General features: G+C 41.9%; 53 protein-coding genes and 2 pseudogenes (1 of these 55 running past the window's edge). 19 read left to right on the top strand and 36 right to left on the bottom strand.

Going from position 1 to position 57,671, the window contains the following annotated elements:
- The 8 genes from EBQ12_RS00275 to EBQ12_RS00240 all read right to left on the bottom strand — a co-directional run.
- Nucleotides 1-680: the 5' portion of an ABC transporter substrate-binding protein gene (locus EBQ12_RS00275; protein ID WP_125588760.1), read on the bottom strand. It extends 577 nt beyond the left edge of the window; the window shows 680 of its 1,257 coding nt (coding positions 1-680); it begins with the start codon at nucleotides 678-680; the stop codon falls past the left edge of the window.
- 217 nt (nucleotides 681-897) lie between these two features.
- Nucleotides 898-1,938, bottom strand: a complete 1,041-nt coding sequence (locus EBQ12_RS00270; protein WP_125588758.1) for a LacI family DNA-binding transcriptional regulator — start codon at nucleotides 1,936-1,938, stop codon at nucleotides 898-900.
- Between the two features lie 182 nt (nucleotides 1,939-2,120).
- Complete coding sequence (alsE, locus tag EBQ12_RS00265; RefSeq protein WP_125588756.1) at nucleotides 2,121-2,813, bottom strand: D-allulose 6-phosphate 3-epimerase; 693 nt, start codon at nucleotides 2,811-2,813, stop codon at nucleotides 2,121-2,123.
- 17 nt (nucleotides 2,814-2,830) lie between these two features.
- The gene (locus EBQ12_RS00260; RefSeq protein ID WP_125588754.1) at nucleotides 2,831-4,093 is read right to left on the bottom strand and encodes a PTS ascorbate transporter subunit IIC; all 1,263 of its coding nucleotides are present in this window, start codon (nucleotides 4,091-4,093) and stop codon (nucleotides 2,831-2,833) included.
- Nucleotides 4,094-4,119: 26 nt separating this feature from the next.
- Nucleotides 4,120-4,386, bottom strand: a complete 267-nt coding sequence (locus EBQ12_RS00255) for a PTS sugar transporter subunit IIB (protein ID WP_017359544.1) — start codon at nucleotides 4,384-4,386, stop codon at nucleotides 4,120-4,122.
- Between the two features lie 15 nt (nucleotides 4,387-4,401).
- On the bottom strand, nucleotides 4,402-6,474 hold the full coding sequence (locus EBQ12_RS00250; RefSeq protein WP_277597454.1) for a BglG family transcription antiterminator: 2,073 nt from the start codon (nucleotides 6,472-6,474) through the stop codon (nucleotides 4,402-4,404).
- 288 nt (nucleotides 6,475-6,762) lie between these two features.
- A complete protein-coding gene (locus EBQ12_RS00245; RefSeq protein WP_008343720.1) occupies nucleotides 6,763-7,203 on the bottom strand; it encodes a hypothetical protein in 441 nt (146 codons plus the stop codon).
- A 199-nt stretch (nucleotides 7,204-7,402) separates the two neighbouring features.
- Nucleotides 7,403-7,846: a GNAT family N-acetyltransferase gene (locus EBQ12_RS00240; protein WP_048001463.1), complete on the bottom strand. Its 444-nt coding sequence runs from the start codon at nucleotides 7,844-7,846 to the stop codon at nucleotides 7,403-7,405.
- 108 nt (nucleotides 7,847-7,954) lie between these two features.
- On the opposite strand from EBQ12_RS00240, the gene pdxR reads away from it, so the two are divergent.
- A complete protein-coding gene (gene pdxR / locus EBQ12_RS00235) occupies nucleotides 7,955-9,331 on the top strand; it encodes a MocR-like pyridoxine biosynthesis transcription factor PdxR (protein WP_125588751.1) in 1,377 nt (458 codons plus the stop codon).
- 183 nt (nucleotides 9,332-9,514) lie between these two features.
- On the opposite strand, the gene EBQ12_RS00230 is transcribed toward pdxR, so the two are convergent.
- From EBQ12_RS00230 to EBQ12_RS00205, 6 genes and pseudogenes are all read right to left on the bottom strand, one after another.
- Nucleotides 9,515-9,814, bottom strand: a complete 300-nt coding sequence (locus tag EBQ12_RS00230; protein WP_125588749.1) for a contact-dependent growth inhibition system immunity protein — start codon at nucleotides 9,812-9,814, stop codon at nucleotides 9,515-9,517.
- 113 nt (nucleotides 9,815-9,927) lie between these two features.
- Complete coding sequence (locus EBQ12_RS00225) at nucleotides 9,928-10,383, bottom strand: hypothetical protein (protein ID WP_164511629.1); 456 nt, start codon at nucleotides 10,381-10,383, stop codon at nucleotides 9,928-9,930.
- 15 nt (nucleotides 10,384-10,398) lie between these two features.
- Entirely contained in the window at nucleotides 10,399-11,997 is a 1,599-nt protein-coding gene (locus EBQ12_RS00220; protein WP_125588745.1) for a T7SS effector LXG polymorphic toxin, read from the bottom strand.
- A gap of 302 nt (nucleotides 11,998-12,299) precedes the next feature.
- On the bottom strand, nucleotides 12,300-12,773 hold the full coding sequence (locus EBQ12_RS00215; protein WP_017359536.1) for a GNAT family N-acetyltransferase: 474 nt from the start codon (nucleotides 12,771-12,773) through the stop codon (nucleotides 12,300-12,302).
- Between the two features lie 118 nt (nucleotides 12,774-12,891).
- Nucleotides 12,892-13,027: pseudogene (locus tag EBQ12_RS19455) on the bottom strand (DUF6262 family protein); the annotation flags it as partial.
- Nucleotides 13,028-13,062: 35 nt separating this feature from the next.
- On the bottom strand, nucleotides 13,063-13,533 hold the full coding sequence (locus tag EBQ12_RS00205) for a MarR family winged helix-turn-helix transcriptional regulator (protein ID WP_074042006.1): 471 nt from the start codon (nucleotides 13,531-13,533) through the stop codon (nucleotides 13,063-13,065).
- A 119-nt stretch (nucleotides 13,534-13,652) separates the two neighbouring features.
- On the opposite strand from EBQ12_RS00205, the pseudogene EBQ12_RS00200 reads away from it, so the two are divergent.
- A pseudogene (locus EBQ12_RS00200) lies at nucleotides 13,653-15,174 on the top strand (MDR family MFS transporter); the annotation flags it as partial.
- 43 nt (nucleotides 15,175-15,217) lie between these two features.
- Here the strand turns inward: EBQ12_RS00200 and EBQ12_RS00195 are convergent.
- From EBQ12_RS00195 to EBQ12_RS00175, 5 genes are all read right to left on the bottom strand, one after another.
- The gene (locus tag EBQ12_RS00195; protein ID WP_125588743.1) at nucleotides 15,218-16,087 is read right to left on the bottom strand and encodes a class II fructose-bisphosphate aldolase; all 870 of its coding nucleotides are present in this window, start codon (nucleotides 16,085-16,087) and stop codon (nucleotides 15,218-15,220) included.
- A gap of 2 nt (nucleotides 16,088-16,089) precedes the next feature.
- A complete protein-coding gene (locus EBQ12_RS00190; protein WP_017359532.1) occupies nucleotides 16,090-16,548 on the bottom strand; it encodes a PTS sugar transporter subunit IIA in 459 nt (152 codons plus the stop codon).
- 15 nt (nucleotides 16,549-16,563) lie between these two features.
- Nucleotides 16,564-17,979 carry a PTS fructose transporter subunit IIC gene (locus tag EBQ12_RS00185; protein ID WP_125588741.1) on the bottom strand — a complete coding sequence of 472 codons (1,416 nt, stop codon included), beginning with the start codon at nucleotides 17,977-17,979 and terminating at the stop codon, nucleotides 16,564-16,566.
- Nucleotides 17,980-17,991: 12 nt separating this feature from the next.
- The gene (gene pfkB, locus EBQ12_RS00180) at nucleotides 17,992-18,906 is read right to left on the bottom strand and encodes a 1-phosphofructokinase (protein ID WP_058213702.1); all 915 of its coding nucleotides are present in this window, start codon (nucleotides 18,904-18,906) and stop codon (nucleotides 17,992-17,994) included.
- A 130-nt stretch (nucleotides 18,907-19,036) separates the two neighbouring features.
- Complete coding sequence (locus EBQ12_RS00175; protein ID WP_125588740.1) at nucleotides 19,037-19,813, bottom strand: MurR/RpiR family transcriptional regulator; 777 nt, start codon at nucleotides 19,811-19,813, stop codon at nucleotides 19,037-19,039.
- 160 nt (nucleotides 19,814-19,973) lie between these two features.
- Between EBQ12_RS00175 and EBQ12_RS00170 the strand changes: the two genes are divergently transcribed.
- Nucleotides 19,974-21,380, top strand: a complete 1,407-nt coding sequence (locus EBQ12_RS00170; RefSeq protein ID WP_125588738.1) for a phospholipase D-like domain-containing protein — start codon at nucleotides 19,974-19,976, stop codon at nucleotides 21,378-21,380.
- A gap of 12 nt (nucleotides 21,381-21,392) precedes the next feature.
- Here the strand turns inward: EBQ12_RS00170 and EBQ12_RS00165 are convergent, their stop codons facing one another.
- Genes EBQ12_RS00165 through EBQ12_RS00155 form a run of 3 tightly spaced genes read right to left on the bottom strand, consistent with a single transcriptional unit; the run spans nucleotide 21,393 to nucleotide 23,025 of the window.
- Nucleotides 21,393-21,878: a DMT family transporter gene (locus EBQ12_RS00165; RefSeq protein ID WP_024718278.1), complete on the bottom strand. Its 486-nt coding sequence runs from the start codon at nucleotides 21,876-21,878 to the stop codon at nucleotides 21,393-21,395.
- A gap of 21 nt (nucleotides 21,879-21,899) precedes the next feature.
- Nucleotides 21,900-22,586 carry a Crp/Fnr family transcriptional regulator gene (locus EBQ12_RS00160; RefSeq protein ID WP_125588736.1) on the bottom strand — a complete coding sequence of 229 codons (687 nt, stop codon included), beginning with the start codon at nucleotides 22,584-22,586 and terminating at the stop codon, nucleotides 21,900-21,902.
- Nucleotides 22,587-22,599: 13 nt separating this feature from the next.
- Nucleotides 22,600-23,025, bottom strand: a complete 426-nt coding sequence (locus EBQ12_RS00155; RefSeq protein ID WP_017367379.1) for a DMT family transporter — start codon at nucleotides 23,023-23,025, stop codon at nucleotides 22,600-22,602.
- Nucleotides 23,026-23,237: 212 nt separating this feature from the next.
- Between EBQ12_RS00155 and EBQ12_RS00150 the strand changes: the two genes are divergently transcribed.
- From EBQ12_RS00150 to cysI, 3 genes are all read left to right on the top strand, one after another.
- Nucleotides 23,238-24,665 (top strand): aldehyde dehydrogenase family protein, encoded by a 1,428-nt coding sequence (locus tag EBQ12_RS00150; RefSeq protein WP_125588734.1) that lies wholly within the window; start codon nucleotides 23,238-23,240, stop codon nucleotides 24,663-24,665.
- 213 nt (nucleotides 24,666-24,878) lie between these two features.
- Nucleotides 24,879-26,690, top strand: coding sequence for an assimilatory sulfite reductase (NADPH) flavoprotein subunit (locus tag EBQ12_RS00145; protein ID WP_046343701.1), 1,812 nt, complete (start codon nucleotides 24,879-24,881; stop codon nucleotides 26,688-26,690).
- A gap of 33 nt (nucleotides 26,691-26,723) precedes the next feature.
- Complete coding sequence (gene cysI / locus EBQ12_RS00140; protein ID WP_039167852.1) at nucleotides 26,724-28,442, top strand: assimilatory sulfite reductase (NADPH) hemoprotein subunit; 1,719 nt, start codon at nucleotides 26,724-26,726, stop codon at nucleotides 28,440-28,442.
- A gap of 223 nt (nucleotides 28,443-28,665) precedes the next feature.
- On the opposite strand, the gene EBQ12_RS00135 is transcribed toward cysI, so the two are convergent.
- From EBQ12_RS00135 to EBQ12_RS00090, 10 genes are all read right to left on the bottom strand, one after another.
- Nucleotides 28,666-30,600 carry an AMP-binding protein gene (locus EBQ12_RS00135; protein WP_125588732.1) on the bottom strand — a complete coding sequence of 645 codons (1,935 nt, stop codon included), beginning with the start codon at nucleotides 30,598-30,600 and terminating at the stop codon, nucleotides 28,666-28,668.
- 14 nt (nucleotides 30,601-30,614) lie between these two features.
- A complete protein-coding gene (locus tag EBQ12_RS00130; protein WP_125588730.1) occupies nucleotides 30,615-32,138 on the bottom strand; it encodes an acyl-CoA carboxylase subunit beta in 1,524 nt (507 codons plus the stop codon).
- An 18-nt stretch (nucleotides 32,139-32,156) separates the two neighbouring features.
- On the bottom strand, nucleotides 32,157-32,939 hold the full coding sequence (locus EBQ12_RS00125) for an enoyl-CoA hydratase (protein WP_125588729.1): 783 nt from the start codon (nucleotides 32,937-32,939) through the stop codon (nucleotides 32,157-32,159).
- A 15-nt stretch (nucleotides 32,940-32,954) separates the two neighbouring features.
- On the bottom strand, nucleotides 32,955-33,860 hold the full coding sequence (locus EBQ12_RS00120) for a hydroxymethylglutaryl-CoA lyase (RefSeq protein WP_125588727.1): 906 nt from the start codon (nucleotides 33,858-33,860) through the stop codon (nucleotides 32,955-32,957).
- Nucleotides 33,861-33,872: 12 nt separating this feature from the next.
- Nucleotides 33,873-34,088: an acetyl-CoA carboxylase biotin carboxyl carrier protein subunit gene (locus EBQ12_RS00115; RefSeq protein ID WP_008346646.1), complete on the bottom strand. Its 216-nt coding sequence runs from the start codon at nucleotides 34,086-34,088 to the stop codon at nucleotides 33,873-33,875.
- Nucleotides 34,085-35,434, bottom strand: coding sequence for an acetyl-CoA carboxylase biotin carboxylase subunit (locus EBQ12_RS00110; protein ID WP_046527657.1), 1,350 nt, complete (start codon nucleotides 35,432-35,434; stop codon nucleotides 34,085-34,087). The genes EBQ12_RS00115 and EBQ12_RS00110 overlap by 4 nt, the downstream gene beginning before the upstream one ends.
- An 8-nt stretch (nucleotides 35,435-35,442) precedes the next feature.
- The gene (locus tag EBQ12_RS00105) at nucleotides 35,443-37,080 is read right to left on the bottom strand and encodes an AMP-binding protein (protein ID WP_125588725.1); all 1,638 of its coding nucleotides are present in this window, start codon (nucleotides 37,078-37,080) and stop codon (nucleotides 35,443-35,445) included.
- 42 nt (nucleotides 37,081-37,122) lie between these two features.
- Nucleotides 37,123-38,265 carry an acyl-CoA dehydrogenase family protein gene (locus EBQ12_RS00100; protein ID WP_035704424.1) on the bottom strand — a complete coding sequence of 381 codons (1,143 nt, stop codon included), beginning with the start codon at nucleotides 38,263-38,265 and terminating at the stop codon, nucleotides 37,123-37,125.
- A gap of 159 nt (nucleotides 38,266-38,424) precedes the next feature.
- Nucleotides 38,425-39,960: a glycoside hydrolase family 10-like protein gene (locus EBQ12_RS00095; RefSeq protein WP_125588723.1), complete on the bottom strand. Its 1,536-nt coding sequence runs from the start codon at nucleotides 39,958-39,960 to the stop codon at nucleotides 38,425-38,427.
- A 24-nt stretch (nucleotides 39,961-39,984) separates the two neighbouring features.
- Nucleotides 39,985-40,872 carry a tyrosine-protein phosphatase gene (locus EBQ12_RS00090; protein WP_048002649.1) on the bottom strand — a complete coding sequence of 296 codons (888 nt, stop codon included), beginning with the start codon at nucleotides 40,870-40,872 and terminating at the stop codon, nucleotides 39,985-39,987.
- Nucleotides 40,873-40,962: 90 nt separating this feature from the next.
- Here EBQ12_RS00090 and EBQ12_RS00085 point away from each other — a divergent pair, with 90 nt between their 5' ends.
- On the top strand, nucleotides 40,963-41,715 hold the full coding sequence (locus EBQ12_RS00085; RefSeq protein WP_048002648.1) for a DeoR/GlpR family DNA-binding transcription regulator: 753 nt from the start codon (nucleotides 40,963-40,965) through the stop codon (nucleotides 41,713-41,715).
- Nucleotides 41,716-41,836: 121 nt separating this feature from the next.
- The gene (locus EBQ12_RS00080) at nucleotides 41,837-42,226 is read left to right on the top strand and encodes a tautomerase family protein (protein ID WP_035704432.1); all 390 of its coding nucleotides are present in this window, start codon (nucleotides 41,837-41,839) and stop codon (nucleotides 42,224-42,226) included.
- 33 nt (nucleotides 42,227-42,259) lie between these two features.
- Here the strand turns inward: EBQ12_RS00080 and EBQ12_RS00075 are convergent, their stop codons facing one another.
- On the bottom strand, nucleotides 42,260-42,814 hold the full coding sequence (locus tag EBQ12_RS00075; RefSeq protein WP_017367394.1) for a hypothetical protein: 555 nt from the start codon (nucleotides 42,812-42,814) through the stop codon (nucleotides 42,260-42,262).
- Nucleotides 42,815-42,939: 125 nt separating this feature from the next.
- On the opposite strand from EBQ12_RS00075, the gene EBQ12_RS00070 reads away from it, so the two are divergent.
- From EBQ12_RS00070 to EBQ12_RS00045, 6 genes are all read left to right on the top strand, one after another.
- Nucleotides 42,940-44,073, top strand: a complete 1,134-nt coding sequence (locus tag EBQ12_RS00070; RefSeq protein ID WP_098680435.1) for a CdaR family transcriptional regulator — start codon at nucleotides 42,940-42,942, stop codon at nucleotides 44,071-44,073.
- Nucleotides 44,074-44,150: 77 nt separating this feature from the next.
- Complete coding sequence (gene glcD, locus EBQ12_RS00065) at nucleotides 44,151-45,560, top strand: glycolate oxidase subunit GlcD (RefSeq protein ID WP_125588721.1); 1,410 nt, start codon at nucleotides 44,151-44,153, stop codon at nucleotides 45,558-45,560.
- Nucleotides 45,557-46,897 carry a (Fe-S)-binding protein gene (locus EBQ12_RS00060; RefSeq protein WP_125588719.1) on the top strand — a complete coding sequence of 447 codons (1,341 nt, stop codon included), beginning with the start codon at nucleotides 45,557-45,559 and terminating at the stop codon, nucleotides 46,895-46,897. The genes glcD and EBQ12_RS00060 overlap by 4 nt, the downstream gene beginning before the upstream one ends.
- 78 nt (nucleotides 46,898-46,975) lie before the next feature.
- Nucleotides 46,976-48,463: a spore germination protein gene (locus EBQ12_RS00055; RefSeq protein ID WP_041507167.1), complete on the top strand. Its 1,488-nt coding sequence runs from the start codon at nucleotides 46,976-46,978 to the stop codon at nucleotides 48,461-48,463.
- Between the two features lie 12 nt (nucleotides 48,464-48,475).
- Nucleotides 48,476-49,576, top strand: coding sequence for a GerAB/ArcD/ProY family transporter (locus tag EBQ12_RS00050; protein ID WP_125588717.1), 1,101 nt, complete (start codon nucleotides 48,476-48,478; stop codon nucleotides 49,574-49,576).
- The gene (locus EBQ12_RS00045; RefSeq protein WP_230677016.1) at nucleotides 49,573-50,673 is read left to right on the top strand and encodes a Ger(x)C family spore germination protein; all 1,101 of its coding nucleotides are present in this window, start codon (nucleotides 49,573-49,575) and stop codon (nucleotides 50,671-50,673) included. The genes EBQ12_RS00050 and EBQ12_RS00045 overlap by 4 nt, the downstream gene beginning before the upstream one ends.
- Before the next feature lie 43 nt (nucleotides 50,674-50,716).
- Here the strand turns inward: EBQ12_RS00045 and EBQ12_RS00040 are convergent, their stop codons facing one another.
- Complete coding sequence (locus EBQ12_RS00040; RefSeq protein ID WP_008346618.1) at nucleotides 50,717-50,947, bottom strand: excisionase family DNA-binding protein; 231 nt, start codon at nucleotides 50,945-50,947, stop codon at nucleotides 50,717-50,719.
- A 167-nt stretch (nucleotides 50,948-51,114) separates the two neighbouring features.
- Here EBQ12_RS00040 and EBQ12_RS00035 point away from each other — a divergent pair, with 167 nt between their 5' ends.
- Genes EBQ12_RS00035 through uptA form a run of 3 tightly spaced genes read left to right on the top strand, consistent with a single transcriptional unit; the run spans nucleotide 51,115 to nucleotide 53,064 of the window.
- Nucleotides 51,115-51,522, top strand: a complete 408-nt coding sequence (locus EBQ12_RS00035; RefSeq protein ID WP_430384043.1) for a GtrA family protein — start codon at nucleotides 51,115-51,117, stop codon at nucleotides 51,520-51,522.
- Between the two features lie 4 nt (nucleotides 51,523-51,526).
- Nucleotides 51,527-52,408, top strand: coding sequence for a UTP--glucose-1-phosphate uridylyltransferase GalU (gene galU, locus EBQ12_RS00030; protein ID WP_017359504.1), 882 nt, complete (start codon nucleotides 51,527-51,529; stop codon nucleotides 52,406-52,408).
- Between the two features lie 53 nt (nucleotides 52,409-52,461).
- Nucleotides 52,462-53,064, top strand: a complete 603-nt coding sequence (uptA, locus tag EBQ12_RS00025; RefSeq protein ID WP_007499192.1) for an undecaprenyl phosphate transporter UptA — start codon at nucleotides 52,462-52,464, stop codon at nucleotides 53,062-53,064.
- A 39-nt stretch (nucleotides 53,065-53,103) separates the two neighbouring features.
- Here uptA and EBQ12_RS00020 read toward each other — a convergent pair whose 3' ends face one another.
- Complete coding sequence (locus EBQ12_RS00020; protein WP_125588712.1) at nucleotides 53,104-53,925, bottom strand: uroporphyrinogen-III synthase; 822 nt, start codon at nucleotides 53,923-53,925, stop codon at nucleotides 53,104-53,106.
- A 148-nt stretch (nucleotides 53,926-54,073) separates the two neighbouring features.
- On the opposite strand from EBQ12_RS00020, the gene EBQ12_RS00015 reads away from it, so the two are divergent.
- Complete coding sequence (locus EBQ12_RS00015; protein ID WP_125588710.1) at nucleotides 54,074-54,694, top strand: acetate uptake transporter; 621 nt, start codon at nucleotides 54,074-54,076, stop codon at nucleotides 54,692-54,694.
- A gap of 37 nt (nucleotides 54,695-54,731) precedes the next feature.
- Here the strand turns inward: EBQ12_RS00015 and EBQ12_RS00010 are convergent, their stop codons facing one another.
- A complete protein-coding gene (locus EBQ12_RS00010; protein ID WP_035704454.1) occupies nucleotides 54,732-55,751 on the bottom strand; it encodes an LLM class flavin-dependent oxidoreductase in 1,020 nt (339 codons plus the stop codon).
- 184 nt (nucleotides 55,752-55,935) lie between these two features.
- On the opposite strand from EBQ12_RS00010, the gene EBQ12_RS00005 reads away from it, so the two are divergent.
- On the top strand, nucleotides 55,936-57,671 hold a 1,736-nt coding region (locus EBQ12_RS00005; protein ID WP_277597039.1), incomplete at its 3' end, for an autotransporter outer membrane beta-barrel domain-containing protein.

The following is a 57,671-nucleotide window of genomic DNA, read 5'->3' as shown; positions in this document are numbered from 1 at the left end:
TGAGACCAATCAAATGATCCATTTTCAAGGTCTTTTCCGTATTGATGTTTTTGATCGGTAATGAGTAAAGGCGTTGCCAGCTCATCAAAGACTTGGGCAATATTTGAATTGTCGCCTCCTGGAATCCAGAGTGGCACCACTTCCCCGTTACTTTTTTCTTTGACAGTCTGTAAAGCACTTTTCAGTTCATCCAGTGTTTTAGGAACTTTCAGGCCATATTTTTTTAATAGATTGGCATTAAAACTAAGTCCGTCTTTTGCTTGGTTCAGCGGATAGGCATAGACTTTGCCATCTTTGTCTTTTAAAATTTGATCGAGTGAAGGATCGAGTTGTTTTACCCAGTCCATCTCCTTTAGATCAGCCACGTATTCGCTATATCGCAGCTTGGCCCAGCCGTGTGTATCAAATAGGTCTGGCATATCGTTTGCGCCCATTTTGACGCGTATCATATCTTCATAGCTGTTGCCAGGGAAGTTGGCATCAATTCGGATGTTTTGATGTTCTTTTTCAAAATCACGGATCACTTCTTCAAATGCCTTTCTCTCCCCGCTGTTACTCATTGTGGAGAATAGGGTCAAGGTCACTTTCCCGTTTGCTTCAGACGCACCGTTATTGCCGCAAGCAGACAAGATCATCGACAAAACTAGAGCTACACACAGCATCAGAATTTTTTTACTCATCGTTTCCTCCTTTTGATCACTGAAAATTCAGACGATTATCGGTAGAATTCATGCAGTTGCGGAAACAAAAGAAGTCCATTATACTGGAATTCTATTCTTTTCAAAGAGATAAGAGAGCAATTGGGTAAACTGCGTTGTTTTCAGCATGATCTGGCCATCATGCTCAGCAGCTTCCTTCCTGCTTTTTTGTCTCTTTTTTGTTTACTGAAATGCTTATTCACCCCCTTTCATGGATTGGGCATGTGCTGCCTCTTTGCATGAGCTTTGTTGGCACGACGACTTTTAGGGGAAGCTTTCTTCCTTCTATCCGCTCAAGCAAAAGCTTTAGACCCACTTCCCCCATTTCTTCTGTATATACTTTGACCGTTGTGAGCGGCGGGCTTGAAAAGGAAGCGGCTTCGATATCATTAAACCCCACGATTGAGACATCATGAGGTACACGACGACCGGCTTCATGTAGCGCACGCATAGCGCCTATTGCCATAGAGTCACTTCCGATAAAAAAGGCTTCTGGAAGATTTCCTTTCTGAATGGCTTTTTGCATAAGCGAGTAGCCTTCTTGCATCGAATATTCGCCTATGTGGATGTCATTCATATGAAGAGTTCCCGCTTCTTGCATTCTTTTGATAAAAGTTGTTTGTCTTTCGTCCTCAATCACAGCATTTCCTTCGAAATAATGCTCCCTCTCTTTCCCGCCAATATAGCCTAGATGTGTATAGCCGAGAGATTGCAGATGACGAATGGCACGATCTGCCGCCCTGACAAAATCCACATGTACACAATCATACAGATCTTCATCCGCATAATGATTGATAAAAACGATATGTTCCATTCGGTTTGTCATTTTTTCAACCGTATCAGGGCTGATTCGTCCGATGACGATCAAACCGTCAATATCCTTTAGTATCGCCCCTTTATCCATGTTTCTTAGGCGAAAGGTATGGAGAGTGGACAGACCTTGTTTGGCATATTCTTTTTCAATTCCTTTTCGAATCGATGAAAAAAAAGGATCATTTAATTCTTCGTCAATGGATTGGGCGACAACGACACCGATGACTGGGGATGCGGGTGGGCTTTTTACTTCTACTTGATCGGCTTTTCTTGCTCTGACTGGGGTATAGTTTAATTTCTTGGCTATGTCGAGGATGTTTTGTCTTGTTACGTGTGAAACGGCAAGCGTTTGGTCGCCATTTAACACACGGGATACAGTAGAGACAGATACTTTTGCATCATGAGCAATATCTTTGAGTGTAGTCATAGGCAAACTCCTCATCATTTTTGACTAAATGTTTACTAAAGATATTTGAAGAATAACACATAAATAAAGCGCTTTCAATTATAAATTTGTGCTTTTTGAAGTTTTTGAGTATGTTTTGATAAGGGGATAGCTCATTTAGTAAAATTGCGTAAAAAAGAGGATGGGCTTCATCCTCTTTTTTACTAAAGTGATTTCATTGTGGCTGTTTCTTTTGCAAACAATTGCTTCATTATTTCCCATGCTTTATCTAATTCTTCGTGAAGTCCAAATAAACCTGAGGTGCCAATGATGTAAATTTCATTTCCTGCCTCAGCAAGCAGCCGGAACGTGCTTTCATTACAAGAGCCGTCTACCTCAATTGAAAACGAGTATCCTCCCTTCTCTTTGATTTCTTTCACCTCTTTCATTTTCGGAAGCATTTCTTTGATAAAAGGCTGACCAGCAAACCCTGGATCAATTGTCATGATCGTCACCCGGTCTATTAAATGAATAAAAGCATCTAATGCTGCAACTGGTGTGGCGGGATTGAGAACAAAGCCGACCTCACACTTTCTTTCGTGGATATGCCGAATGATTCGAAAAACGTCTTTTTGCACCACTTCTGGATGTAAACAAATCATCGTTGCGCCTGCATCAATACATGCATCAATTAAAAATTCCTGAGGCTGTTCGGCCATAAGGTGAACATCAATCGGAACGTCTGTCAGTTTCCGCAGCTGTTCAATGAAAAAGGGTGATAAAGTCATATTTTTTACGTAATGACCATCCATGACGTCGACATGATAACGGTCTGCTCTCGTGTTCAGAAGATGAATTTGTTCACGGAAGTGCGTTAAATCCATACACATTAATGAAGGTGAGAAAATGGCTGTCATCCCCTAATGCCTCCTTTTTAAAGATGAAATAAAAATTTGATCAATCCAATCAAGATTCCGATGATACCGAAGTCTGTATCTCCAAATGTTGTCCCTTCAAAGCCAAGAGTGCCTAACACAGGAAGTAAACAAGCTGGTAAAAATGAAAGGAGTATTCCATTCACAAAGGAACCGGCGACTGCACCTCTCACTCCTCCCGTTGCATTGCCATATACGCCCGCTGTCGCACCGCAGAAAAAGTGCGGCACAAGTCCAGGAACAATGACAGTTAAACCAAACAAAGGAAGAAGGAAAATAGACACGATGCCTCCTGCAAAACTGCATAAAAAACCGATGATCACCGCATTTGGAGCAAATGGAAAAACAGTTGGCGCATCAAGTGCCGGCTTTGCCCCTTTGACGAAACGATCGGCAATCCCTTTGAAAGCAGGCACAATTTCCCCGATTGCCATCCGTACACCTGCTAAAATAATGTACACCCCAGCAGCAAAGGTAATGGCCTGAATGAGAATGAAGACAGCAAAGTTCGTACCACCACTAATGTTTTCTATATATGAAATTCCCGCAAACGGTGCAATCGCAAAGAAAAGCAAAGCCATCGTAATGGAGATGGCCACCGATGTATCTCTTAGAAAACCGAGTGATTTAGGCACTTGAATGGTTTCCGTTGATTTCTCTGGGCGCCCGACCCATTTGCCGATCATTCCCGCTGTAAAATAGCCGAACGTACTGAAATGACCGAGCGCCAGATCATCATTTCCAGTGACTTTCCTTGTAAACGGCTGAAGGATTGCGGGAGCAATGACCATTGCTGCACCTAATACGATTGAACCAGTGGTGATCAGCAGCGTTCCTTGCATGCCAGCTGTTGACAGAACGACTGCAAGCATAGCCGCCATATATAGCGTATGATGACCAGTTAAAAAGACGTATTTAAAGGGTGTGAATTTTGCCAAAAGCAAATTGACCACCATACCAAAAATCATAATAAGCGCTGTCTGTGTACCGAATTCCTTTTGGGCAATGGCCGCCATGGCATCAGTATTTGGGACAACCCCTTGAATGTGAAAGGCTGCTTCAAACATCTTTCTGAAAACCCCAAGTGAATCAGATACGACTGTGGCGCCCGCTCCTAATATTAAAAAACCCATTGTTGTTTTTAAGGTGCCTGATACAGTATCGGCAGCTGACTTTTTCTGCAAAAGTAAACCAGCGAGTGCAAACAAACCGATGAGAATTGCGGGTGTGCCCAATATATCGTTCATGATCAGTTCTATCATGATGTGAATCCCCCTTTTTCCGTCGATTATATGTGTTTACGAAGGACGTCTTTAATGGCTTCCTGGTCTAACAAGTTATTTAATCCAGCGACCTTTCTTGTGCCGTCATCCAGCTGATCGATAATATCTGTTGCGCCGATATAGAGGTCTGCTTGTTCATTTTTGCTTGTACTGAGATCGGTGTGATCCACTTCCGCTAAAAGTCCTAATTCTTCTAATGCCTTTTTGACATTCATTTCAACAATAAAGCTGCTTCCTAAACCGTTTCCGCATACAACAAGAATTTTTTTCATTCTCTTTTTCCTCCTTTATACTTGTGAAAATCGATTGATTAGTTGTTGAATGGCTGCTAATTCCTCTGCTTCAATCAATTGTCTCACCCGTTTTTCTTCACTTAACAGCATCGTCAGCTGTTTGAGTGCTTTCAGGTGGGTCATACTGTCAATGGCAGCTAATACAATGATGAGCCGAACTTGCTTTTTTCCATCCTTTGAAAAGGAAACGGGCTGATGACATGACATAAGTGACATGCTTAATTTGTTCACGCCATCTTCTGGTCTGGCATGCGGAATCGCCACTTGTGGCGCAATCACAATATAAGGGCCATTTTGATGAACAGACTGGATCATCGCTTTCACATAACTTTCCTGAATCGCTTGTTGATCAAGCAAAGGCTGCGCTGCTTTTGTAATGGCCTCCTGCCATGTGTCTGCTGTTTGCTGGAGCTGAATGGTTTCTTCTGTTAATAAATCGTTTAACACTGGTTTCCACCCTTTCTGGTGTGATACATATGTCGGATGAAGCAGCTCCTTCAGGTCATGAAGCAATGCTTTTTCATTTTGAACGATGGTATGCTGCTGAATGATATTGAATAAAGCATTCACATGGTGCTCATCAAGCTTAGGTTCTGAGCCTTCTCCATATTGAAGCAATGTTTTTTTCTCATAAGCAGTGAGAATCGGGTGCACGAGATGAACAGGTTTTCCTTTAAACGATATAGGTGTCGTTGACACAACAAAGTCGGCATCAATGGATGTTAATTCTTCATATGAACGTTTTGATAACAGTCCGCGTATGTCGATGTAGCCGATTAATTCAAGAAGCTGCGTTTTCAGCATGTGACTGGTGCCAATTCCTTCTCCGCAGACAATGTAAACAGAACGTTTCGCAATCGATGAAATCCCTTCTCTTCTCATCCAGCCGCCAAAATGCATCGCCACATAGGCAATTTCATGATCGCTCATCTTTGAACAGGCTGCCTTCTCTAAATGGCAAGCAACCTTTTGCGTGATGTCAAACACCTCTGGCTGTGCATGTTTCATGGAATCTGTTAATTCATTGATGATCTCAATGTGATAGATGAGCCTATAATAGGCCGGAATTAAATGCATGGTTAAGTTTTGTTCCAAGACTTCTACTTCCTGGAAGGAAATACACGCATAACGCTGAAAGTCAATGATCATTTGTCTCGCAATGGTTCGAATGAGATGTTCTTCTGGTTTTTGACTTGTTGGGAGTTTTTGTTTTTTGGCACTGAGCCATAGCGTACTAAGAAAATAGATTTCATCATCATGAACCAAAAGACTGGTTTCTTTTTGAATTTGCGCCATGAAACGAATAGCAGCCAAGCATTCATCTGTTTCCTGCAGTGTCCGTTTTTCTTCTGTTGAAATGTGTACAGCACGTCCTAGCTTCATCCGTTTAAAGTAGAAAAAGAGATCCATAGACAGCTGATCCAGCATGTCATCTGCAAATTCAAGCTTCAGATCTTGTTCGGATTGTTGAAGGAGATCATGTATTCTCTTATATGAGATAGGACCCTTTAACCAAACCGATGGAAACGTTTTTTCATTTTTTATCATGGTGCGAATGAAATGAATATAAGGTTTCAGCGCCAACCGAATTGTTCTTTCTTCTCCTGAAATTAAATAGCCACTGGCCGCCTGATAATGAAGTGTAAGCTGCTGTTTTGAAAGTGCTTCTTTTAGTTGTTTCATATCTTCAAGCAGTGTATTGCGGCTTACCTTCGTCATCTCCATAAAATCATCAATTTTTAGATGCTTTTCACTGCATGCAATGGATAGGAGCAAGATGGCACGTCTTTCTTTTACACATGGTTCATAGTCATGACCGACAAGAACAGTGTCAGCTTTTTCGATAATGACTTCTTTCTCGTGTGGATGTAAATAGTAGCCTCGTTGATCTTTTCGCTGGACGCCACTAAGCTGATGGGTTTCCAGCCAACTATTCATTCGTTTGATTTCAGCGTAGACCGTTCGAGTAGAGACATTCAGTCGATTCTGTAAATCTTCAATTGATAGATAAGTGGTCGTGTGAAGCAGCATCGATAATAAAGTCGTGCCCCTTTTGGTTAAGTGCAGTTGGAATCCCTCCCCTCTTCCCTTTGGTTATAAGTCTAATCAACTCGCATGAGTCAAAGAAGTCCAAATGTTTTCAGTAAATGTTGTGCAGGTTTTTGGGTGTTCTTTTGTTATAAGAAAAAGCACACTCGTTTGAGTGTGCTTTGAGACTTGTATACAAAGAGTTCTTTGTCTTTTTTTACGTGTTTGAGGACGAATAAACGCAAAAAACCTAGAATGGTATAAAGCCAGTCAAGGTTTTTTCACTTCTTATTCATCTTTTATTTTTCCTATATGTGACGCTTAAACTTATTTTTTGTTTAAACTAAATCCGAAATCCAAATCGTTTTCAAATGAAATACAAATACTCCAATCACCTTCTAATGATATAAAGTAGTGGTGCTGTGGGATATCTAAAAAATAGACTAGTAACTCTTCTAGATGTTTTAATTCAAACTGGTACCCAAACTCTGTAAGGTTATCCCCTATGTAAATTACTTGTAAGTTATTATCTAAATATTTTTCTTTTAATTCAGTTATAAAGAGAAGAGCATCAGAAAGTAACGATTCATGATTTGAGCTCTTACTATAATGTTTATTGGTTTGTAACCAATCTATTTTTGAACCAGCAAAATCAAATTTTTGTTCTATTAAGTCTAAATAAATTTTTGGATTTTTATGTACTTTGACATATTTAAGAAGGTCTTTTAATTCCAAATCCTTTATTAGATCTTCATCATAAGAATTCAATAAAATTACCCCCCTTTGTGTTTTTTAAAGTCTTCCTTGTCAAAATCCATAGGAATCGCTGTTTCGTCATTTTGTTGCAATCAATTCAGTGTACAATGCCATTGTAGCTTGCTGATCCGTCTCTGACAAAGCATATTCATCTTTTTTTGACCGAGTTATATTGAATTTTCTGCCATACCAAAACTTCATTCTTCTGTGTTCAATCCCAATAATAAATATAGTGCTGAGTTGAAGAATCGCTTGTCATCCCCATTTTTTCATACAATTGTTGTGCTTTTATATTAGAAGTCGCTGTTTCTAAACAGATAAATCGGGCTCCTTTATCGTTTGCAAATGAAAATGCTTTTTTCATCAATTCCTTACCTACTCCCTTTTGACGAAAATCGTTTATAACAAACAAATCATTTAAAATGAACGCATCTTTCATCGCAACAGATGAAAATGTGGGATACAGTTGTACAAATCCTACATATTGTTCACCTTGCTTTGCAACAAACAAAATAGACTCTTGTTTACGGTATCGTTCCACTAGAAAATGATAAGCACCTTCTACATTAGAAGTCTGTTTATAAAATTGGCGATATTGATCAAATAGAACCGAAACTTGTTTTAAATCATTTTCATTAGCTCTTACTATATCCACTCTTCTATCCCCTTTTCATATCAATTAGTAGTATAATAATCGATATTCTGACATGTAAAAATGTACAGATTTATACTTTATTAAATGTCAGAAGGGAGGAATGAAGAAATGAAACATTATATTTTCCCTTTCAGTGCCAATCAACCAAAATATAAACAAATTTATGAGCAATTTAAAAGATTAATCGAGCAGGGAAAGTTAAAAACAGGAGAAAATCTTCCTTCCATTCGTTCACTAGCCAATGACCTAGGTGTTAGTCGCCACACTACACTACAAGCATATGATCAATTATTAGCTGAAGGATATATTCAAGCCAATGAGCGTAAAAGCTATAGTGTCAATGAATTTGAACCGATATTTCTTCAAACCTCTATTCCAGAAGTACCTAGAAATGAACCAATACAATTGATCGATTTCATTGATTTCAAAGCAAGTACTGTTGATGAGGAACAATTCCCTTTAAAAGTCTGGCGGCAAATTTCCAACAAAGTTCTGCAGCAATCCATTAGCTTTCAATATGGAGAACCTTTTGGAGAACCGGGGTTTAAACAAGAACTGGCTGATTATTTATTTCAAGCGAGAGGTATGATCATTAACCCCAAAAATATGATCGTTGGAAGTAATACACAGCAACTACTGTTGTATTTGGGATTTCTATTAAAAGAACGTTTTTCTAGTATCATTGTTGAAAACCCTGGTTATAGCGGTGTACGTGAGGTCTGTCATTTACATGGATTTGAGATTGAAAGTATTCCTGCATCAAAACAAGGTGTATTATTGGACTCACTCGTAAATAAATGCGGGAAATTATTGTACATAACACCTTCACATCAATATCCTACTGGTACTGCACTATCGATTCAACAAAGAATTGAATTGATTCAATGGGTACGATCAAATAACGGTTTCTTATTAGAGGACGATTACGATGGAGAATTTCGATATGGACAAAAACCATTTCCTGCTTTAGCCTCTTTAGATGCTGCACATGTCATTTATTTTGGTACGTTTTCAAAAGCATTTTTACCAGCTATACGATTAGCATATATGGTGTTACCTGATTCATTAATCAATATCTATATGAGTAAATTTGAACATTTCGAACATAATGCTTCGTTATTGCACCAACTGACCATGACTGAATTTATGAAAAGTGGTGAATGGACAAAACATATTAAGCGTATGCGCAATACTTATAAAAGGAAAATGAATTTATTGGTACAACAAGTTCAACATTTATTTGGAAAACAAATTGAGATCATTGGTGACAATGCAGGGTTATATATCATGTTACGTATACACACTCCCTATTCCGAAAAAGAATTACTTGAAAAAGCTCTTCAACAGCATGTTAAAGTGTATCCTACAAGTCATTTATTTATCGAAAATCCACCTGTGCAACCGCACATACTGCTCGGTTTCGCAAACCTTACTCTTGAACAAATCGAAAGAGGTATTTGTTTATTAAAAGAAGCATGGGAATAAGATTGGTGGTTCATGAACGATTTTGTTTGAAACTTAGAGTGTGAATTTCATAATTGAATGTTGTGAATCGACTCTTTATCAAAATACCACTTCACCTTTCTATTTTTATCCCCACTTTTTCGGTATGAAGTTCAATCAACACAAAAAACCTTGAAAGGTATTAGCCAATCAAGGTTCATTTTGTTACTGCATTTTCACTGCTTTTTTCATTTCCTCTATTATTTGATTAAACCACTGTAGAGGGTTTAATGAGATCGCCGGAAAGTATATTTCTGCATTATTTTCAATAAAGTTTTCTTTTTTTTGTATTGTTAGAGTACTATTCAAAAAACCCTGACAATCCTTTATAGTAGACAGCAGACATTCTTTGCTAGCTTCATGGATAAACTCATCTAACGCTTCCTCTGGTGAATCAATATCCTGATGAAATGTCCCACCTAAAAAATCTTCTAACTTCTTTAAATAACTAGAGCTCTCATTCATTGAATCACCTATTATCATTAAAATTATCAGTTTAAATAGTCGAGTTTAAAAACCTTCATCTCATAGAAAACAGGTTGTGGTTCTGCTCTTTGATCAATTAATCTTGCTTACAATTAAATTGCGCATTTTCCAATATGAAGTTCAAAGTGTTTTTCTTCTGAAAATATTTGAGCAATTTTACCTGTTATTTTATCTGCTACAATGATGCTATGATTCTCTGAAAATAGCCAAATTTCTTCAATTGCCTTATCGAAATCTAAAGCTTTTACATTTGCCCAAACAGGAAAAGGGTCATTTTCAATTAAAATAAACCATTCTTTTTTCTCTTTGAGAAAATCTAATGAATTTTTTAACCAAGTCATAATCGAGTCTTTGTCTGTATTTGTTAATATTTCGGAAGGTGTTGAATCTATTTGACGAAATTGTTTTAATACTGTTTCACATAATTTTAGCCATTGAGAAGTATCATCTTCAAAATCAATTACCTCAATATATGCTAAATGTTGTATTTTCTTTTTAGCATTCATCAAAGCAATTTTTTTCTGTATTTTTTCATTTTTATATGCCATATTTTTCATACCTCGTTATTCATTGTAATAGATATGGTGATCACCATTTGGTCCATATATATTTGAATATCTTTCTTTTTTAAAATCATAATTAAATGGATCTGCACCCTCTTTTGGTTTCCCTGCGTGAGTGTGTAATTTTCCATCATTAGTATGTTGCACTATAACTCTTTTTCCTTTTGGGGTATCAAATTCATAGTACCGGCCATGGTGAGTATGGTTAGAACTGTACTCATAATTACGATATTCTTGCCCTTTCTTAAAAACATTATCTCCTACTTGCCATTGACGAGTAGGCTGTTGAGACCTAGGTATCCCCCCTAAATCCTTAGCGTGTCGCAAAGCCCTTTTTCGATTAAATCCTTCTGGACTTTGAGAACTTAAACCTATCTTCCCATGAAACCCTTTTGCCCCAAACGGCAAAAGCATCCCCAGCGCCGCATTCATACTCGCTTCCTGTTGTTCTTTCGAGATCTTATTTCCAAACATATCTCGACCCGTAATCGCTTCGTTGAAGCCGTTTGTTGCGGTGAGTCCATATAAGCCTTTTTGAGACGTTTTCAGGGCGTCAAAAGACTTCTGTGATGTCTTGTAAATGTCGACCGCTCTGACTGCGGCTGACGTGGCTTGAGTCGTTTTATAAACGGCTTTACCGCCTTTGAAAATACGGCCCGCCCATCCGACGATCGGGATGTAGCCTGCTGCAGCCATGCCTCCTGCGGCGACTCGCTGTCCTGCGGTGAGTTCTTCACCTGTGATCGGATCGACACCTGTTGCGGCACGTTTTGCATCGTTCACGCCTGTCAGCTCATTAACGATATTCCCACCGTAATCAAGGGCTTTTTCATACCAAGGACGGTTGGCGAGCGCTTCCTGTTCCTTTGCGATCTCGCGGGCTTCTTCTTGATCTTTTTTGATTTTTAGATATTCAGAAGTTTGCTTTTCAATATCGCTTTTTGCCTTGTAGATTTCGCTATTTTGATACGCTTTCTTGTCAAAATTCATAGGCGAAATGGATTTTCCGTCATTTGTCGCATTCATCATTTCTGCGTACAATGCCATTGTAGCCTTCTCCTCAGTCTCTGACAAAGCATATTCATCTTTTAGATTTTGATCAAGTTCTCTTAGTTCTTTGACCGTCTTTTTTCGTTCATCTTCCGCATCTTCTATTTTTTCAGCAAAGGTTTGGCTATCAAATACCTCTAGGGAAATGAGGTCATCAATATCTTGAAAAATCGTTTTGAGTGCCTGTTTTTGATCTTTCACAATGCTTTTTGCATTCTTGATGCCCATATGTACTGCATTGTCTAAAAAGTGTTCCTCTATAAAGGTATCGCCGCCAAAGCTCGTATCATCCAGTGTCCCAGAAACACCTTCATGAAAGGCTTTTTGCTTATCAATAAAGCTAATAAACATGTCTACATTTCCAGCGAGTTCTTTATAGAAGCTTTTAATGTTATCGGCACCTTTTCCAGTGAAATCATCACCGAGGTTGGCAACACCTTGTAATGCCTTTTTTAAATCTACCATTTGTTCGCGGAGTTCCTGATAGTGTTTTGACCTTGTATCCATGGCACTGGTTAGTGCTTTTGCATCAAGTATCTTCCCCAGCAGAATTCACTCCTTCCTATTCATTGACAAGGTCAATTTTACCAACACAAGGAATGTCATGAAATAGGAATAAAGATACAAAAACAGCTTCTATTTAATCAGAGAAAGGTGCGTTTCTTCAAAAAACGGACACCAATCAAGGCATTTTAAGTGCTCAATGATCAGCGTCCGCAGGTTCTTCTTTCTGGACAACATATTCGGTTCATTTTTCTTGTCTATTAAAGGGTATAACATATTTTATATAACGAATATGTTATACCCTTTCTTCTTAAACTAACGCACCTGTTAGCATAACAAAAAAATGATTATTTTATTTTTTTTAGCATTTTAAAATTAGCCAACTTAACCCCCTTTTTTTCCACAGTTTGTGAACAAACAATTTTGTAACCTAGATGTTCAAAAAATGGCTTAGCTGTGATACTTGCTTCGGTATCAATTTCTAAAAGCTTTAGTTTCTTTGCCTCAGATTCGAGCATATCAACTAAAGCTGTGGCTATACCTTGTCCTTGATAATCTTTATGAACGAATAGTCTATCTAAGTACCCGGTATGCGTTAAATCGCTAAAACCAACAACTTTACCATTCACTTTAGCAACAAATGTTATATTTTGACTCAATGATTCCTTCCAAGAATTCATTTTAGATTCTTTTTCATCTCTTGGTGCCCAAGCATCCAATTGTACTTGGGAATAATCTTTTGAATTTACGGAATGAACTGTTTCATAAAACAATGAAATAATCTCTTTTGTATCAGTTTCCTTAAACTTTATAATCTCCACTTTCTGTTATACCTCCCCTTTTTAGGATAAGCATCCTAATATACTTATCATTATTTCAGCAACTCCTTCTTGCGCTATACTGCTCCGTTAGTTGAAGGAGGGTGAACGTTGTTCTCTCTTATAAATTTTTATAGACATCTGCATATGCTACTTTCAGTTGCTCTCTTAATTGCCTATTTTCCTCTTCCAACTTTTTGTTTTTTTAGAGATGCAATGAGAGCATCTTTGTTGTTTTCGTTCATTTCTCGCTTTACTTATTTCGGTGTAGTTAACGCATCAGTGTGCTTTCTTACGATTTAGACTTAAGCAATTGCAGCTCTTGATCCATGATTTCAGCTGCTTCTGAAATAAATTGAATGATTAAATCCAATTCTTCTGGCTTGTATTCATTTGTGAGTTTTTTGGTGGATGCCGATAAAGATTGAAAGAGTTCCTTCACTTGTGATTTCCCAGCCGTTAATGGAACAATGATGACTCTTCGCTTGTCTTTTGGGTCCTTCTCCCTTTTGACGTAGCCTGCTTTTTCTAACCGGTCAATGAGAGCGGTGACCGCACCTGAGCTAAGACCAGTTTTTTCACTTAATTCACCTGCTGTGAGTGGTCCAAGTTCGTTTAACAAATCTGCTGATTTGAGATCTGTTGGGAAAAGGCCGAGCGATTGAGCGGCTGCTTGGTGAAATAGGACTGTTCGTGTAGCAAGGCGTCTCATCGTATGAATGATCTGGTCCGCTCGATCTTCTGCCTCGTTCTTTGTTGACAACTTGTTCTCCTCCCTTTAAAATCAATTTATCTTGATCATCAAGATAAATGTTCTCTTACTTTATAATTAACTTGATCATAGCAAAAAAGTGAAGAGAACGTAAGCAGGAGGTAAATGAAATGAATAACGTGGATCATAAAGGCAAGGCATCCACTCGCTTTGTTGTCGTCGGGTTGCTGTTAGGGATTTTTATGGCAGCGATGGACAACACCATTGTCGCAACAGCAATGGGAAGCATCGTCGCCGATTTGGGCAGTTTTGATAAATTTGCTTGGGTGACTGCTTCTTATATGGTGGCAGTGATGGCCGGTATGCCGATTTATGGAAAGCTTTCAGATATGTATGGTCGAAAGCGTTTTTTTCTGTTTGGACTTATTTTCTTTTTAATTGGATCTGCGCTGTGTGGCATCGCACAAACAATGGATCAGCTCATTATTTACCGTGCGATTCAAGGACTTGGAGGCGGTGCTCTTCTTCCGATCGCTTTCACGATTATCTTTGATATCTTCCCGCCAGAAAAACGCGGGAAAATGTCCGGTATGTTTGGTGCAGTTTTTGGTCTATCCAGTGTATTAGGACCGCTGTTAGGAGCAATTATTACGGATTCGATCGGCTGGCATTGGGTGTTTTATATTAACGTACCAATTGGTATCGTCAGTGTATTCTTAATCGCCAAATTTTATCAAGAATCGCTTGAGCATCGCAAGCAGAAAATTGACTGGTCAGGTGCCATTACACTTGTCGTTGCGGTTGTCAGTTTAATGTTCGCCCTTGAGCTTGGCGGTAAATCGTATGCATGGGATTCTGTTCAAATCTTGACACTATTTGCTGTGTTTGTTGTCTTTGGCACCATCTTCTTCATTGTTGAACGGAAGGCAGAAGAACCGATTATTTCATTTTGGATGTTTAAAAATCGTTTGTTTGCGACATCTCAAATTTTGGCGTTTTTATATGGCGGGACGTTTATTATTCTAGCTGTCTTTATTCCTATCTTCGTCCAGGCGGTGTACGGTGAATCTGCAACAAGTGCCGGGTTCATTTTAACACCGATGATGATTGGTTCCGTGATTGGCAGTATGATTGGTGGAACGATGCAGACGAAAGTACCTTTTAGACGATTAATGACCATCTCTGTGATTTCATTTTTTGCTGGGATGCTGCTGCTTGCCAATATGTCGCCTGATACAGCAAGATTGTGGCTTACGCTCTTTATGATGATTTCAGGTTTTGGCGTTGGATTTAGCTTCTCCCTTCTGCCATCTGCTTCAATGAATGATCTCTCTCCGCGCTACCGCGGCAGTGCTAATTCTACCAATTCGTTCATGAGATCACTTGGGATGACTTTAGGCGTGACGATTTTTGGAACGATTCAAACCAATGTCCTGACAAATCGTTTAGCAGATGCTTTTAGCGGAATGAAAGGAGCTTCTTCTCCAGTTGGTGATCCACAAGCCATTTTTCAAGAGGGGGCACGCTCACAAATTCCGCCTGATATTTTAAATAAAGTGATTGATGCGATGTCACAAAGTATTACGTATGTATTTATGATTGCTTTATTCCCGATTGCACTTGCGGCGATTACGGTCATATTTATGGGAAATGCACGAGTACGTACATCAAATGAAATGAAAGAAAGCGAATAATGTGAAAAAAGCAGAGCGATGCGGCTCTGCTTTTTTTCATCTTATTGATATAAAAGTTGGGCTTTTCCTTCACTGCCAACGATCTTTATTTTAGATGTGACCATGTCTTTGGCTGCTTGTTTTGCTTTTTGTAAATACATACGCGGATCTAAACTTTCAGGTTCGTTTGAGAAATGATCACGAATCGCTTCAGAGTATGCATTTTTCAGTTCAGTGGACACATTGACCTTTGCCATACCGAGTGCGACACATCTTTTGACATCTTCATCTGGTACAGCTGAACCACCATGAAGGACAAGCGGCACATCGACAAGCGCTGCAATTTGTTCAATGCGGTCAAAGTCGATATCCGGCACCCCTTTATAGATGCCGTGGGCCGTGCCGATCGCAGGTGCTAAAGTAGGTACACTAGTTTCTTCTACAAATTGATGGCATTCAGATGGAATGGCTTTTTCAGCATCTTTTTCATCCACGACAATATCATCTTCTACCCCGCCTACCTTGCCTAACTCGGCTTCCACATTCACTCCTACTTTTAAGGCAAGGTCCACCACTTCTTTTGTGCGGCGTACATTTTCTTCATATGAATGCATGGAAGCATCGATCATCACAGATGTATATCCTGCTCGTATACAAGTAAGAATCACATCAAAATCAGTGCAATGATCGAGATGAAGGCCGATTGGGATTTGGTATTGATCCGCTGCCGCCTTTACTGTATCTGCAATGGCTTTTGCGCCAAGCGATTGGACCGTGCCAACCGTTGTTTGCAAAATGACAGGTGATTTTAATTCAGCTGCCGTTTCGAGTACCCAGTAAATACTATCAAAGGAATGTACATTGAATGCGACAATTCCGTATTTTTCTTTTTTTGCTGCTTCAAGCATAGGTGTTGTGGAAAGTAAAGGCATGGTCAAACATCCTCTCTCGTCAAAATATCTGTTTTTAATACAGCGAGCATTTCTTCATTTGTTCTTGTTTCGAGCAGTTTTTGCCGTTTCATTTCATCCATTAATCCGCGTGAAAGAGCAGAAAGTGCTTGTAAGTGAGTGGTTCCTGCTTCACTTTTTGGAATGAGCAAGGATAAGAAGAAAAAGCAAGGCTTCCCATCAAAAGCGTCCCATTCAATTCCGGTTTCTGTACGGACGATGACGAGTGCCGGTACTTGAATGGCGTCTGACTGTGTATGCGGAATGGCAAATCCATCTTGAAAGCCGGTTGTACTCAGAGCTTCTCTTTCAGCTAGTCCTTTTTTGACAGCCTCAGGAGATGTGCAAATCCCTGCTTCAGAGGCAATGTCAGCTATGGCTGCAAAAACGCCAGCCTGTGAAGAAGCTGTTTCATGTAGATTCATATAAATATGTTCCATCATTTCTCTTCCTCCCTATTAAACTGCGGGTTTGTCTATTTTCTTGCGGTAAAGTCCGTATAGAATCGCACCTACAAGTGAGCCGATGAGTATGGAAAGCACCCACTGAAATGCGCCTGTGACGACTGGAAGGACAAGGAATCCACCGTGCGGAGCAGGAACCTGTACGCCAAAGAGATACGTCAATATAGCAGAGATGGCGGAACCAAACATGATAATTGGCAGGACAACGACTGGGTTTTTTGCTGCAAATGGAATGGCTCCTTCGGTAATATGAGTCGCTCCGAGAATATAGTTGATCATCCCAGCATTTCGTTCCTGTGGTGTGAAATGTTTTCGGAAAATCGTTGTGGCAATCGCAATGATAAGCGGCGGTGTGATACATGCTGCTGACACCCCTGCCATGAAGTAAAGGTTACCTTCTGCGAGTAAAGCCGTTCCTGTGACATAGGCTGCTTTGTTAAAAGGTCCTCCCATATCAAATCCACACATGGCTCCAACAATTAAACCTAAAAGCAATGGATTGGTGGATTGAACTGATGAGAGAAAATCCATTAATGAATGATTTAGCGCTGTAATTGGAACTAATAGCGGGGTCATGACAGCCCCGATTAAGAAAATACCAATGACAGGATAGATGAAAATTGATTTTAATCCGTCAAGTGATGCTGGTAATTTTTGAAGCAGGAATTGAAGAAGTACGATGATATACCCTGCTGCAAAACCTGCGATAATACCACCTAAGAATCCAGCGCCTCCATCGTTTGCAAGCAAGCCACCGATAAATCCGACAACCATCCCTGGGCGTTTGGCGATTGAATCAGCGATAAATGCTGCTAAAATAGGCACCATTAAGCTAAAGCCGAGTCCGCCAATGTTTTTCAAGTAGGCAGCGAACGGATGATACGTTTCATGCTGAGGGTCAGCTGAGTAAATACCGAATAGAAAAGATAAAGCGATTAAGACACCGCCCCCAACAACAAATGGAAGCATGTGTGATACACCGTTCATTAAATGTTTGTAGATGGTGTGTATCCACTTATTCGCTGACTTTTGTTGAGCTGATGAAGGCGCAGATGGTTTTTCTGTTCCAGAAGCTCTTCCTTTCACTTGATGAACGGGGGCTTCTCCATTGATAATGCCTTGAATCAGTTCGTTTGGTGTGCGAATACCCTTTGCTACAGGTACTTCAATGAGTGGTTTGCCGTGAAAACGATCTGTATTCACATCTTTGTCAGCAGCGACAATGACACCATAGGCCTCCAAAATGTCTTGATCCGTTAAAGCGTTTTCAATTCCTACTTGACCATGCGTTTCAACTTTGATGTCGACCCCTAATTGCTCAGCTGCGATTTTTAATGCCTCAGCTGCCATAAATGTGTGCGCAATGCCTGTTGGACAGCCAGTGGCAGCGACAATTTTCTTGCGGCTCATGTGAACTCCCCCTTATATGTTCTGAATGTGTATTTGCTCAATTAATGAATCAATGTCATGTAAATCACTTAACCCTTTTGAAAAGGCGGTAGATGCCCCTGTTGCAATGCCGTAGCGTAAGCATACTTCATGAGGTTGTCCTTCCAGCTGTTTACTTAGGAATGCAGCGAGCATGGCATCACCAGAACAAGCCGTGTTTACGACCGTTCCTATTGGTGCATTTCCTTTTAATACGGCTTCGTTTGTAAGGAATAGTGCACCTTCTCCTCCTCGGGAAATGAGTACTTGCTCTGCACCCATCTCGATCAGCTTTTGTCCTGATTCAATGAGTTCTGTTTCTGATAAACGGTGAGTTTTTCCAAAAAATGCGGCCATTTCTTCTTCATTTGGTTTTAGTAAATATGGTTTGTACTGAAGAGTCTCTAAAACCGCTTTAGAGCTTGTGTCTAATATAAATTTCACGTTGTTTTGATGACAAATAGCGGCTATCTCTGAGAAAATGCTAGCAGGGACGCCTTTAGGCAAACTGCCTGACATAATGAAGATGCTGCCTTTTGGAATGGTCGAGATTTTTTCGCGAAAGGCATCAAGCGCTTTTGCCTCAATAGCAGGTCCTTGATTCACAAGCTTGTATTCTTCTGTTGTGTTAATAAATACATTAATGCGTGTAATCCCATCCACTGGGATAAAATCGGTTTGAATGGAAAGATCTTTTAACGATTGTTCAATATATGAACCTGAAAACCCAGCAATAAATCCTAATGCAGTGCTGGTGAAGCCATATTTCTTTAGCATAATGGAGACATTAACACCTTTTCCATTTGGCTGATAATCCTCATCTTCCGTGCGGTTGACTGTATCTGCCCGCATTTCTTTTAATGCAATATATAGGTCAATAGCAGGATTTAAGGTGCAGGTATAAATCAATTGGTTTCACCTTCTTTCTTTTCTCTAAAGAAAGTATCTCATACGATTCAGTGAAAATGTTTTCAGATTGTGTAAAGGTTTTCACGGTAAAAAGCCTCCCATCATAAAGTGTGGAAGGCTTTTTGAGTGTTTATTTCATCCGAATCACATAGGCGTCTAGTAAAATGCGGGCAATGACATGAAGCGACAGGCGAGACCTGACTTCATAATCTGGGAAGAATGATTGTTCCCCTTTATATCCGACGAGTGTCATATCTGATATTTTACTTAATGTAGAATCAATTCTCGTTGTGACCGTAATGGTCGTGACTTGCTTCATAATGAGGTTTTGGCAGGCTTCTACTAGTTCAGACGTTTCTCCATTTAATGAAACAAAGATGGCAAGTTCGTTTTTATCAATGTCACGCGATTTGAGCCGAATGATATTCGGGTCGTCATGAACTTCACATGTTTTCCCGATGAGCTGCAATTTGATGGTCATCTCTTTGGCGATCATCTCTGAAAAGCCTCTGCCAAAAATATAAATTTTGTCCGCATCGTGGATTTTTTGAACTGCATCCTCAATTTGCCCAATACTTTGCAGTTGAATCGTCTTTAAGACCTCTTCTTCATTTTTTCGAATGGCTAGTTTGATGTCTTCGTCAATATTTTTTAGTTGATCACTATCATCTGTCATTTTCTTTTCTTGTTTCAATCGATATTTAAAGGATGTATAGCCGTTGTATCCGATTTTCTTCATCAGTCTGACAATGGTCGCCGTCGACACGTTGGCTCTTTCACTTAATGTGACGATGGATAAGGTGGAGATATCCTCTAAATGCTGGTGAATATAATGCAGTAAATAACGTTCTGTTTCACTTAACGTTTGATACACATCACTTGGTATATTAAATAATGGTTCATTCAATGCGATTCCCCCTTACTCATTTCATACTATAATTAAATGCCCTATGAAAACAAGATGATTCTTTTATCCTGTATTTTTTATTAGAAAGCTGGATGAGTGAAATTTTGTTTTTAACATAAGCTAAGAAAAAGAACGGTTTGTGTGAAAGGAGTTGATCACTGTGCTTCAATTCTTGTTTTTTCTGATCCTTTTATATGTGGTGTATGTATTTTTGACCGCATTTGTCTTGTTTTATTTACCGTTTCAAAAAACATGTAAAGAACATTGCATCTATAAAGCTTCTTCCATCTCAGGAGACGACCAAGGCATAAATCAAGTCATGCTGCTTGATGACGGATTTGAATCGGGTCAAGTGAGAGTTCAAATGATTCGCGAGGCTAAAAAGAACATTCGTTTGAGTTATTATTCCATTCAAAAAGGAAAAACCGCCGAATGGGTGCTTGGTGCTTTAATGGAAGCGGCTGATCGAGGAGTAAAAGTTCAGCTGTTGTTAGATGGCATTTGCCATAGCCTGCGTGGACCGCTAAAGCATTTGCGTTATGCTGTGGCGAATCACCCGAATATGGCCATTCGTTTTTATGAGCCTTTTCGTTTGTTCAAGCCATGGACGTGGCATAACCGCCTTCACGATAAGCTTCTTTTGGCAGATGGCAGGGTCGCTGTCATGGGCGGCAGAAATATTGGTGATAAATACTTTGCAGATCAGCCGCCGAAAGACTTTGCATATGACCGAGATGTGCTGCTTTACAATGCCAAAAAGGGAAAAGTATTAGATGAAATGGAACAGTATTTCGTTTATTTGTGGAATCATGATTTTACGAAAAGAACGAAAGATGTATTTTCCAAGGCAAAAGCGAAAAAAGGAAAAAAGCTAAGAAAACAGCTACTTCGATCTTATCAGGAAGCCATTCGTACAAAAGAACCCTTTGTCATGTCCACATATGATTGGGCAAAAGACGCCATTCGTGCAAAACAGATTGCATTTTTCACAAATCCAGTGGAACGCTTAAATAAACGTCCGCTCGTCTTGAAAAAGTTAAACGATCTCGCACAGCGGTCAAAGCGTTCGGTTCTGATCCAGACGCCTTATGTCATACCGACACGGCCAATGAAAGACGGACTCACGCCATTACCAAGTGATATTCAAACGACGATCGTGACGAATTCCCTTACAGCGACACCAAACCCTTTAGCATTTGCAGGATATTTAAGCACGAAAAAGGAATTGATGAAAACAGGTGTTCATTTGTATGAATATCAAGGTCCGTATTCAATTCACGCCAAATCAATGGTCATTGATGATAACTTAAGTATTATTGGAACATATAATCTAGATGCAAGATCCAGCTTTTTAAATACTGAATCGATTTTGGTGATTGATAGTGCACCATTTGCGTTATCTCTTACGGAAGCAATCGAACGAAAAATCGCTTATAGTGTTCTCGTAGCGAAAGATCGGACAGCATATAAAGCAAGCGACTACGGACAGAAAAAAAAGCCTTTCATGAAAAGGCTCCTTTTAACTGGTTTATCTACCATAACGGTTTTATGGCGGCGGTTGATTTAAATAAAAGGGCAGCTACTTTTGTGGCAGCCCTTTTTCTCTTGACTGCTCCTCTTCTACTGGTTCAAGCTTGGTTAACTTAAATACGAGGATTCCTGCCACAATGACAAGTACACCTAATAATTTTGTAAAAGAAAATGTTACTTTTTCTAACCCAAGCCAGCCAAGCGAATCAAATAGAAGCGCACAACCTAGCTGGGAGGTGAGAACAATCGAGATTCCATAAGTGGGACCGAGACGTTTGATGCTCTGAACAAGACAGATGACAACGCCTACCCCGATGGCTCCGCTTATCCAGTACCAGGCTTCCATATGCCTTAATTGAAACATGCCGGTTCCTTCTAACAAAAGACCCATCAAAAGTGAAGCGATAAAGCCCATTCCTAGAACTAGCGTCGTTGTTGACCAAGAGCCTGTATGCTCATTGACTTTACTATTAAAAATGGTTTGTAAGCTGACAAGTGCCCCAGCAGTGACAGCTAATATTATTCCTATGATCATATAAAAGTCCTTTCGTTTCTTCTATTCATAAATGTTGTGTTCTGCTATTTCTAAAAGCCCTTTTTGATCACAAATCGTAATCTTTCCTCTTCGCCTTTCAATCAGCCCTTTTTCTTGGAACTGCTGAATGACCCGATTAATATGGCGGTAGCTTGTTCCAATTAAGCTCGCTGCATCCGTGAGGCGAAGCGGCCGTGCACGCGCGTCATCATCACCTGTTAAAACAGACAATAAATAGCTTGCAAGCCTGACCTCTACAGGGTATAAAAGGTGGAAGCTTAAATCATTTGATTTTGTATAAAATTTGTTTGTGATGCCCTTGAGCAAAAAGGTTAAAACTCGAGGATCGTCCTTTGCATGCCGCATGAGGGCTTGATGAGAAATCCTCAGCATATGTACTTCTGTAACGGCTTCAACTGTATTGACCATATCTGTCTGCTGAACGTATTCAATATCTCCAATCGCTTCAAGAGGGTTTTTAAAGCAAAGAATAAACGTTTTTCCTTCCTTTGTGGTGGTGAAAATCTTTAATTTTCCTTTCACCAGCAAGTACATATACTCCCTTTTATCCCCTTTTGAACAAATCAGCTCACCTTGCTGATAGCGCCACAAGCTCACATGTGAGATGAGTTTTTGATGAAAAACATTCTGTAATTGATGCGTCTTCATATAAGAGGAAAAAAGAGATTCATCATGCAGCTCCTCCATCTGATGCCCTCCTTTATAGTTTTAAGATGATGACGCCTGCAATCATTAAAAGGATGCCTGCATAATGAGGCCATTTCATTTTTTTCTTCTGAACACCAAACCATCCTTTTGCATCAATGGCAAAGGTAAACGCAAGCTGAGCGATGAGTAGAGCAGCGATGGTGAGTGTCACACCAATGATTTGAATGGCAGTGACCTCATTAAAAATAATAATGGCTGCAAATGCACCCCCAATTAAATAAAGAGTCTGCACTTTTTTGTATTCCTTAAAGTGGCCATCCCGTACGATGAGTAAAATGACGAGAGAGATGATAAACCCTGTCAGCTGCGTGATCGTTGCCGCCTGCCACGTCCCGATATCTTGACTAATTCTGGCGTTGGCCACACCTTGCAGTGTAATACAAGCGCCTCCTAATAATGCGAAAATAACACCTTTCATTCGTTCAAAAGCTCCTTCTTTTTTCAGTCTAGTTCCATTAAATGATAGATGCCCTCATGTTGAAAAGGACATATGTCCCACTTTGCGTATTATATCAGAAACTTTTTCTCATGCAGTTTCTCTGTTTTAGATTTTTCACAGTGGGTACAGTTTTATATCAGCTGAAAACAGAATATTGGATTGAATCACACATAAAAAGGAGACATGTCAGAATGAGAAATCAAGAGAAACACTTTATTAATGGAGAATGGGTCGCATCAACAGGAAACGAAACGACGGAGGTCATTAACCCTGCGACAGAGGAAGTCATTGGCACCATTAGTTTAGGAACGAAAGAAGATTTAGATAAGGCAGTCAAAGCAGCTCGAGCCGCCTTCCCTTCTTTCTCAAAAACATCTCGAAATGAACGAGTAGAAATGCTGGAAAACATTGTGCGCGGGTACGAAAAACGCAAGGATGAACTTGTAGAAGTGATGACAAAAGAGCTTGGTGCACCGCTGAAAGTGTCCGAAGAAGTTCATTACAAAATGGGTTATGAACATTTTTCTAAAGCAGCGGAAGCACTAAAATCTTATACATTTACCGAAGACCGCGGTGGACATACGATTATAAAAGAAGCGATTGGTGTCAGTGGATTAATTACACCGTGGAACTTCCCGACGAATCAGACATCTCTTAAAATTGCGGGTGCCATTGCGGCAGGTTCACCAGTTGTCTTAAAGCCAGCGGAAATTACCCCTTTTGCTGCGATGATTCTTGCAGAAATTATTGATGAAGCAGGTGTACCGAAAGGAGTCTTCAACTTAATAAACGGAACGGGTGACGTGATTGGTGACGGCATTAGCTCACACCCTGATATTGACTTCGTTTCATTTACAGGATCAGGTGCCGTCGGCTCTAAAATTATGGAAAACGCAGCGGACAATGTGAAGAAAGTAGCACTTGAGCTTGGCGGAAAATCCCCTCTTATCGTCTTAGACGATGCAGATGTGGACGAAGCAGCAGAAACAGCCATTCATCATATTGCGATGAATACAGGTCAAGTGTGTTCTGCAGCTACACGTGTGCTGATCCCAGAATCAATGAAAGGCAAGTTTGAAAAAGCGCTGCTGAACGCCCTGCCGAAGTTTACAGTTGGTGATCCGAGAGAAGATCACGCTACTGGCCCGCTTGTTTCTAAAAAGCAATGGGATACGGTGCAATCTTATATTGAAAAAGGAATCGAAGAAGGTGCTACCCTTCTTGCTGGGGGAACTGGAAAGCCAGACGGAATCGATAAAGGATATTTCGCCAAGCATACCATTTTCACCAATGTGAAAAATGATATGACCATTGCGCAAGAAGAAATCTTTGGGCCGGTCATGAGTGTGATCACGTATCAAGACCTCGATCACGCCCTTGAGATCGCCAACGATACAGTGTATGGTCTTGCTGGGTATGTTGTTGGTCAAGATGAAAAAACATTAAAATATGTCGCTGAACATATTCGTGCCGGTCAAATCACCATTAACAATGCTGAAACAGATTACTTTGCCCCATTTGGCGGTTTTAAGCAGTCTGGTATCGGAAGAGAATGGGGAGACTTCGGTATCGAAGAATATTTAGAAGTGAAAGCTGTGATGGGACTTCCAACGGCGTAAGGCAGGCGAAAAAGAGGAAAACGGTGATCCGTTTTCCTTTTTTTGTGCCCTCTCCCCTATTCATCCGTGTTTTGTCATTAGAAATCTTAATCATGACAATCAATATTATATATTTTACTTAATGGCAAACTTTCGGTAAAGTTCAAATTGAACCTATATATATAATTCCTATCGAATTAATCTATGTTTATATTCCTTGTGAGGTGGATATTGTTGCAACTTCATGTATTGAACAGTCCGTTTAGCCAGGAGCAGGCAGAGTTACTCAATCAGCTGCTTCCGACTTTAACAGAACAGCAAAAAATTTGGCTTACTGGTTATTTATCAGCACAGGCAACCCTTGCCGGCTCAGAAGTTGTCGCTCCGGCGCCTTCTGCCGCAGCATCTGTACAGCCTGTGAGCAAAGATGTGACCGTGCTTTATGGGTCGCAAACAGGCAATTCCGAAGGGTTAGCAAAAAAGACAGCCCAGCATCTTGAAGAGAAAGGCTTTCAAGTGACGCTCTCTTCTATGTCCGATTTTAAACCGAATAATCTGAAAAAAATAAACAATTTACTGGTCATTGTCAGCACACATGGCGAAGGAGATCCGCCGGATAATGCCCTTTCGTTCCATGAATATGTTCACGGCAGACGTGCGCCAAAGCTCGATCATTTAAGCTTTTCTGTCCTTTCATTAGGTGACAGCTCATACGAATTCTTCTGTCAGACAGGAAAAGAATTTGACGAACGCTTCAAAGAGCTTGGCGGCACACGTCTTTTTGACCGAGTGGACTGCGACCTTGATTATGATGAGCCGTTTTCAGAATGGCTACAAGGTGTTGCCTCCTCTTTGAGTGAAGGTGAAGCTGTATCAATTCCGCAAGAATCAGCGGGAGTCAACAATCAAGCCGTTTCTGAATATTCAAGAACGAATCCTTTTTATGCTGAAGTTCTTGAAAATATCAACCTAAATGGGCGTGGATCTAATAAAGAAACACGTCACTTAGAGCTTTCTCTTGAAGGATCAGGCCTCGTGTATGAGCCAGGTGACAGCCTTGGCATTTACCCGACAAATAATCCTGCACTTGTCGATGAACTGATTCAAACATGCGGATGGAATGCAGAAGAATCCGTCACCGTTCATAAAAACGGAGACACTCTCCCTTTAAAAGAAGCACTCACCTCGCATTTTGAGATTACGGTTTTAACAAAACCACTTCTTCAAAAGATCGCTGCACTGACAAAAAGCGAATCCTTGCATGCCCTTTTAGAAGAAGGAAACGAAGAAAAACTGAAAGAATATATCGCAGGCCGGGACCTAGTAGATGCGGCTCGTGATTTCGGTCCTTTTGAAGGAACCGCCGCAGAATTCACGTCCATTTTAAGAAAAATCCCTGCACGCCTTTATTCCATTGCAAGCAGTCTCAAAGCAAATGACGAAGAGGTTCATTTGACGATAGGGGCTGTCAGATATGATGCGCATGGCAGAGAACGCCAAGGTGTCTGTTCGATTCTATGTGCAGAGCGCCTGCAGCCAGGTGATACGTTACCTGTTTATATTCAGCACAACCAAAACTTTAAGCTTCCTCAAGATCCAGATACACCGATCATTATGGTAGGACCAGGCACAGGCATCGCCCCTTTCCGTTCATTTATGCAGGAGCGTGAGGAAATGGGTGCAAACGGAAAGTCATGGTTATTCTTCGGTGATCAGCATTTTGTGACGGATTTCTTATACCAAACGGAATGGCAAAAGTGGTTAAAAGATGGCGTCTTAACGAAAATGGACGTGGCTTTTTCAAGAGATACTGAGGAAAAAGTATATGTCCAGCACCAAATGAAGAAACAAAGCAAAGAATTATTTGAATGGCTTGAGCAAGGTGCTTACGTGTATATTTGCGGAGATGAAAAGCATATGGCGCATGATGTCCACAATACCCTTCTATCCATCATTCAAGAAGAAGGTGCGATGAGCAAAGAAAAAGCAGAAAGCTATCTTGCCAACTTACAGCAACAAAAACGCTATCAGCGTGACGTTTATTGATTTGATGCTTGAAAGAAAGGAGCTTTTACTTACATGGTGAAGACAGCATTAACAGCGCCGGATGGACCTCCGAGCGACGTAGAGGAAATCAAAGAAAAAAGTGATTATTTACGGGGTACGTTAAAAGAAGTGATGCTTGATCCGATCTCAGCGGGAATTCCGGATGATGACAACCGACTGATGAAGCATCACGGCAGCTACTTACAAGATGATCGTGATCTGAGAAATGAACGACAAAAACAAAAGCTTGAGCCTGCCTATCAATTTATGTTGCGTGTCCGTCTGCCTGGCGGAATCGCCACATCTAAGCAGTGGCTTGTGATGGATGAGCTTGCTCACAAATACGGAAACGGTACGTTAAAGCTGACTACTCGTGAAACCTTTCAGCTTCACGGTATTTTAAAATGGAATATGAAAAAGACCATTCAAGACATTCATTCTACTATGCTTGATACGATCGCAGCTTGCGGCGATGTGAACCGGAATGTCATGTGTACATCGAATCCTTATCAATCTGAAGTGCATCATGACGTGTACGAGCTGGCAAAAAAATTAAGTGATGACTTACTTCCACAAACAAGAGCCTATCATGAGATTTGGCTTGATGAGGAAAAGGTAGCAGCAACACCTGACACTGAGGTTGAACCGATGTATGGTCCGCTTTATTTGCCAAGGAAATTCAAAATTGGCGTGGCCGTCCCTCCTGCTAATGACATTGATGTTTTTTCGCAGGATCTAGGCTTCATTGCCATTATAGAAAACGATCAACTGGTCGGTTTTAATGTCGCAATTGGCGGCGGAATGGGTATGACGCATGGTGATACAGCGACTTATCCGCAGCTTGCAAAGGTCATCGGCTTTTGTACACCTGAACAAGTCGTAGAAATTGCCAAACAAGTCATCACCATTCAACGTGACTACGGAAACCGTTCCGTCCGAAAAAATGCCCGCTTTAAATATACGGTGGACCGCCTTGGTCTTGAGAATGTAAAAGAAGAACTTGAGCGCCGTCTTGGGTTTACTCTTTTAGAGGCAAAGGACTATCACTTTGATCATAACGGTGACCGTTATGGCTGGGTAAAAGGCATTAATGGCAGATGGCATTATACGATGTTTGTAGAAGGCGGACGCATCACAGATTATGATGATTATCCGCTGATGACAGGCATCCGCGAAATCGCCAAAGTTCATACAGGTGACTTCCGTCTAACCGCCAATCAGAATTTAATCATTGGGAATGTGACAACTCATAAAAAGAAACAAATCGAACAGCTGATTCAAAAGTTTGGTTTATCAGACGGCCAGCAGCACTCCGCCCTGCGGCGCAGCTCAATGGCTTGTGTGTCTTTGCCAACTTGCGGCTTAGCGATGGCTGAAGCAGAGCGCTACCTTCCAAGATTAATTGATAAAATCGAAGACATCGTGGAAGAAAACGGATTAAGTGATAAAGAAATCACCATTCGAATGACTGGTTGTCCAAATGGTTGTGCTCGTCATGCGCTTGGAGAGATTGGATTTATCGGAAAATCACCTGGTAAGTATAATATGTATCTTGGTGCCGCATTTGATGGCAGCAGATTAAGTAAATTATACCGTGAAAATGTGGGTGAGGAAGACATTCTAAAAGAACTTGGCTCTATTCTCCCCCGCTATGCAAAAGAACGAGAAGAAAATGAACATTTCGGCGATTTTGTCATTCGGGCAGGGATTGTGAAAGAGACAACAGATGGAACGAATTTTCATGTGCAATAAAAATAGACAGGAACCATCCTGTCTCAGATTGTTGACAAAGGGCTAAAATGAACTTTATTTTAGCCCTTTGTCTTCTTTTCAGCGTGATAGAAAACCTTTGCAGCCCTAGGAAGGACGAGCATCGGCGCGGAGCGAATTTAACATTCGTGAGCACCGAAGCGCAGGACTGACACCGAATGCGAGGGTTTGTCTACACGCTGAGACAGGAACCATCCTGTCTTTTTTATTTTTTCTGTTTCTTATTCAAGTATTCGGTCAGACTCTTATATACATCTGGATTGTCTAATGAAGATAGATCGGGTGAAGGCTTCTCTTCATACGCCCCTTTAAGTAAACGTCGTACGATTTTTCCATTCCTTGTTTTCGGCAAAGCTGAAATGAGATGAACTTCTTTTGGTGTGAGCGCTTTACCAGCATGTGAACCAACATGGGCTGAAAGCTCTTGGATAAGGGCTGCTTCTTCAAAAGCATGCGGACTGGTCACGATGAAACAGACGAGCGCCTCCCCTTTCACCTCATCCTTTACCCCAATCACAGCGGCTTCATGCACGGCAGGATGCCATGTAAGGATGGATTCAATTTCAGCTGGCCCGATACGTTTCCCTGCTGTATTAATGACATCATCCGATCTGCCGGTGATGTGGAATTCTCCGTCCTCTGTTTGCATGACCCAATCTCCGTGTGTCCATACACCATCAAATCGTTTGAAATACGTATCTTCATAACGCTCCGGTTCGTTCCAAAAACCACATGTCATGCCGACCCATGGCTTTTTCACCACAAGCTCCCCTACTTCATTTATCACGCTTTGCCCAGCTTCATTGTATACATCTGCCGCCATTCCTAAGATCGCCGCATTAAAGAGAATCGGTTTGATGGGACGAAGCAACGTACTGCCTACAATGCCACCAGAAACCTCGGTTCCTCCTGAATAATTTAAGATGGGAATGTTCTTTTGACCAATGGTGTGAAATAACCATTGCCACGGAGCTTCATTCCACGGCTCCCCAGTAGAAATAATGGCTTTGACATGCGATAGTTCGACCCCATCAATCGTTTGCTGCATCGCAGAACGAACAAATGTAGGGGAAAGCCCAAAATGAGTGACTTTCTTCTCGTGGATGAATGACCAGAGCTGCTGCTCATCTGGATAATCGGGAGCGCCGTCATATAAAACGATGGCAGCGCCATTGATCAAGCCGCCAAAGACGAGGAATGGCCCCATCATCCAGCCCATATCAGTCAGCCAAAACAACCGGTCTCCTTTTGCCACATCCATACATAGCCCGGCATCAAAAGCTGCCTTTATGGGAAAGCCTGCGTGTGTATGAACGGCTCCCTTTGGTGTGCCGGTTGTGCCTGACGTATACAAGATCATCAGCGGGTCTTCATTTGTGACATAGGTCGCGCCGGTGATCGGCTGTTCTTTTAACAAATCATTTAGCAGGACATCGTCCTGATATCCGGTATGAGAGGAAGTGTGCACAATCACTTTTTGCACAGTTGTGGTTTTGTTGATGGCATCAGCCACACATTCCCGCATGTTGATCGTTTTCCCTCGCCGCATCATTTCATTCGCTGTGACGACAATGGATGCGCCTGACGCACGAATGCGTACAGCGAGTGGCTCGCTTCCATAGCCTGAGAAGACTGGGCTGAAAATCACACCAATCTTTGCAAAGGCAAGCATGACGGCGACCGTTTCTGGAAGCATCGGCATATAGATGATGGCTACATCCCCTTTTTGAAGTCCTTCTTTCAAAAAGCCAGCTGCAAGACGGCTCACTTTCTCTTGAAGTTCGAGAAATGACCATTTCTTTTCTTCACCGGCTTCATTGCTCCAAATGATGGCGTGCTGATGCTTCGTCTCTTCTTTTTCTGCCCATTTGTCCACAGCCGTTTCGGTGATGTTAAGTGTGCCGCCCTGATACCATTTCGGCCACATCAATGAGTGGTGACCTAATGCTGCTTCATATGGTTTTTTCCACTGAATGCCGACCGCCTTTTCCGCTTCTCTCCAAAACCAGTCTGTGCGATCAATACTGGCTTGATAGAATGAGTCATACGTAGAAAAACCAAGAGATTTCATCCACTGATGCAAACGTGTTTTTTGGCTCTGCTTTTCTTCCGGTATCCATTCTGGTTTCAGGTTGATCATGAGGTCTGCCCCCTTTAGACCGGATAGACCGGATGTTTTCGTTTCGTAAATGTCATGTCTTTCGATGAATAGGCTACTAATCTATGACAAAGTTCCGTTCTGAGACGGTCAAATGGGATGACGCCATCGACAATCATTTCAGAGGCAAGCTCATAGATATTCATATCTTCCTGGTATTCCTTCCGTTTCTCTTGTATAAATGAAGCCCTCTCTTCGGGCGGGAGTTCTGCAATTTTATTTGCATAAACGGCATTTACAGCGGCTTCTGGACCCATCACAGCGATTTGCGCCGATGGAAGAGCGAGACAGCAGTCTGGCTCAAAAGCAGGACCTGCCATTGCATATAGTCCTGCTCCGTATGCTTTACGGACGATGACGGATATTTTCGGAACGGTCGCTTCTGACATAGCGGAGATCATTTTTGCCCCATGACGAATAATGCCAGCTTGTTCCACTTTTGTTCCAATCATAAATCCTGGTATGTCCGCAAGAAAGAGCAGCGGGATATGAAAGGCATCACAGAGTTGAATAAACTTGGCGGCTTTATCAGCTGAGTCGTGGAATAATACGCCGCCTTTGACCCTTGGCTGATTGGCAATGAGACCGACAGGCTGACCGTTCATTCTGCCAAAGCCGGTGATTAACTCTGCGGCAAACAGTTTTTTGATTTCAAAAAATGACCCTTCATCAATCAGTAAATCGATGAGTTGATACATATCAAATGGGGTATTCTGGCCTTTAGGAATTAAGTCTTGGATGGTGATGTTAGATGGTTTAGGTGCTTTTGCTGCTGTCGTTTTTGGTTTTTCCATATAGTTGGCAGGCATATAGGTTAAATAATCACGTGCAATTTGAATGGCCTCTTCCTCTGTTTTGGCTAATATATCTCCGCATCCAGAAATGCTACAATGCATTTTCGCACCGCCCATTTCCTCAAGCGATACTTTTTCACCGATCACCATTTCAGCCATTCGTGGCGAGCCTAAATACATAGAGGCATTTCCTTCGACCATGACGACAATATCACAAAAAGCAGGGATATACGCACCACCGGCAGCAGAAGGACCGAATAGTAAACAAATTTGAGGAATGCGCCCAGACAGCTTGACTTGGTTATAAAAAATGCGCCCTGCTCCTCTTCTGCCTGGGAACATGGCGATTTGATCAGTGATTCTTGCACCCGCAGAATCGACTAGATACAGCATAGGACAATTGAGCTTCTCGGCCGTTTCTTGAATTCGAATGATTTTTTCTACTGTTTTGACGCCCCACGATCCTGCTTTAACCGTAGAGTCGTTTGCCATGACGCAAACAGTCTGCCCATTCATACGCCCGGTTCCTGTGACGACACCATCTGCTGGTAAATGTTCATCTTTGCACTCTGCAAACATGGCATCTTCAATGAAAGAGTCCTCATCTAATAGCAAATGAAGCCGATCACGGACAAATAATTTTCCTTTTTCTTTGTTTTTTTGATGGTAGCGTTCTGCCCCGCCCTTTTCAATTCGTTGTTTTTTTAATTCATATTCTTCGATCATGACCATTCCCCTTTCTTGCTATTTGCCTCTGTAATGAGGCGTTCGTTTTTCTTGAAAAGCCTTGAGACCTTCTAGTCGATCTTCTGTATGAATTAGCCGCAGATAAGCTTCGTATTCTTTCGTTAGACCTGTTTGTAAATCGTGATCAAGGCTGGATTGAATGGCTTGTTTTGCTTCTTTTAAAGCAATCGGTCCATTTTTGGTGATTTGTTTTGCGAGTGTGATGGCATCATTCATCAGTGAATCGGCTGTAGAGATACGTTCAATCAGTCCGATTTGAACGGCTTCTTCTGCTCGTAAAGAAGTGCCTGTGAAGATCATTTCTTTCGCTTTCCCGGTTCCGATCAGGCGCGGAAGTCTTTGTGTGCCCCCTGCTCCCGGCAGGATAGCTAGTCCTGTTTCCGGCAGGCCGAGCGCTGCACCCGCTCTTGCGATGCGGAGATCACAGGCGAGCGCGAGCTCAAGACCTCCGCCAAGTGCGTGTCCGTTTATCACGGCAATGACAGGAACGGGCAAAGATTCAATGTCTGTAAAGGTTTGCTGAATGGTCAGAACAGCTTCTTTGGCTTCTTGTTCTGTCATCAATCGCCGTTCTTTTAAGTCTGCTCCTGCGCAAAAAACTTTAGCGCCAGCTCCTGTCATGAGCAAACAGCGGATGTTTTCATCATGTTTGATTTCTTGAATCGTTTGGTTAATTTCCTCTAGCATAGCAGCTGATAGAGCATTGGCTTGTGTTGGTCTGTTTAAGGTCATGATGCCAATGTAATCATCTTGTATTGAAAAATGGACCAATGAAGTCATGTGATTCACCCTTTATCAAGTAGTGTGAGACTGAAAAGCGCGTAAACAGTGACTTGGCAGGGTTCGATCCACTTTTGCTTCAATCCATTCAGCCGCTTTGATCAAGCGAGGGAGGTCGACATTTGTTTCGATCCCGAGTTTGTGAAGCATGTGCACCACGTCTTCTGTCGCCACGTTTCCGCTGGAGCCAGGTGCATAAGGACAGCCGCCAAGCCCCCCGCTAGAGGCATCAAATATGGTGATGCCGGCTTTTAATGCTGTATAAATATTGGCAAGCCCCATTCCTTTCGTATCATGAAAATGAAGTGCGATTTTATCAGCAGGAAAGCGTTCAAGTAAAAGGTCTAACCGTCTTTCTACTTGTAGCGGATGGGCTTCCCCAATGGTATCCCCGAGTGATATTTCATCAATGCCGAAGGAGAGCAGCTGTTCCGTTAATCGCAGCACTTGGTCCATCGGCACTTGTTTTTCATAAGGACATCCAAACACAGTAGAAATATAGGCCCGCGTTTGCCGTCCTTCTGCTTTTAAATCGGTTGTCATTTGTTTGATCACAGGCAGTGTTTCCTGTATAGATCGATTCATATTCTTTTTGTTATGTGTCTCACTCGATGAGATAAACATAGCCCCTAGCTCAAGGTTTGCTTCAAAAAAATGAGCTAACCCCTTTTCATTTGGGATGAGTGCGGCATAGGTAATATCCTCTTTTTTGTTTAATGATTGGGCTAATTCTTTGGCGTCTTTTAAGGCTGGAACCCATTTCGGATGAACAAATGAGGTGACTTCAATATAAGGAAGATGGGCTTCTTCGAGTAAATGGATCCATGTTCGCTTCTCCATTGTGTCCAGCCAAACGGATTCATTTTGCAGGCCATCGCGCGGGCCGACCTCTCTAATGAGCACGTTTTTTGGTAATGCCATGCGGCTTTCCCCCTATTCTGTCAGCTCTAAAAGTACCTCTCCCTCGTCAACAAAGTCCCCCTCCGCCTTATACACTTTACTGATCACACCTGCTTCTTCTGCAACAATGGGAATCTCCATTTTCATCGATTCTAAGATGGCGACTTCCTGTCCTTTTTGCACATCATCACCCTGTTTCACAAGAAGCTTCCATAAGTTTCCGGCCATTTGTATCGTGACAGTTTTCATGAACGGTTTTCCTCCCTTTTTTTCATCAGATAATCGGTTGTGATGCTGCCATGTAAAAAGGCAGTTGATTCGGCCATTTCCTTTAAAAGCGGTACATTGGTTTTGATCCCTTCTATTTCATATGCTTGTAATGCTGCTTTTAATCGTTCTATGGCGAGTTTTCGAGTATCACCGTACACAATCATTTTCGCAATCATTGGATCGTAAAATGGGGTAATGACACTTCCGCTCGTTACGCTTGACTCATGACGGATATATGGGGCATCAGGTGTAGAAAGCCGAGTGATCGTGCCTGGCGAAGGGTAAAATGTCACAGGGTCTTCAGCGTATATTCTAACTTCAATCGCGTGCCCAATTTGATGAATATCCTCTTGGCTGAAGGACAGGGGCTCTAATGCTGCAATTTTTAGCTGCTCCTCGACAAGGTCAATCCCGGTAATTTCTTCAGTGACAGGGTGTTCTACTTGCAATCTCGTATTCATTTCTAAGAAATAAAATTGCTGGTTTTGATCGACTAAACATTCAATCGTGCCCGCATTTTCATACCCAATCGCTTTGGCAGCTTTGACGGCCATCTGTCCCATTTGCTGTCTCACAGTTTCTTCAAGACAGACGGCTGGTGCCTCTTCAACAATTTTCTGATGTCTTCTTTGGAGTGAACAATCTCTTTCAAATAAGTGAACGCCGTGACCGAACGAATCAAAAAGAACTTGAATTTCGATGTGCCGTGCGTGTTCAATCACCTTTTCCATGTACAACGTACCGTCTTGAAAGAAACTTTGTGCTCTTTTTTGATTTCCTTCAAACGCTCGATGCAGTTCTTCGTCATTGCGGACGAGCTGCATACCAATCCCACCGCCACCACTCGATGCTTTTAGCATAATGGGATAGCCGAGTGTCTGTGCTTTATGAACACCTTCGTCTGCATCATGGAGCGGGGCTGAAACACCAGGAACGATTGGAATGCCCGCTTGTTCCATCGTTTTTCTCGCTTCAATTTTATTTCCCATCTGCTGAATGACTTGTGCAGATGGGCCAATAAAGGCAATGCCTTCGCTCCGGCAGCGTTCAGCAAATGCCGCATTTTCTGATAAAAGACCATACCCTGGGTGGATAGCATCAGCATTTGTTTGTTTGGCAACTTTAATGATTGCTTCCATGTTTAAATAGCTTTCAGAAACTTTAGCACCACCGATATAATAGGCGCTGTCTGCTTCTTGCACATGAAGTGCATGCTGATCAGCCTCTGAATAAACGGCAACGGTTTTGATTCCGAGCCGTTTACATGTCCGAATCACTCTACGGGCAATTTCGCCTCGATTGGCGATCAATACTTGTTCAAACATCGCTGACTTCACTCCTTTATTAGATCAAGCGCCTGCTTTTTCAAGCGGAATTTCTGAATTTTGCCTGAGGCGGTCATTGGGTACTCATCTGTAATGAAAAAGTATTTTGGGATTTTGTAGCGTGCCATTTGCGACTGACAATAGCTCGTTAATGTCTCAATTGAGACCGACTTCCCTTGTTTCAGCCGAATGAATGCGGCTGCTTCCTCGCCGTATGTCTCGTCAGGAATACCAACGACCTGTGCGTCAAGAATGGCAGGGTGAGTGTATAGGACATCCTCAATCTCTTTTGGGTACACATTCTCTCCGCCTCTGATGATCATATCTTTGAGCCGGCCTGTGATTTTCACATAACCGTCATGATCCATCTCAGCTAAATCCCCTGTATGAAGCCATCCGTCCTCATCAATGACTTCATTTGTTGCTTCTTCGTTTTTATAATAGCCCTTCATGACATGGTAACCTCTTGTACAAAGCTCTCCTTGCTGTCCTCTTGGCACTTCTTCTGATGTCCCTGGTAAAGCAATTTTGACTTCAATTTGAGGAAGCGCACGTCCGACCGTTTGAACACGTCTTTCAAACGAATCATCGGTTCTTGTTTGGGTAATGACGGGTGAACTTTCGGTTTGACCATAGGCAATCGTGAGCTCTCTTAATCCCATTTTTTCAATGACTGCTTTCATGACGTGGGATGGGCAGAGTGAACCGGCCATAATCCCCGTTCGTAATGTGGACAGGTCATAAGAGTGGAAATTTGGATGATCGAGCTCTGCGATGAACATGGTTGGTACACCGTGAAGAACCGTGCATTTTTCTTTTTCTACTGTTTGAAGGACTCGTTCTGGATGGAATGATTCAAGTGGAATGATCGTTCCCCCTTTTGTGAGACAAGCAAGTACACCAAGAACAGAGCCAAAGCAATGAAAAAACGGCACGGGGATACACATACGGTCCTGCTCTGTTAATTTCATACAATCTGCGATCTGACTCGCATTACAGACGATGTTTGTGTGGCTGAGCATGACGCCTTTTGGATAGCCGGTTGTGCCTGAAGTGTACTGCATATTAATACCGTCATCAGGCGTGAGCTCATTCATTCGCTTCTCCCATTCATGATCTTCGGTTCTTTTGGCTGTCACTTGAAGACGATCCCAGCTGAGCATGCCGTTTGGTACATGCTGACCGATATAGATACATCTTTTTAAATAAGGAAATTGTGTGGAAGTGATTTCCTCTTGATGAGCGGTTTGAAGTTCTGGAATCAGCTCTTCAAGCATGTTGACATAGGACGTTTCTTTAAAGCCGTCTACAATAAACAACATTTTGCTGTCTGAATGCTTGAGTAAATAGGCGAGTTCCTGTGATTGAAAATTGGTATTCACAGTGACAAGAACAGCACCAATGGAGGCGCAGGCAAATTGAAGAATGAGCCATTCAGGTATATTTGGTGCCATAATGGCGATGTGATCTCCCTTTTGAACCCCTAATGCCATGAGACCTTTACCTGTTGCCTTGACCTCTTGATAAAACGCTTCGTACGAATAACGTAAAGAACGTTCTGGGTAAACAATGGCTTCATGTGCTGGGTGCTGTTCTTTTTTTTCTCTTAATAGGGAGCCAATCGTTTGCGGGTGAATCGACATCATTGCTTTCCTCCCTCATGTTTAGTAAGCGTTTTCATTAAGGTATTACGCTAACAGCTGTCTTGCGATCACGAGCCGCTGAATTTCAGAGGTTCCTTCTCCAATTTCCATCAGCTTGGCATCTCTCACAAGCCGTTCAACACCGCATTCTTTCATATAGCCTGTTCCGCCATGAATTTGGACAGCATCAAGACTTGCTTTTGTGGCCATTTCTGAAGCAAACAGTTTGGCATAGGCCGCTTCTTTTGTAAATGGTTTGCCTTGATCTTTCAGCCAAGCGGCTTTCCAGACCATTTGTCTTGCAAGCTCTATTTGCATCGCCATATCCGCCAGCTTAAACTGAATGGCCTGGAAGGATGAGAGCGTCTTTCCAAATTGCTTTCTTTCTTTTGCATAGGAAAGTGAAGCATCAAGTGCCGCTTGTGCAATTCCGACGGATAAGGCTGCAATGGAAATTCGTCCGCCGTCTAATGTATATAAAAATTGCTTGAATCCTTTCGATTTGTCTCCTAATATATGATGCGCTGGTACACGCACTTCGTCTAAAATGATTTCAGCCGTATCTGAACCACGAACCCCCATTTTGTCATATGGGTTTGTAATCGACAGTCCCTTTTGTCCTTTCTCCACAATAAAGGCGGAGATGATTGGACGTCCGTTTTCATCATGATCTGTTACAGCGGTGACAATAATCGTTCTGGCATAATTGGCATTTGTGATCCAGCACTTTTCCCCACTGATGACATATTCTTGTCCGTCTTGAATGGCTTTTGTTTTTGTTCCTTTTGCATCTGATCCAGCGTTTGGTTCTGTTAATCCGAAGGAGCCAAGCGCTGTTCCAGAGGCTAATGGAACAAGATGGTCCATCTTTTGCTCCTCCGTCCCGAAGTAATAAAGTGGACTTGCGCCTAAGGAAACTGCTGCGGCATAACTTAAACCTGTACTCGCACACTGTTTTCCAATTTCCTCGACTGCCAGTGCATACGAGATCGTATCTCCTCCAGATCCTCCATATTTCTCTGGAAAGGGTATACCCATAAAACCGAGCTCCCCCATTTTTTGAAATGTTTTTTCGGGAAATGCTGCCTGTTCATCAACTGTTTGAGCGTGTGGTGCAATTTCTGTTTTTGCAAATTCTTTGACCATCTGACGGATCATTTGCTGCTCTTTCGTTAATTCAAAATCCATTGTGCTTCCCCCTTTGGCGCTTTTCTATCATATTTATTATTGAAATAGCTGCTTCATGCCAAGCTTGATTGAATTCAGAAAATTAAAATAAAAATAGTAGAAAAATAGAGAAAGCAAAAAAGCATAAATGGAGGAAAACCCTCATTTATGCTGTCTTTGTTATTTTACTGTTTTTGTAGAAGGTTTGCTTTCATGATGAAGGCGATTGAGTGCCGTCACTTTATAGGTATAGCTCTTCTTTTGATTGGCTAAAATGTCTTTCGTTTGAGTGAAGGAACCAGTTTCTTTTCTGACCGTTTGCACAAATTCGTATGTCCCTTTATTCGACAATCGATAGACTGCATAATAGGATGCACTAGAGTGCGGATCATTTTGTATCTGTAAAACTGCACCATCCTCTGTCTTTTTCACAGATTGGATGATTGGTTTTTTTGGCGCTTTTTGATGAAGCCATGGCATCTCTGGTATGAGAGCCGGTTTGCTATAGGTTTCTTCTATTAATCGTTTCTTTACATTCAAGGGATTCCGATTGATATCTTTCAGACTAAAATGCATGCTTCCTTGTACGAGCTGTGACTGCCTGTTCAGCTCGATCTGGCGAAAATACTCCTCTGGATCAGACCAAGCAGGATCACTGTTTTGATTGATTTTATACGTCGCTTGACCAATGTACAAATGAACAGGCTGCCCCTTCACTTCATTTGACCACCATTTCGTCAGCACATCATAGGCAGCGGGCTGAAAGCCGATACTCCAATAAATTTGCGGGGTGATATAATCAATATGGTGCTGCTGTATCCATTCTCTTGTATCAGCATACAAATCATCATAATTGGTCATCCCTGCTGTTGTGTTTGAACCGGTTGGGTCATCTTTTATGTTGCGCCATACACCAAATGGGCTAATGCCGAATTTCACATACGGCTTTTCTTTCTTAATGGTGTTATTGATTTGCTTCACTAGCTCGTTCACATTATCTCTTCGCCAATCTTCTATATGTGTGAATTTCTGCCCGTAAGTTTCATACGTTTCTTGATCTGGAAATGGAACACCAGCGATTTTATTCGGGTAAAAATAATCATCCATATGCACCGCATCAATATCGTAGTTTTTCACTACTTCCTCTATCCCGTCAACAATGAAGTCCTGAGCATCAGGAATGCCTGGATTAAAGTAAAGCTGATTTCCGTAGGCGATGGTCCACTCAGGGTGTGCTTTTGCAGGATGATCGGCTGATAACCGGTTGAGATCGGTATGATTCATGGTGATTCGATAAGGGTTAAACCAAGCATGAAATTCAAGACCGCGTTTATGTGCTTCTTTTATCATAAATTCAAGTGGATCATATCCAGGGTCTTTCCCTTGTGTACCAGTCAAATATTCAGACCATGGACCGAATTTCGATGGATAAAAGGCATCTGCTGTTGGTTTAATTTGCATGATGACGGCGTTCATATTCATCGCTTTGATGTCGTCTAACAGTTGAATGAACTCTTGTTTCTGCTCATCTGCGGGCAGTCCTTTCTTTGAAGGCCAATCTAAGTTATAAACCGATGCGACCCACACTGCACGCATCTCTCTTGTGCTCTCAAGCTTCCCTTTTGGCATCGAACGAGCTAGACTGCTAGACGGAATCAATAAGAAGACACCCATGAAAACTAGTGTCAGAACCGTCATACTGATCTTTTTCAGCATGTTTTGCATCACCTCATATTAAGTTTATTCTGCGTTTTGTGATGGAATGCCAGCAGATGGTGTAAGCAAGATGTTTTTCATTTTAAGCAGCTGAGCTTTCGGGACGTCGCAGGCTTCTAGTAAATACCGCTCTGCACTTCCGTATGTATCCATCATCTCATTCAGTACATCTTCAAGATAATCTTGCTGCACACCGAGCAGGGGCTGAATTTGTTCTTTTGACACCCGATATAAACTCATCATGCGAACAAATCGTTCTTGTCTTTTCACTAGCATTTTCACGCCTTCATTGGAACGCATGTATTCACTTAAAACGGTATGCACCGGTACACCCGCTGCTAATTGAATAAGAGCAGATAAAAAGCCTGTACGGTCCTTTCCACTTGTACAATGAAGCATAAGCGGATAATTTTTTTCATCTGACAGTAATGTAAACAATTGCTGAATCTCTTTTTTTCGCTCATAGAGCATGCTTTGATATACATCTTTCATGATCGGTGTAAAGGATAGAGATTTTCCTTCTGCTATCAGCATACGAAACATGGTCCATTTGCTAGGCATCATGCTGTCAGGCTGCATAGGGATATGAACAATTTTGTCATGTTCCATGATCTTTGGTGGGTGTGATTTTCGTTCTGAGCTTGTACGCAGGTCACAAATCGTTTGAATTCCAAGTGTTGAGAACGTCAATATGTCTTGCTTCGTGAGACGTGATAAATCAGCAGATCGATAAATCATTCCTTGTTTGATGACCATCTGATCCGTTGTTTGAAGTCCCCCTACCTCTCTAAAATTTGCAAGCTTTGAAAATTGTATGTTGTGTTCATTCATAGAAGTGAATATCCTTTCTATCCTCTTTTCTCTATCATACGCTTTTATGAAAAATGAGAAAAGATAAGAGAAAAAGATCATTCGATTCTCCCATGTTGATCAGTGACATCTTTTACGTGGAATTATTGTTATAATAGAATCAGCATATTCGTATTGATTGGAGATTGTAGCATGATAAAAACAAAACGTATTCAGCAAATAAAAGAGTATGTATTTGACCGGGAATCTGCCTCTCTTGATGAGCTTGTGACGCATTTTGGCGTCTCAAAAAACACCATACGCCGAGATGTACAAGCATTGGTAGAATCCGGCGTGCTAAAGAAAGTGTACGGCGGCGTCGCTGTGAATCACACAACATTGGTGGTGTATCAGGAGCGAAAGACTCGTCAGCTGAGTAAAAAACAATTGATCGGACAGGCTGCCGCCGCTTTTGTTGAACATGGTGATATGATTTTTGTTGATTCTGGTACAACGACACTGGAGATGCTTCCCTATTTGAAGGAGAAACAGATTACCGTTGTGACAAATAACGTGGATTTCATTACACAGGCTATGCCTTATGAACACCTCACCATCTTTTCAACCGGGGGTATGCTAGAGCGAAAAACAAATTCTTTCGTTGGTTATCAAAGTGTTGAACGTCTCAAAGCATACAATGTCAATAAAGCATTTATTGCATCAACTGGTTTATCCATTGATCATGGCGTCACGAATTCCTCCCCGCTTGAGACAGATATTAAAAAAACGCTCGTTGAAAAAAACGCCAAAACCTTTTTATTAGTCGATGATAGTAAGTTTGACCATTATGCCTTGACCACGTTTTGTGACTTAAAAGACATAGACATCGTCGTGACGAATGAACAACCAAATGAAGATTACCTTCAATATGGAAAAGAGCATGATGTGAAATTTGTCACGCCTTAGTCCAGAGCAAAAAAGCCAAGCGCCAATGTTTTGGCTTTTTTCTTATGCGCAAAAGAGTGAAACGGCGAAGTGTTGGTTACATTATGATTGTACATTTAACACATGTTTGGAGGTTGACCTGATGCCGTTGTTACGTTTTGACGTGATAGAAGGCCGTTCAAAAGAGGAATTAAAAAAACTGCTGGACACTTGCCATGAAGCAATGGTTGATGCCTTTGGGGTACCTGAACGAGATCGCTATCAAATTGTTCATCAGCACCGCCCTGAAGAGATGATCATTGAAGACACTGGGCTTGGTTATCCGAGAACAAAGGATCTTGTTGTCATTAGTGTTGTCAGTAAACAGCGGACGAAAGAACAAAAGGAACAGCTTTATGCACAAATCGCAGAACGTATAGAAAAAGAATGCGGAGTTGCCAAGACGGATGTGATGATTTCCATCGTGGAAAATGGAGACGCCGATTGGAGCTTCGGGATGGGTGAGGCTCAATTCATAAGAGGATGGCTTTAAAAAACGGCTCAGGAATGTGAGCCGTTTTTTGATTCATTCATTTTCAAGCTGCATGAGCAAGTTGAATAAATAGCGGTACACTGCTGAGATCACACCAATTAAAGGCGTATCTTCTTTGATGTCTTCTAGTTCAAGAAGCGGAATGTTGATATCAAATAACCCGTCTTGTCCATTAAATTGAAGCTGAGCACCATTTAATGTTGAGAGCATCTCTTTTAGTAATCCGGTATCTTTTTTAGGACGCTTCAATCCGAATAACACGGTATACGTCTGAAATACTTCATCCCATTCTATGGCAAGTCCGTCGGCTCTCACCACATCAAACCACTTCGACTCGATATAAATGAATTCTTTTTGTTGTTTTTTTACGTATGTAAGAGGTGTATTTAAAAAGGAAGCATTTTCTGTTTGAATCATTTCCTCCGATTCCTTGTCTACACGTTCTATATAAACATCTGCAAAGCGTGCTTCTTCTGTCATTTTTGCCCCTTCTAGCGGCCAATTTTGACTTGCGGCTTTGTTATATTCAAAGTCGGTGAGCGCCTGCCCTTCTTTCAATAAATCTTGTAAGCGATTTTGCAGTGACATGACTGTATCTCCTTTCATCTACTTCATATGCGTTTTTTATTTTAGCATAACACATGAAAAGAAAGATATGCCTGAGCATATGATGGTATGATAGTGTAAAAAGAAACATCTCGGAGGGGACCGTTTTGCTCACAATGACACTGGCAGAAAAAATCGTAGATGAGGTCAAAAAGGTACTGACGGAAGAAATCATCATCACACAAACAAACGGTACCATTATTGCTGCAACAGATCCAGCACGCATTGGTCAATTTCATGAAGGAGCATATGTCACATCCTTAGAAGGGCAGAAACGAATTCTCACAAAGGATGATGTGCTGCAGATGAAAGGCGTCAAAGCCGGTATCAATCTGCCTATTTATTTTAAACAAGAAGTCATTGGGGTCATTGGAATGACAGGTGATCCAAGGCATGTCTCCCCTTTTGGCGACATTTTACGGAAAATGACGGAGCTGCTCATTCAAGAGCATGAATTCTTTCAAGAAACGGAAACAGATGAACGGCAGCTTGAAGCCTTTGTATTCGACTGGCTTCATCTGCCAGAGACAGCGGTTGGAATGACCGAGAAGGCGCAGCGGCTTGGCTTTGATGTCAACAAGCAGCGTGTCGCTATTCTCATTGATTGTCAAGACGAAACGTTTATGAAGCAGGATCAATACAAACTGATGAAGGACAAATTGCAACTCACCAATCAGGAGATCATTGTGCGCTGGGGGCATGCACGTTTTTTGCTCATGCTACAAGCCACACCAGATGGTCGAGAAACATGGCACAAGCGCTTGTTCCATATTCATGCTGCGCTCACAGCGCTGTCACCATCGAGGATTTTAATGGGGGCAGGAAAACCAGCAGCTTCTCATGTCATGAAGCAGTCCTTTCATCAAGCTTTTCGCGCTTTAAAATTGGCACATGCTGATACACCCATTGTGTTTGATGAAGATTTGACGCTTGAACTTTTTATGGAGGAAATCAGTCAGGAAACAAAAGATGCGTTTCTTGATCGAACGATTGCGTCCCTTTTCCCCTATCCTGAACTAGTGAAAACATTGCGGGTACTCATCGCTTCGGATTACTCATTGAAACATACAGCAGAAGCTATGCATGTCCATATTAATACACTTCATTACAGATTAAAACGGATTCAGGATTTAACGACACTTGATCCAAAGCGCATGCAAGATGCGATGCTTTTTTATTTGGCCTTGCTGCTTTTAGATCATGATACAAAAAATACGATAAAACAGCCTGATATTTTGTAGAATCGTCTATAGTCATGTGACGGTTCTTTTTTTATACTGGTAGAAACGAGACGTTAAATGAGCGGGAGTGATTGTATATGCTAGATTCAGAATTTTCAAATCAATTAAAAGAGATTGTCGGTGCGCCCAATGTCCAAGACAGCAAGGCGGATCGTCTTGCCTACTCTTATGATGCGACACCAAATTTTCAACAGATGCCAGATGCCATCGTGACACCTCGCACGGCAGAAGAAGTGCAGCAAATTGTGAAACTGTGCGCCTCTTACAAGGTGCCGATCGTCCCAAGAGGCTCAGGGACGAATCTGTGCGCAGGAACATGCCCTACTCAGGGCGGATTGGTGATTCTCTTTACTAGAATGAATCAATTATTAGAAATAGACGAAGAAAATTTAACCGCAACGGTGCAGCCTGGCTTAATTACGCAGGAGTTGATTCATCAAGTAGAGGAAAAAGGTCTCTTCTACCCGCCTGATCCAAGCTCTATGAAAATTTCCACATTAGGCGGCAATATTAACGAAAATTCAGGGGGACTGCGGGGGTTAAAGTATGGAGTCACAAGAGATTATGTCCTTGGGCTTGAAGTGGTTTTGCCAAATGGTGACATTATCAAAACAGGCGGAAAGCTTGCAAAAGATGTCGCTGGCTATGATATGACTCGATTGTTCGTTGGTTCAGAAGGAACACTCGGGATTGTCACAGAAGCGGTGCTAAAGCTCCTGCCGCTTCCAGAAACGAAACAAACAATGCTTTGTTTATACGAAAGCCTTGAAGAAGCTGCGACTTCTGTATCGGCCATCATTGCTGAGCGTATCATTCCTGCTACATTAGAATTTATGGATCAGCCGACCCTTGAAGTCGTTGAAGATTTTGCAAACATCGGCCTGCCCACCGACGTTCAAGCTGTGTTATTAATTGAACAGGACGGCAACCCTGAAGCTGTTTCTCGTGATATCCAAAAAATCGCAGAAGTCTGTGAGCAGCACGGGGCTAAAAGCGTCAAGATTGCACATTCAGAAGAAGAGGCAAGTGCACTCTTAACAGCGAGACGCTCTGCTTTATCTGCCCTCGCTCGATTAAGTCCTACAACGATTTTAGAAGATGCTACCGTTCCCCGGTCTGAAATTGCCAATATGGTTCGTGCAATCGAAGACATTGCACGAAAGTACGAGGTGAACATTTGTACGTTTGGTCATGCAGGTGATGGCAACTTACACCCCACTTGTGCGACAGATGCAAGAATTGAAGAAGAAATGAAACGTGTAGAAGCTGCTTTTCAGGCCATTTTTGAAAAAGCCGTTGCCCTTGGCGGCACCATTACAGGCGAACATGGCGTGGGTCTAATGAAAGCGCCCTATTTGGAGCTGAAGGTCAAAAAAGAAGGAATCGCTGCCATGAAGGCGATTAAACAGGCACTTGACCCTGCAAATATCATGAACCCAGATAAAGTGTTTGGAAAAGCCTCAAGAAAGCGAGTGGTGGTCTCATGAGTTCTTCTTCTAAGCAAAAAGAGATCCAGCAGCAGTTTCAGGAGCAAATGGATGAAAAGGAGCTGCTTAATTGCATGCGCTGCGGATTCTGCCTCCCTTCCTGCCCTACCTATATTGAATCTGGACAACAAGAAACGCACTCTCCTCGGGGCCGAATTGCGTTAATGAAAGCTGTAAGAGATGGCGTCATTGAGCCGGATGAAGATGTTGAACATTCCCTTAATCTTTGTCTTGGCTGCCGTGCATGTGAACCAGTCTGCCCTTCTGGCGTCAAGTATGGACAGTTGCTAGAAGATGCCAGAGACATTATTCAACAACATAAAAAACAATCATTTCCTGTCAAATTGATGAGACGTGTTGTGTTTAAAGGTCTCTTTCCGTCGCAAAGTCGTATGCGACAAGTTGCTAGTTTTCTTCGATTTTATCAAACATCTGGTCTGCAAACAGCCGCCAGGAAGACGCGCATACTGAAGGTGCTTCCCTCCCATTTACAGTTGATGGAACAGGCACTTCCAAAGGTACCGCCTCAAAAGAAAAAACGTTTGAATGAATATAAAGCCATTGGTCAGGCAAAAAAACGGGTGGCGTTTTTTACTGGCTGTTTAATGGATACAGTTTTCTCCAACACAAACAAAGCGACCATTCATCTCTTGCAGCTGTCAGGCTGCGATGTGATCGTTCCTCCTATACAAACGTGCTGCGGCGCGCTTCATGGTCATAGCGGAGAAAAAGACCAAGCAAAACAGTTAGCCAAGCGGAATATTGAAGCATTCGAGGAAACAGATGCCGATGCGATTGTCATGAACGCCGGCGGCTGCGGCGCCTTTTTAAGTGATTACGGTCATTTGCTTCAGGATGACCCAGATTTTCAAAAACGAAGTAAAGCCTTCTCACAGAAAATAACCGATATATCAAGCATCCTTGTGGAGCTCGAGTTTCACCGCCGCGTGCCACTGGTTTTGCCAGCGCAAGTGATCACCTATCAAGACTCCTGTCATTTACGAAATGGGATGAATGTACAACAGGCGCCGAGGGTGCTCATGAAAGCCATTCAAGGGGTAACTTTTAAAGAAATGAAAGATGCCGGCCGCTGCTGCGGATCTGCAGGAATCTACAATATCTTGCAGCCAGACATGTCGATGCAAATTTTAGATCATAAAATGACGGAAGCGAGCAACACAGCTGCAGCTGCCATTGTGACGTCGAATCCAGGCTGTCAATTACAAATGGCAGCAGGCGTCAAAAAGGCAGGACATATTTCTAGCATGAGAGCGATTCATCTGGCTGACTTTTTATTAGAAGCCGTTCAATATGGAAAAAAAGCGTCCAGCTCATGAAGCTGAACGCTTTTTTTATGCATATCTTCAGACGATTGGTTGGATAATAGAGGAAAATCGCGGAAGGAGATGGTTCAAGTGCTGAAGAAAAACAAATCAAAACAGAAAGACCCGAATTCAGTATTTGAGGCACTATCGCGTTCCTCTGATTTTATCAATGAATTATCAAGTTCCGGAGGTTTCCTTTATAGAATTTCTTTTTTTCGTCCTTTAATTAATGGCAATCTCCTTCATGAACAAATCTTGCCTTTTATTCAGCAATTGCATCTGACACCCACCCTTGAAGAGCTGAAAGAACACATCCCAATCGAACAAGCTGTGATTACGAGGGACCTTCAAAAAGTGGAAGAAGCTCTTCATCGAGGCAGTATTGCTGTTCGAATTGAGACAGACTGGGGCAAAGCGCTCCTTTTGCCGATTGAAGAAAAGAAAGGCAGACAAGTGAGCCAACCTGAGATTGAATTCGGGATTATCAGTGCGCAGGAAGCCTTTGTGGAAGGGCTGGATACAAACTTAAACTTGCTCAGACGCAGGCTGCCCACTCCTGACCTTAAAGTAGTTGAACACACAGTTGGTACCCTTTCTCAAACGAAAGTAGCCGTTGTATACATAGAGGATATCGCCAACCCACAGAACATTGAAACCGTTCTTCAGCGGATTCAAGATGTTGACTATGACCAAATTCTAGATTCTAATTATCTTGCGCAAATGCTTTATGATGTGTCCAATACAATCTTTCCATTGTTTTTAAATACAGAACGGCCAGACAGGGTTTCCTCAGGTCTAACTGAAGGAAAAATAGCCATTATGGTTGACGGTTCGCCTCATACCCTGCTTGCACCTACAATTTTACTCGAGTATTTTTCTACAATGGAAGACTATAACATGTCTTGGATCGCAGCATCCTCCTTTCGGCTGTTACGCATTTTTGCTGTAATTTTTTCTATTTTTGCAACCCCTTTGTATGTAGCTGTTTTAACGTTTCACTATGAACTGATTCCTAAAGACTTATTAGAAACGATTGTCGCATCACGCTATCTCGTTCCCTTTCCGCCTATTATTGAAGCATTATTTTTAGAGATATCGATTGAGCTACTTAGGGAAGCCGGGTCTCGCCTTCCTGCAAAAGTCGGACAGACGCTCGGGATTGTTGGAGGTATTGTGATCGGACAGGCTGCGGTTGCAGCGGGATTAACAAGTAATATCCTGCTCATTATAGTCGCATTATCAGCTCTTGCCTCTTTTGTCACCCCTATTTATAAAATGGGGACAACCATTCGTCTCTTACGTTTCCCATTCCTTTTTGCTGCACAAGTGTGGGGAGCGCTAGGGATTTCGCTGATGGGGGCTTTTCTTCTTACACATTTAATGAAATTAACGTCTATAGGACAACCTTACTTAGAGCCAATCTTTCCACTTCGATTGGCCGATTTAAAGGGTAGTTTGATTCGTCCCCAGCTCCGCTTTTTGAAAAAACGTCCAGAAAATTTACGCCCGCAAAATGAAACGATACACCGCCAAAAGCCAAAGCAAGGCCGTAAGGGGAAAAATGATTTTTATGAATAAGGAAGTGAAGGCATGAGCTCTTCTTCTGTGAAAGAAAAATTTCAAGTGTCCCCTTTTTTTGTGTTTTTTCTTGTCAATGCCAATCAAGTAGGTGTTGGTATTTTAAATTTCCAGACGAATCTTGTCCGGACGATTAATAATGATGGGTGGATCGCCATTTTAATTGCTGGTGCAAGTGTCAATTTAATGATTTTCCTTATTTACTTTTTGTTTAAAAAAGCACCTACTGACGAATTTAGTGACATTACGCAATCTGTGTTTGGTAAATGGCTCGGACAATTCATCAACATTCTCTACATTTTGTATTTTTCTTCATTGTCTTTGATTGTGCTTGTTCATTATATGGATGTGATCCATGTTTGGCTATTTAAAGAAATTCCTGGTCTTTTATTTGCATCAGTGCTGCTCATCCTCGTCTATTACATTCACACAGGCGGATTTAGAACAATCGCTGGCTGGGCATTCTTTAGCATTGTCCTAACGTACTGGATGACCTTTATCTGTTTTTATGTCATGAAATATAGTCACATCCGCTTTATGTTCCCCATGTTTGATCATTCATTTTCACAACTCATGATGGGGGTCAAAGATGCCTCTTTATCCATGTTTGGTTTTGGAACATTGCTTGTCTATTATCCCTTTATTAAAAAAGCACAAACGTCGCAAAAATTTGCACATATGGGAGTGTTACTGACTACATGCCTGAATTTGCTTGTATTTCTCGTTTCTATAGCGTACTACTCAAGTGCTCAGCTCGAACTAACGAAATGGCCAACATTGACATTAACCAGCATTGTCAAACTTCCGTTTATCCAGCGCTTTGAATTTATTGAAGTGTCGCTATGGCTTTTGCTTATCGTTCCAAATATCGCCATTCCATTATGGGCAGCCAGCAGAATGGCAAAACAAGTGTTTCACACGAGCCAACGCATGACGTTAATTGTTCTCAGCCTTCTCATTCTCGTCATGTTTTCATTTTTGATCGAGGCCACCTCTTTTGAGACGTTTAATAAATGGGTGGAATATAGCGGATATATCCTCATATATGGATTGACTGGATGTATGATCATTGGGCTGCTGCTGAAAAAAAGGTGGGTGAAAAAACGCGCATGAAACATTATATTCTCGTGTGTCTCATGTTATTGAGCCTTTTCTTAACGAGCTGTGCACAGCCTCGTCTCTTAGATGAATTAAGTATCTCGCAGGCAGCGGGATTTGACTTATTGGATGATGGAGAAATGAAGGGCTTCTTTGTTTTCCCTGTTTTTAAAAGCGAAGAACAAGGAAGCTATCAAATTGTAAGTGCTAAGTCAAATACCATTAGTAATATTCAGTTTCTTGTGTCGGAAAAATCGCCTTTCCCCGTTGTCATGGGACAAGTACTCGTGATTTTAATAAGTGAAAAGCTGGCGAAAGAAGTGGGTATGATTGATTTGATGAATTACATCTATCGTGATCCGATCATTGGGTCCCGTCAAGTATTTGCCATAGTAGGCGGAGAAGTTGAAGATTTGTTGTATACAAAGATGAATCAAACCAACTTAAATATCGGTGTATATCTTTCAGATTTGCTGGCCCAAAACATGCGAAATGGCAATCAACCTGTGACCAATCAGCATATTTTTATGAATCAGATGATGGCAAAAGGCGTGGATGCCTACCTCCCTTACATTAAAAATACAAGCAACTCTATTAAAGTATCAGGTGTCGCTCTTTTTGATCAAGAAAAAATGGTTGGGCATATTCCAGGGGAAGATACGTTTACGTTTAAAGCGATGATTGAAAATCATAAAAATGGGATTTATGAGTTTCGATTTAATGACACAAAGAAAACCCATGTTGTCATTGAAAATATCAAATCACATGTGTCTTATCACATTAAACCAACTGAAAACCTTTCAAAAAAGCCTCATATCACCATTGATATCAAGCTGAAAGGTGAGTTAAAAGAATTTATGAAATCAAAAAAAATCGATACGCCTTCTATCTTGCAGCATGTTGAAAAAGAAGTGGAGAAGCGTGTGGCCCAGCAAGGAAAAGACCTTGTTCAATCCTTTAAAAAGCAAAAAATTGATCCACTTGGACTTGGTTTGAGATATCGTTCTAAAGATAAAGCCATGACACCGGAGAAATGGCAAAAAATCTACCCTGATGCAGATGTCCAAGTGAATTGTCATATGAACATTGTCCAAACGGGTGTCAGCCAATAAAAAAGACTGTATGAAAAGGTTCTCCCTTCTCGTACAGTCTTTTTTAATCTTCATCTTTTACGTCCGGGTCCTCAGGGATTGGTTCATTTAAGATGTCTTGAATGAGCTCTTTATATTGTTCTAGCTGTTTCATATGGGTTTGAAACTGCCCTTGATAAATGAGATACGATTCCCCGTCAAATACGTAACGAATCTTTTTTTGCTGGATTAATTTTTCAACATATGCTTCAGATACTTCTAAGTATTCAGCTGTTTCTCCAATTGTTAAATACATGCATGTGCACCACCGTTCGTTTCATCTTACAAATTATATCACGAGCTGGTGAAAAAACAGATATCGCTTGTTCATGTTTTTTTCATCTTTTCTTCACTGATTCGTCAACTCGCTTTTGTACAGTATTCATACACCCACTCAAACACTAGGAGGTGATGATCCTTCGCATGACAAAGAAAAATATTCGGACCTATGCCGCATTTTTAACTGTAGGCGCTAGCAATACGATGATTGACTTTTTGTTCTTCTTTTTTTTAACTGCTTGCTTTGTTCCCTCTTTTCTTGCACAGTGCCTGTCCTATACAGCAGGAATGCTGAACAGTTATGTTTGGAATCGAAAATGGACGTTCCAAGTGAAAAAGAAAGCTGACAAGTGGGAATGGATCAAGTGGACCACAGTCAACGGCGCAGCGTGCCTCCTCACCTATGTTGTCTTATATGTCATGCAGCAAGCAGGTTTCTCATTATTCATTAGTAAAGCGATTGGTACCCTTCTTGGCATGATGATCACTTTTACTGGAAGCCGCCTATGGGTGTTTCCATCAGAAAATAAACCATCAGAAATGGAGCGATGATTCAATGAATATCAAAAAAGCCGTTATACCAGCAGCCGGATTAGGCACACGTTTTTTACCCGCAACGAAAGCACAGCCAAAGGAAATGCTGCCGATTATCGACAAACCCGCCATTCAATACATAGTTGAGGAGGCTGTTCAATCAGGCATTGAAGATATACTAATTATCACAGGAAGAAATAAAAAATCGATTGAAGACCACTTTGACCGTTCGATTGAGCTAGAACACACGTTGCTTGAAAAAGGAAAAAATGAACAGCTGGCTGAAATCAAACATATTGCGGATATGGCCAATATTCATTATATTCGTCAAAAGGAGCCCTTAGGTCTTGGACATGCGGTATTATGTGCACGTCATTTTACTGGCAATGATCCTTTTGCGGTCCTTTTAGGTGATGATGTCATGGTGTCAGAAAGACCTGCACTCTCTCAGCTCATGGAAGTCTTTGAAGACAAACAAAGAGAGGTCATTGGCGTCCAGCAAGTGGATCGTCTAGATGTCAGTAAGTATGGTATGATAAGACCAGCTAGAGTAGACGGTCAAGTGTTTGAAGTCACAGACTTAGTGGAAAAGCCAGCTATTCATGAAGCTCCTTCCGATTTAGCCGTGATGGGCAGGTATCTGTTAACACCATCGATTTTTCCTATTCTTCAAGGAATCGAGAGAGGTGCCGGGAACGAAATCCAGCTGACAGATGCCCTGAAAATCATTGCACATGAATCACCCATTTATGCAAAACAATTAGATGGGATGAGATTTGACGTTGGTGATAAGCTGGGCTCATTTAAGGCAGCGGCTGAAATTGGATTGATGCGTCATGATATGCGGACAGCCATGCTAGCATATATGCAAAGCATACTCATGAGAGAAGCAAAACAAGCATAGGCTCTTATAAGGATGCTTGAAGAAAATTCGTATTTAAAGGCAGAGTGAAATGAATGGGAACCTTGTTTAATGAAATTTTAACCTGGCTGACAAGCCTTGGTTACGCAGGTGTTGCACTTGGACTGATGATTGAAATTATTCCAAGTGAAATTGTACTTGCCTACGGCGGATATATGGTGTCAACAGGAAGCATAGGATTTGTTGGAGCCGTCATCGCTGGGGTGATTGGAGGAACACTTGCCCAGTGCTTTATTTACTGGATCGGCCTTTACGGCGGAAGACCTTTTTTAACAAAGTATGGGAAGTATTTATTCATCCATGAGCATCATATTGCCACGGCAGAACGCTGGTTTGACCGATATGGAACTGGTGTTGTATTTACAGCTCGTTTTATCCCAGTCGTGCGCCACGCGATCTCAATTCCAGCTGGTATTGCAAAGATGCCATTTCTCAAATTTGTTCTTTTGACCGGATTAGCCGCCATCCCTTGGTCCATCCTATTTATTTACCTTGGAATGCAGCTTGGGACAAAATGGGACCACATTCAAAGTGTCGCTCACACGTATACAACACCAATTATGGTCATTGCCATCGTTCTCATCGTACTGTATTTCGTTTTGAAAAAAATTCGCACAAATCGAAAACGGACAATCTAACGAAAACGCCTTTCACTCGTCATGTGAAAGGCGTTTTTTCTATGCGTGCGTCGATTGTTTTTTCATATATTGAGATAATTCCATAATCATTGCACCCATTCTTTCAAGTGAAGGGGCTAGAATTCGGCTTATCCCCTCTTCTTTTAATGCTTCAGCTGTGACTTTTCCAACAGCTACAGCTAATACATGCTGCTCGAATAGAAGTTGCAGTTCTTCTTTTTTGCCCCATTCTTCTGCTAGTTTGAAAAAGGCATGAACCTGAACAGCAGTTGTAAAACAAACGGCATGGACCTTCCCTTCTTTCATTTCTTGAAGCAAAGTGTCTGCCGCCACTGGTTCAGGGGGCGTGTGCTGATATGGCATGAGCTGCAAAACGTCTGCTCCCTTGTGATGTAAAAAATCAATGAGAGCTGGTGCACTTTCGCCGTGAAGCTGTACCATGACCCGTTTACCTTGAAGTTCTTTGTCTTCTAACTTTGAAATGAGGTCACGAACGGTTCCATCTTCATCAGAAACATCAGGCTGAATGCCGTGTTTTTTTAGAGCCGCATACGTTTTGTATCCTCTTGAAGCGATATGGGCACTTGATAAAATGTTCATAAATGCTTCTCCAAGCTGGAGCTCTTCTGCAGTTTCAATTAATGTGTCTGTGCCGATACCCGTTGTTAAAATGACCCAGTCAGCTCCCTTCTTTACAAAGGTTTCTATGCCTGGCTTCAATTCCTCTTTGGCTAAAAATACAGTGCCCTGAAGAGAACGAATAACAGCTTGTCCCCCTTGCTTTTCAACAAGTGTACGCATTTCTTCTGTTTTTCTTGTTCCGCATATGGCAATGGTCTTTCCAGCTAAGCCTTTACTCATTCTCATCCCTCTTTTTCTATCACATGTATGATGTATTGTATTAAATATAGATTTATTTGGAAGACGTTGCAAGTGTCTACTAAAAAAGAGCTTGACGTTTCTATCGAATTCGAGTATCTTTTGTAAGTGCAAATTGTAGGAGGTCATTATGGAAAAACAGAATGTTCAAGCAATTCGAGTATCAATCGCAGACCCAACACCACTTGGTTTGTTTGGTTTAGCAATGGTGACGCTTGTTGCGTCTTCACAAAAACTAGGAATCACAGATGGTACATCCCTTATTTTACCTTGGGCTATCTTCCTTGGAGGAATCGCGCAGCTGATTGCGTCCATACAAGATTCAAAGCATCATAATATTTTTGGAGCCACTGCCTTCGGCGCATTCGGTCTTTTTTGGATGGGTGTTGGAACCACTTGGCTCATTCAAGCTGGCGTTTTTGGGAAAACGCTTGCGGGAGCTGCGGACCCAAAACAACTAGGTTTTGCTTTTATTGGTTATTTGATTTTCAGCTTATTTATGACGATCGGTGCAATGGAAACACATAAAGTATTGTTTTTGATTTTCGTCTTTATTGATTTCTTATTCATTGGCCTTTCCCTTAGCTCGTTTGGTGTGATGTATGATGTAACTCATACGATGGCTGGTATTGCAGAATTGATTATTTCTCTTCTTTCATTTTATGGTTCTGCAGCTGTTGTGCTGAATACACATTTTGGTCGTACAGTACTGCCAGTTGGACAACCATTTCGCGTGTTCACTAAAGCATAAATAAAAAAGAACTGCTCTTGGCAGTTCTTTTTTATTCTTATTTTTCTTGTTCCTCTTGAAATATCTCTGCAATGATTTCATAAGAACGCATTCTTTCTTGATGGTCAAACATATCAGAATTAATCATGACTTCATCTGCTTGAGTTGCTTCAATAAAGGCTTCTAACTCTTTTTTCACCTTTTGTTTATCCCCGATCATCGTCGAACTTAATTGTTCGTCCACCATCGCCTTCTCATATGGACTCCATAACCCATCCATACTTTCAACAGGGGCTTTGAGTTTTCCTGGTGTATTACGAATAAGGCTCAAGAATCGCTGATAATGAGACGTCGCCAAATATTCAGCCCGCTCTGTTTGATCAGCAGCAAAAACCGTGACACCAACCATCGCATAAGGTTCTTTTAACACATCTGAAGGTTGAAATGACTGTCTGTATAATTCTAAAGCAGGAATGGTATTTTTAGGGGAGAAATGTGCCGCAAAGGCAAATGGCAGTCCCAGTTCTCCTGCAAGCCTTGCACTAAAACCACTTGAACCAAGAAGCCAAATTGGTATATCCAATCCTTCTCCCGGAACGGCTCTTACATGTTTTTTGACCTGACCAGTCGGTTTGAAATATTGCCGAAGTTCTTCAAGCTGCTCAGGGAAATCCTCACCATTATGAAGATTACGTCTAAGTGCCCTTGCCGTTAACTGATCTGTTCCTGGTGCCCTGCCAAGACCTAAATCAATTCTCCCTGGATACAGAGTCTCCAGTGTTCCAAATTGTTCTGCAATGACGAGTGAAGAATGGTTTGGAAGCATAATCCCCCCAGAACCAACCCGGATCTTTTCAGTCCCTCCAGCAATATGTCCAATCAAGACGGATGTTGCTGAACTCGCAACCCCTTCCATATTATGATGCTCCGCAAGCCAATATCTATGGTAGCCCCACTTCTCAGCTTTTTTTGCTAAATCCATACTATGCTCAAATGATTCTTTAATTGTGCCCCCCTCTGTTACAGAGGATAAATTTAACACGGAATATGCTGTGTGTTGTAAAACTGATTGACTCATACATGCTGCCCCATTTCTTTCAAAAATCATACTAGTTTCATTCTTTCAACACCATAACATAAAACGATTTAACTTTTAAATGATTTGATTCGATGAACTTCGAACTAAAAAATATCATTAAGCTCAATTCCGCTTTTTAAATTTCCACATAGAATAAAATATTAACTTTTAGGAGATGGGGAATTTGTATAACCAGTACGATAACAAATGTCCCTTTTGCGGAAAAAATCATGATTGGCAACCTCATTACAGAAAATCTCGTCACGATAGACCTACATTTGATGATTGCCCTCTTCTTAAACGAGAATGTAAAAAGAAAAAAGTTGTTAAACATCACAGCACTTGTGCTAAAGCAAAAGGACGAAAAAAAACAAATAATAAGATTGTAAAAAGGGGTCCAACTGGTGCTACTGGACCTACCGGTGCAACGGGTGTAACTGGAGATACTGGACCTACCGGTGCTACTGGTGTAACTGGTGATACGGGTCCTACTGGAGCCACTGGTGTAACTGGTGATACCGGACCTACCGGTGCTACTGGTGTAACTGGTGATACCGGACCTACCGGTGTTACTGGAGATACTGGGCCTACTGGTGTAACTGGTGATACCGGGCCTACCGGTGCTACTGGTGCAACTGGTAATACCGGACCTACCGGTGCGACTGGTGTAACTGGTGATACTGGGCCTACTGGTGCGACTGGAGTAACTGGAGATACCGGGCCTACTGGTGCGACTGGTCCAACCGGTGCCACCGGAGTTACTGGATCCACTGGAGATACCGGACCTACTGGTCCAACCGGTGATACTGGTGCAACTGGTAATACCGGACCTACCGGTGCCACTGGTGTAACTGGTGATACTGGACCTACTGGTGCCACTGGTGTAACTGGTGATACCGGACCTACCGGTGTTACTGGTGTAACTGGTGATACCGGACCTACCGGTGTAACTGGAGATACTGGGCCTACCGGTGTAGGATTAACAGGAATTGAAGCGTTTGATCCGGTAGTAAGTCCTACTTACCCGGTAGGGCAAGTAGTGACCTTTAATGGCAGTACGTATGTAGTAAATACTGCACCACCGACAGGTACACCAGATACTTCTCCAGACTACACATTACTGGCTGCAGCAGGATCAACTGGAGATACTGGAGTAACTGGAGTAACTGGAGATACCGGACCTACTGGTCCAACAGGTGATACTGGTCCAACTGGTAATACCGGACCTACCGGTGCGACTGGTGTAACTGGTGATACTGGCCCTACGGGAGCCACTGGAGTTACTGGTGCTACTGGTCCTACCGGTGCCACCGGAGTTACTGGTGCCACTGGTGTAACTGGAGATACCGGGCCTACCGGTGCGACTGGTGTAACTGGTGATACCGGGCCTACTGGTGCCACCGGAGTTACTGGAGCTACTGGAGATACCGGGCCTACCGGAGCCACTGGTGCGACTGGTGATACTGGTGCAACTGGTGATACCGGACCTACCGGTGCGACTGGAGTAACTGGAGATACTGGCCCTACGGGAGCCACTGGAGTAACTGGAGTAACTGGAGATACTGGGCCTACCGGAGCCACTGGAGTAACTGGAGATACCGGGCCTACCGGTGTAGGATTAACAGGAATTGAAGCGTTTGATCCGGTAGTAAGTCCTACTTACCCGGTAGGGCAAGTAGTGACCTTTAATGGCAGTACGTATGTAGTAAATACTGCACCACCGACAGGTACACCAGATACTTCCCCAGACTACACATTACTGGCTGCAGCAGGATCAACTGGAGATACTGGTCCAACTGGTAATACCGGACCTACCGGTGCGACTGGTGTAACTGGTGATACTGGCCCTACGGGAGCCACTGGAGTTACTGGTGCTACTGGTCCTACCGGTGCCACCGGAGTTACTGGTGCCACTGGTGT

Source organism: Bacillus sp. 2B09 (assembly GCF_003946835.1).
GTDB lineage: Bacteria > Bacillota > Bacilli > Bacillales > Bacillaceae > Bacillus > Bacillus altitudinis.
The sequence above is the reverse complement of the archived record's forward strand: the minus strand, read 5'-3'. Positions and strand labels throughout refer to the sequence as shown.

Excerpts from the sequence above, each read along its gene's own strand:
- EBQ12_RS00270 (WP_125588758.1), bottom strand. The coding sequence starts at position 1,938 with ATGACTACACTCAAAGATATTGCTCATGATGCAAAAGTATCTGTCTCT.
- alsE (WP_125588756.1), bottom strand. The coding sequence starts at position 2,813 with ATGACAGCCATTTTCTCACCTTCATTAATGTGTATGGATTTAACGCAC.
- EBQ12_RS00260 (WP_125588754.1), bottom strand. The coding sequence starts at position 4,093 with ATGATAGAACTGATCATGAACGATATATTGGGCACACCCGCAATTCTC.
- EBQ12_RS00255 (WP_017359544.1), bottom strand. The coding sequence starts at position 4,386 with ATGAAAAAAATTCTTGTTGTATGCGGAAACGGTTTAGGAAGCAGCTTT.
- pdxR (WP_125588751.1), top strand. The coding sequence starts at position 7,955 with ATGAAACATTATATTTTCCCTTTCAGTGCCAATCAACCAAAATATAAA.
- EBQ12_RS00230 (WP_125588749.1), bottom strand. The coding sequence starts at position 9,814 with ATGAATGAGAGCTCTAGTTATTTAAAGAAGTTAGAAGATTTTTTAGGT.
- EBQ12_RS00225 (WP_164511629.1), bottom strand. The coding sequence starts at position 10,383 with ATGGCATATAAAAATGAAAAAATACAGAAAAAAATTGCTTTGATGAAT.
- EBQ12_RS00195 (WP_125588743.1), bottom strand. The coding sequence starts at position 16,087 with ATGCCTTTACTTTCCACAACACCTATGCTTGAAGCAGCAAAAAAAGAA.
- EBQ12_RS00190 (WP_017359532.1), bottom strand. The coding sequence starts at position 16,548 with ATGATGGAACATATTTATATGAATCTACATGAAACAGCTTCTTCACAG.
- EBQ12_RS00185 (WP_125588741.1), bottom strand. The coding sequence starts at position 17,979 with ATGAGCCGCAAGAAAATTGTCGCTGCCACTGGCTGTCCAACAGGCATT.
- EBQ12_RS00165 (WP_024718278.1), bottom strand. The coding sequence starts at position 21,878 with ATGATCATAGGAATAATATTAGCTGTCACTGCTGGGGCACTTGTCAGC.
- EBQ12_RS00160 (WP_125588736.1), bottom strand. The coding sequence starts at position 22,586 with ATGGAGGAGCTGCATGATGAATCTCTTTTTTCCTCTTATATGAAGACG.
- EBQ12_RS00155 (WP_017367379.1), bottom strand. The coding sequence starts at position 23,025 with ATGAAAGGTGTTATTTTCGCATTATTAGGAGGCGCTTGTATTACACTG.
- EBQ12_RS00150 (WP_125588734.1), top strand. The coding sequence starts at position 23,238 with ATGAGAAATCAAGAGAAACACTTTATTAATGGAGAATGGGTCGCATCA.
- cysI (WP_039167852.1), top strand. The coding sequence starts at position 26,724 with ATGGTGAAGACAGCATTAACAGCGCCGGATGGACCTCCGAGCGACGTA.
- EBQ12_RS00135 (WP_125588732.1), bottom strand. The coding sequence starts at position 30,600 with ATGATCAACCTGAAACCAGAATGGATACCGGAAGAAAAGCAGAGCCAA.
- EBQ12_RS00130 (WP_125588730.1), bottom strand. The coding sequence starts at position 32,138 with ATGATCGAAGAATATGAATTAAAAAAACAACGAATTGAAAAGGGCGGG.
- EBQ12_RS00125 (WP_125588729.1), bottom strand. The coding sequence starts at position 32,939 with ATGACTTCATTGGTCCATTTTTCAATACAAGATGATTACATTGGCATC.
- EBQ12_RS00120 (WP_125588727.1), bottom strand. The coding sequence starts at position 33,860 with ATGGCATTACCAAAAAACGTGCTCATTAGAGAGGTCGGCCCGCGCGAT.
- EBQ12_RS00115 (WP_008346646.1), bottom strand. The coding sequence starts at position 34,088 with ATGAAAACTGTCACGATACAAATGGCCGGAAACTTATGGAAGCTTCTT.
- EBQ12_RS00110 (WP_046527657.1), bottom strand. The coding sequence starts at position 35,434 with ATGTTTGAACAAGTATTGATCGCCAATCGAGGCGAAATTGCCCGTAGA.
- EBQ12_RS00105 (WP_125588725.1), bottom strand. The coding sequence starts at position 37,080 with ATGATGTCGATTCACCCGCAAACGATTGGCTCCCTATTAAGAGAAAAA.
- EBQ12_RS00100 (WP_035704424.1), bottom strand. The coding sequence starts at position 38,265 with ATGGATTTTGAATTAACGAAAGAGCAGCAAATGATCCGTCAGATGGTC.
- EBQ12_RS00095 (WP_125588723.1), bottom strand. The coding sequence starts at position 39,960 with ATGCTGAAAAAGATCAGTATGACGGTTCTGACACTAGTTTTCATGGGT.
- EBQ12_RS00090 (WP_048002649.1), bottom strand. The coding sequence starts at position 40,872 with ATGATCTTTTTCTCTTATCTTTTCTCATTTTTCATAAAAGCGTATGAT.
- EBQ12_RS00085 (WP_048002648.1), top strand. The coding sequence starts at position 40,963 with ATGATAAAAACAAAACGTATTCAGCAAATAAAAGAGTATGTATTTGAC.
- EBQ12_RS00080 (WP_035704432.1), top strand. The coding sequence starts at position 41,837 with ATGCCGTTGTTACGTTTTGACGTGATAGAAGGCCGTTCAAAAGAGGAA.
- EBQ12_RS00075 (WP_017367394.1), bottom strand. The coding sequence starts at position 42,814 with ATGTCACTGCAAAATCGCTTACAAGATTTATTGAAAGAAGGGCAGGCG.
- glcD (WP_125588721.1), top strand. The coding sequence starts at position 44,151 with ATGCTAGATTCAGAATTTTCAAATCAATTAAAAGAGATTGTCGGTGCG.
- EBQ12_RS00060 (WP_125588719.1), top strand. The coding sequence starts at position 45,557 with ATGAGTTCTTCTTCTAAGCAAAAAGAGATCCAGCAGCAGTTTCAGGAG.
- EBQ12_RS00050 (WP_125588717.1), top strand. The coding sequence starts at position 48,476 with ATGAGCTCTTCTTCTGTGAAAGAAAAATTTCAAGTGTCCCCTTTTTTT.
- EBQ12_RS00045 (WP_230677016.1), top strand. The coding sequence starts at position 49,573 with ATGAAACATTATATTCTCGTGTGTCTCATGTTATTGAGCCTTTTCTTA.
- EBQ12_RS00040 (WP_008346618.1), bottom strand. The coding sequence starts at position 50,947 with ATGTATTTAACAATTGGAGAAACAGCTGAATACTTAGAAGTATCTGAA.
- EBQ12_RS00035 (WP_430384043.1), top strand. The coding sequence starts at position 51,115 with ATGACAAAGAAAAATATTCGGACCTATGCCGCATTTTTAACTGTAGGC.
- galU (WP_017359504.1), top strand. The coding sequence starts at position 51,527 with ATGAATATCAAAAAAGCCGTTATACCAGCAGCCGGATTAGGCACACGT.
- uptA (WP_007499192.1), top strand. The coding sequence starts at position 52,462 with ATGGGAACCTTGTTTAATGAAATTTTAACCTGGCTGACAAGCCTTGGT.
- EBQ12_RS00020 (WP_125588712.1), bottom strand. The coding sequence starts at position 53,925 with ATGAGTAAAGGCTTAGCTGGAAAGACCATTGCCATATGCGGAACAAGA.
- EBQ12_RS00015 (WP_125588710.1), top strand. The coding sequence starts at position 54,074 with ATGGAAAAACAGAATGTTCAAGCAATTCGAGTATCAATCGCAGACCCA.
- EBQ12_RS00010 (WP_035704454.1), bottom strand. The coding sequence starts at position 55,751 with ATGAGTCAATCAGTTTTACAACACACAGCATATTCCGTGTTAAATTTA.